The 54,183-nt window shown below is 50.2% G+C and carries 75 protein-coding genes and 3 tRNA genes (1 of these 78 only partly in view); 49 read left to right on the top strand and 29 right to left on the bottom strand.

Translation table 11 applies throughout. The features are described 5' to 3' along the window. The 14 genes from Xmir_RS17855 to Xmir_RS17795 all read right to left on the bottom strand — a co-directional run. Positions 1-306, bottom strand: the 5' portion of a protein-coding gene (locus Xmir_RS17855; RefSeq protein ID WP_244170973.1) for a phage holin, lambda family. 30 nt of this gene lie to the left of the window's left edge; the window shows 306 of its 336 coding nt (coding positions 1-306); the start codon lies at positions 304-306; its stop codon lies beyond the left edge, outside the window. A 315-nt stretch (positions 307-621) separates the two neighbouring features. After that, positions 622-1,143, bottom strand: a complete 522-nt coding sequence (locus tag Xmir_RS17850) for a hypothetical protein (protein ID WP_099115471.1) — start codon at positions 1,141-1,143, stop codon at positions 622-624. A 92-nt stretch (positions 1,144-1,235) separates the two neighbouring features. Then, complete coding sequence (locus tag Xmir_RS17845) at positions 1,236-1,991, bottom strand: Thoeris anti-defense Tad2 family protein (RefSeq protein ID WP_099115470.1); 756 nt, start codon at positions 1,989-1,991, stop codon at positions 1,236-1,238. 157 nt (positions 1,992-2,148) lie between these two features. Beyond that, positions 2,149-3,198 (bottom strand): DNA-methyltransferase, encoded by a 1,050-nt coding sequence (locus Xmir_RS17840; RefSeq protein WP_208620457.1) that lies wholly within the window; start codon positions 3,196-3,198, stop codon positions 2,149-2,151. A gap of 103 nt (positions 3,199-3,301) precedes the next feature. After that, positions 3,302-3,502: a hypothetical protein gene (locus Xmir_RS17835; protein WP_099115469.1), complete on the bottom strand. Its 201-nt coding sequence runs from the start codon at positions 3,500-3,502 to the stop codon at positions 3,302-3,304. Positions 3,503-3,681: 179 nt separating this feature from the next. Further along, on the bottom strand, positions 3,682-4,080 hold the full coding sequence (locus Xmir_RS17830) for an antiterminator Q family protein (protein WP_099115468.1): 399 nt from the start codon (positions 4,078-4,080) through the stop codon (positions 3,682-3,684). Between the two features lie 244 nt (positions 4,081-4,324). Continuing rightward, positions 4,325-7,105, bottom strand: a complete 2,781-nt coding sequence (locus Xmir_RS17825) for a TOPRIM and DUF927 domain-containing protein (protein ID WP_099115467.1) — start codon at positions 7,103-7,105, stop codon at positions 4,325-4,327. Further along, the gene (locus Xmir_RS25760) at positions 7,092-7,253 is read right to left on the bottom strand and encodes a hypothetical protein (RefSeq protein ID WP_167386005.1); all 162 of its coding nucleotides are present in this window, start codon (positions 7,251-7,253) and stop codon (positions 7,092-7,094) included. Before Xmir_RS25760 ends, Xmir_RS17825 begins: the two co-directional genes overlap by 14 nt. 12 nt (positions 7,254-7,265) lie before the next feature. Next, the gene (locus tag Xmir_RS17820) at positions 7,266-7,907 is read right to left on the bottom strand and encodes a hypothetical protein (protein ID WP_099115466.1); all 642 of its coding nucleotides are present in this window, start codon (positions 7,905-7,907) and stop codon (positions 7,266-7,268) included. Continuing rightward, positions 7,907-8,101: a hypothetical protein gene (locus Xmir_RS17815; protein ID WP_099115465.1), complete on the bottom strand. Its 195-nt coding sequence runs from the start codon at positions 8,099-8,101 to the stop codon at positions 7,907-7,909. Before Xmir_RS17815 ends, Xmir_RS17820 begins: the two co-directional genes overlap by 1 nt. Next, on the bottom strand, positions 8,098-8,337 hold the full coding sequence (locus Xmir_RS17810) for a hypothetical protein (RefSeq protein ID WP_244170972.1): 240 nt from the start codon (positions 8,335-8,337) through the stop codon (positions 8,098-8,100). The genes Xmir_RS17815 and Xmir_RS17810 overlap by 4 nt, the downstream gene beginning before the upstream one ends. Next, a complete protein-coding gene (locus Xmir_RS17805; protein WP_099115464.1) occupies positions 8,331-8,636 on the bottom strand; it encodes a hypothetical protein in 306 nt (101 codons plus the stop codon). The genes Xmir_RS17810 and Xmir_RS17805 overlap by 7 nt, the downstream gene beginning before the upstream one ends. A 2-nt stretch (positions 8,637-8,638) precedes the next feature. Further along, positions 8,639-8,809 carry a DUF4222 domain-containing protein gene (locus Xmir_RS17800; RefSeq protein WP_099115463.1) on the bottom strand — a complete coding sequence of 57 codons (171 nt, stop codon included), beginning with the start codon at positions 8,807-8,809 and terminating at the stop codon, positions 8,639-8,641. Beyond that, a complete protein-coding gene (locus tag Xmir_RS17795) occupies positions 8,802-9,050 on the bottom strand; it encodes a hypothetical protein (RefSeq protein WP_099115462.1) in 249 nt (82 codons plus the stop codon). Before Xmir_RS17795 ends, Xmir_RS17800 begins: the two co-directional genes overlap by 8 nt. A 190-nt stretch (positions 9,051-9,240) precedes the next feature. Between Xmir_RS17795 and Xmir_RS17790 the strand changes: the two genes are divergently transcribed. Next, the gene (locus Xmir_RS17790) at positions 9,241-9,423 is read left to right on the top strand and encodes a YlcI/YnfO family protein (protein WP_099115461.1); all 183 of its coding nucleotides are present in this window, start codon (positions 9,241-9,243) and stop codon (positions 9,421-9,423) included. 549 nt (positions 9,424-9,972) lie between these two features. Here Xmir_RS17790 and Xmir_RS17785 read toward each other — a convergent pair. From Xmir_RS17785 to Xmir_RS17725, 13 genes are all read right to left on the bottom strand, one after another. Next, complete coding sequence (locus Xmir_RS17785) at positions 9,973-10,668, bottom strand: Rha family transcriptional regulator (protein WP_099115460.1); 696 nt, start codon at positions 10,666-10,668, stop codon at positions 9,973-9,975. An 86-nt stretch (positions 10,669-10,754) separates the two neighbouring features. Continuing rightward, positions 10,755-10,970, bottom strand: coding sequence for a helix-turn-helix transcriptional regulator (locus Xmir_RS17780; RefSeq protein ID WP_099115459.1), 216 nt, complete (start codon positions 10,968-10,970; stop codon positions 10,755-10,757). A gap of 116 nt (positions 10,971-11,086) precedes the next feature. Further along, positions 11,087-11,998 carry a hypothetical protein gene (locus Xmir_RS17775; RefSeq protein WP_099115458.1) on the bottom strand — a complete coding sequence of 304 codons (912 nt, stop codon included), beginning with the start codon at positions 11,996-11,998 and terminating at the stop codon, positions 11,087-11,089. A 148-nt stretch (positions 11,999-12,146) separates the two neighbouring features. Further along, the gene (locus tag Xmir_RS17770; protein ID WP_099115457.1) at positions 12,147-13,409 is read right to left on the bottom strand and encodes a tyrosine-type recombinase/integrase; all 1,263 of its coding nucleotides are present in this window, start codon (positions 13,407-13,409) and stop codon (positions 12,147-12,149) included. A gap of 165 nt (positions 13,410-13,574) precedes the next feature. Then, positions 13,575-13,661 (bottom strand) — tRNA-Leu (locus Xmir_RS17765). Positions 13,662-13,667: 6 nt separating this feature from the next. Further along, positions 13,668-13,741, bottom strand: a tRNA-Cys gene (locus Xmir_RS17760). Positions 13,742-13,747: 6 nt separating this feature from the next. Then, positions 13,748-13,823 (bottom strand) — tRNA-Gly (locus Xmir_RS17755). A gap of 144 nt (positions 13,824-13,967) precedes the next feature. Further along, the gene (gene pgsA, locus Xmir_RS17750; protein WP_099115456.1) at positions 13,968-14,516 is read right to left on the bottom strand and encodes a CDP-diacylglycerol--glycerol-3-phosphate 3-phosphatidyltransferase; all 549 of its coding nucleotides are present in this window, start codon (positions 14,514-14,516) and stop codon (positions 13,968-13,970) included. A 56-nt stretch (positions 14,517-14,572) separates the two neighbouring features. After that, a complete protein-coding gene (gene uvrC / locus Xmir_RS17745; RefSeq protein WP_099115506.1) occupies positions 14,573-16,405 on the bottom strand; it encodes an excinuclease ABC subunit UvrC in 1,833 nt (610 codons plus the stop codon). A 22-nt stretch (positions 16,406-16,427) separates the two neighbouring features. Next, positions 16,428-17,087 (bottom strand): UvrY/SirA/GacA family response regulator transcription factor, encoded by a 660-nt coding sequence (gene uvrY / locus Xmir_RS17740; RefSeq protein WP_099115455.1) that lies wholly within the window; start codon positions 17,085-17,087, stop codon positions 16,428-16,430. 376 nt (positions 17,088-17,463) lie between these two features. Then, entirely contained in the window at positions 17,464-17,865 is a 402-nt protein-coding gene (locus tag Xmir_RS17735; RefSeq protein WP_099115505.1) for a GFA family protein, read from the bottom strand. A gap of 188 nt (positions 17,866-18,053) precedes the next feature. Continuing rightward, positions 18,054-18,416 carry a hypothetical protein gene (locus tag Xmir_RS17730; protein WP_099115454.1) on the bottom strand — a complete coding sequence of 121 codons (363 nt, stop codon included), beginning with the start codon at positions 18,414-18,416 and terminating at the stop codon, positions 18,054-18,056. Positions 18,417-18,600: 184 nt separating this feature from the next. Continuing rightward, positions 18,601-19,545: a DMT family transporter gene (locus tag Xmir_RS17725; RefSeq protein WP_099115453.1), complete on the bottom strand. Its 945-nt coding sequence runs from the start codon at positions 19,543-19,545 to the stop codon at positions 18,601-18,603. A gap of 134 nt (positions 19,546-19,679) precedes the next feature. On the opposite strand from Xmir_RS17725, the gene Xmir_RS17720 reads away from it, so the two are divergent. The 3 genes from Xmir_RS17720 to Xmir_RS25755 all read left to right on the top strand — a co-directional run bounded on the left by Xmir_RS17720 (position 19,680) and on the right by Xmir_RS25755 (position 21,907). After that, positions 19,680-20,594 carry a LysR family transcriptional regulator gene (locus Xmir_RS17720; protein ID WP_244170971.1) on the top strand — a complete coding sequence of 305 codons (915 nt, stop codon included), beginning with the start codon at positions 19,680-19,682 and terminating at the stop codon, positions 20,592-20,594. 90 nt (positions 20,595-20,684) lie between these two features. Then, positions 20,685-21,749, top strand: a complete 1,065-nt coding sequence (gene ada, locus Xmir_RS17715) for a bifunctional DNA-binding transcriptional regulator/O6-methylguanine-DNA methyltransferase Ada (RefSeq protein ID WP_099115452.1) — start codon at positions 20,685-20,687, stop codon at positions 21,747-21,749. Further along, positions 21,746-21,907 (top strand): hypothetical protein, encoded by a 162-nt coding sequence (locus tag Xmir_RS25755; RefSeq protein WP_167386006.1) that lies wholly within the window; start codon positions 21,746-21,748, stop codon positions 21,905-21,907. Before ada ends, Xmir_RS25755 begins: the two co-directional genes overlap by 4 nt. Before the next feature lie 138 nt (positions 21,908-22,045). On the opposite strand, the gene Xmir_RS29475 is transcribed toward Xmir_RS25755, so the two are convergent. Next, positions 22,046-22,654 (bottom strand): helix-turn-helix domain-containing protein, encoded by a 609-nt coding sequence (locus tag Xmir_RS29475; protein WP_244170970.1) that lies wholly within the window; start codon positions 22,652-22,654, stop codon positions 22,046-22,048. 182 nt (positions 22,655-22,836) lie between these two features. Between Xmir_RS29475 and Xmir_RS17705 the strand changes: the two genes are divergently transcribed. The 45 genes from Xmir_RS17705 to Xmir_RS29470 all read left to right on the top strand — a co-directional run bounded on the left by Xmir_RS17705 (position 22,837) and on the right by Xmir_RS29470 (position 53,996). Further along, positions 22,837-23,076: a helix-turn-helix domain-containing protein gene (locus tag Xmir_RS17705; protein WP_099115451.1), complete on the top strand. Its 240-nt coding sequence runs from the start codon at positions 22,837-22,839 to the stop codon at positions 23,074-23,076. Between the two features lie 2 nt (positions 23,077-23,078). Next, positions 23,079-25,115, top strand: a complete 2,037-nt coding sequence (locus tag Xmir_RS17700) for a Mu transposase C-terminal domain-containing protein (RefSeq protein WP_099115450.1) — start codon at positions 23,079-23,081, stop codon at positions 25,113-25,115. 18 nt (positions 25,116-25,133) lie between these two features. After that, a complete protein-coding gene (locus Xmir_RS17695) occupies positions 25,134-26,027 on the top strand; it encodes an AAA family ATPase (protein ID WP_099115449.1) in 894 nt (297 codons plus the stop codon). A gap of 11 nt (positions 26,028-26,038) precedes the next feature. Continuing rightward, positions 26,039-26,323, top strand: coding sequence for a hypothetical protein (locus Xmir_RS17690; RefSeq protein WP_099115448.1), 285 nt, complete (start codon positions 26,039-26,041; stop codon positions 26,321-26,323). An 11-nt stretch (positions 26,324-26,334) separates the two neighbouring features. Then, positions 26,335-26,550, top strand: a complete 216-nt coding sequence (locus Xmir_RS17685; protein WP_099115447.1) for a hypothetical protein — start codon at positions 26,335-26,337, stop codon at positions 26,548-26,550. A gap of 20 nt (positions 26,551-26,570) precedes the next feature. Then, positions 26,571-26,777: a hypothetical protein gene (locus Xmir_RS17680; protein WP_099115446.1), complete on the top strand. Its 207-nt coding sequence runs from the start codon at positions 26,571-26,573 to the stop codon at positions 26,775-26,777. Continuing rightward, on the top strand, positions 26,777-27,415 hold the full coding sequence (locus Xmir_RS17675; protein WP_099115445.1) for a DUF3164 family protein: 639 nt from the start codon (positions 26,777-26,779) through the stop codon (positions 27,413-27,415). Before Xmir_RS17680 ends, Xmir_RS17675 begins: the two co-directional genes overlap by 1 nt. Position 27,416: 1 nt before the next feature. After that, positions 27,417-27,650: an ANR family transcriptional regulator gene (locus tag Xmir_RS17670; RefSeq protein WP_099115444.1), complete on the top strand. Its 234-nt coding sequence runs from the start codon at positions 27,417-27,419 to the stop codon at positions 27,648-27,650. Next, on the top strand, positions 27,631-27,819 hold the full coding sequence (locus Xmir_RS17665) for a hypothetical protein (RefSeq protein WP_099115443.1): 189 nt from the start codon (positions 27,631-27,633) through the stop codon (positions 27,817-27,819). Before Xmir_RS17670 ends, Xmir_RS17665 begins: the two co-directional genes overlap by 20 nt. A gap of 93 nt (positions 27,820-27,912) precedes the next feature. Next, complete coding sequence (locus tag Xmir_RS17660; RefSeq protein ID WP_099115442.1) at positions 27,913-28,446, top strand: hypothetical protein; 534 nt, start codon at positions 27,913-27,915, stop codon at positions 28,444-28,446. Next, the gene (locus Xmir_RS17655) at positions 28,443-28,745 is read left to right on the top strand and encodes a hypothetical protein (RefSeq protein WP_099115441.1); all 303 of its coding nucleotides are present in this window, start codon (positions 28,443-28,445) and stop codon (positions 28,743-28,745) included. Before Xmir_RS17660 ends, Xmir_RS17655 begins: the two co-directional genes overlap by 4 nt. Then, positions 28,738-28,965, top strand: coding sequence for a hypothetical protein (locus tag Xmir_RS17650; protein ID WP_099115440.1), 228 nt, complete (start codon positions 28,738-28,740; stop codon positions 28,963-28,965). The genes Xmir_RS17655 and Xmir_RS17650 overlap by 8 nt, the downstream gene beginning before the upstream one ends. Before the next feature lie 9 nt (positions 28,966-28,974). Further along, the gene (locus tag Xmir_RS17645; RefSeq protein ID WP_099115439.1) at positions 28,975-29,511 is read left to right on the top strand and encodes a gp16 family protein; all 537 of its coding nucleotides are present in this window, start codon (positions 28,975-28,977) and stop codon (positions 29,509-29,511) included. Next, positions 29,508-30,011, top strand: coding sequence for a hypothetical protein (locus tag Xmir_RS17640; RefSeq protein WP_099115438.1), 504 nt, complete (start codon positions 29,508-29,510; stop codon positions 30,009-30,011). Before Xmir_RS17645 ends, Xmir_RS17640 begins: the two co-directional genes overlap by 4 nt. Then, positions 29,987-30,445: a Mor transcription activator family protein gene (locus Xmir_RS17635; RefSeq protein WP_099115437.1), complete on the top strand. Its 459-nt coding sequence runs from the start codon at positions 29,987-29,989 to the stop codon at positions 30,443-30,445. The genes Xmir_RS17640 and Xmir_RS17635 overlap by 25 nt, the downstream gene beginning before the upstream one ends. Before the next feature lie 9 nt (positions 30,446-30,454). Next, on the top strand, positions 30,455-30,979 hold the full coding sequence (locus Xmir_RS17630; protein WP_099115436.1) for a hypothetical protein: 525 nt from the start codon (positions 30,455-30,457) through the stop codon (positions 30,977-30,979). Between the two features lie 91 nt (positions 30,980-31,070). Continuing rightward, positions 31,071-31,529, top strand: coding sequence for a mor transcription activator family protein (locus tag Xmir_RS17625; protein ID WP_099115435.1), 459 nt, complete (start codon positions 31,071-31,073; stop codon positions 31,527-31,529). 138 nt (positions 31,530-31,667) lie between these two features. After that, positions 31,668-31,922: a phage holin family protein gene (locus tag Xmir_RS17620; protein ID WP_099115434.1), complete on the top strand. Its 255-nt coding sequence runs from the start codon at positions 31,668-31,670 to the stop codon at positions 31,920-31,922. A gap of 2 nt (positions 31,923-31,924) precedes the next feature. Then, on the top strand, positions 31,925-32,461 hold the full coding sequence (locus tag Xmir_RS17615; protein ID WP_099115433.1) for a lysozyme: 537 nt from the start codon (positions 31,925-31,927) through the stop codon (positions 32,459-32,461). Then, a complete protein-coding gene (locus tag Xmir_RS17610) occupies positions 32,458-32,916 on the top strand; it encodes a lysis protein (protein ID WP_099115432.1) in 459 nt (152 codons plus the stop codon). The genes Xmir_RS17615 and Xmir_RS17610 overlap by 4 nt, the downstream gene beginning before the upstream one ends. A 1-nt stretch (position 32,917) precedes the next feature. Further along, complete coding sequence (locus Xmir_RS17605) at positions 32,918-33,139, top strand: hypothetical protein (RefSeq protein ID WP_208620456.1); 222 nt, start codon at positions 32,918-32,920, stop codon at positions 33,137-33,139. A 1-nt stretch (position 33,140) separates the two neighbouring features. After that, positions 33,141-33,641: a DUF1804 family protein gene (locus tag Xmir_RS17600; RefSeq protein WP_099115431.1), complete on the top strand. Its 501-nt coding sequence runs from the start codon at positions 33,141-33,143 to the stop codon at positions 33,639-33,641. After that, the gene (gene terL / locus Xmir_RS17595) at positions 33,634-35,262 is read left to right on the top strand and encodes a phage terminase large subunit (protein ID WP_099115430.1); all 1,629 of its coding nucleotides are present in this window, start codon (positions 33,634-33,636) and stop codon (positions 35,260-35,262) included. The genes Xmir_RS17600 and terL overlap by 8 nt, the downstream gene beginning before the upstream one ends. A 117-nt stretch (positions 35,263-35,379) precedes the next feature. Next, complete coding sequence (locus Xmir_RS17590) at positions 35,380-36,960, top strand: DUF935 domain-containing protein (protein WP_099115429.1); 1,581 nt, start codon at positions 35,380-35,382, stop codon at positions 36,958-36,960. Beyond that, positions 36,947-38,116 (top strand): phage head morphogenesis protein, encoded by a 1,170-nt coding sequence (locus Xmir_RS17585; RefSeq protein ID WP_099115428.1) that lies wholly within the window; start codon positions 36,947-36,949, stop codon positions 38,114-38,116. The genes Xmir_RS17590 and Xmir_RS17585 overlap by 14 nt, the downstream gene beginning before the upstream one ends. Beyond that, positions 38,103-38,642, top strand: a complete 540-nt coding sequence (locus tag Xmir_RS17580) for a phage virion morphogenesis protein (protein WP_099115427.1) — start codon at positions 38,103-38,105, stop codon at positions 38,640-38,642. Before Xmir_RS17585 ends, Xmir_RS17580 begins: the two co-directional genes overlap by 14 nt. A gap of 243 nt (positions 38,643-38,885) precedes the next feature. Then, positions 38,886-39,989 (top strand): phage protease, encoded by a 1,104-nt coding sequence (locus tag Xmir_RS17575; RefSeq protein ID WP_099115426.1) that lies wholly within the window; start codon positions 38,886-38,888, stop codon positions 39,987-39,989. Beyond that, positions 39,989-40,384, top strand: a complete 396-nt coding sequence (locus Xmir_RS17570; RefSeq protein ID WP_099115425.1) for a hypothetical protein — start codon at positions 39,989-39,991, stop codon at positions 40,382-40,384. The genes Xmir_RS17575 and Xmir_RS17570 overlap by 1 nt, the downstream gene beginning before the upstream one ends. Positions 40,385-40,393: 9 nt before the next feature. Further along, positions 40,394-41,302 carry a Mu-like prophage major head subunit gpT family protein gene (locus Xmir_RS17565; protein WP_099115424.1) on the top strand — a complete coding sequence of 303 codons (909 nt, stop codon included), beginning with the start codon at positions 40,394-40,396 and terminating at the stop codon, positions 41,300-41,302. Beyond that, positions 41,302-41,637, top strand: coding sequence for an HI1506-related protein (locus Xmir_RS17560; RefSeq protein ID WP_099115423.1), 336 nt, complete (start codon positions 41,302-41,304; stop codon positions 41,635-41,637). The genes Xmir_RS17565 and Xmir_RS17560 overlap by 1 nt, the downstream gene beginning before the upstream one ends. 2 nt (positions 41,638-41,639) lie before the next feature. Next, positions 41,640-42,068: a gp436 family protein gene (locus tag Xmir_RS17555; RefSeq protein WP_099115422.1), complete on the top strand. Its 429-nt coding sequence runs from the start codon at positions 41,640-41,642 to the stop codon at positions 42,066-42,068. Further along, the gene (locus Xmir_RS17550; RefSeq protein ID WP_099115421.1) at positions 42,065-42,715 is read left to right on the top strand and encodes a DUF1834 family protein; all 651 of its coding nucleotides are present in this window, start codon (positions 42,065-42,067) and stop codon (positions 42,713-42,715) included. The genes Xmir_RS17555 and Xmir_RS17550 overlap by 4 nt, the downstream gene beginning before the upstream one ends. Then, positions 42,712-42,909, top strand: a complete 198-nt coding sequence (locus tag Xmir_RS17545) for a hypothetical protein (protein WP_099115420.1) — start codon at positions 42,712-42,714, stop codon at positions 42,907-42,909. Before Xmir_RS17550 ends, Xmir_RS17545 begins: the two co-directional genes overlap by 4 nt. Further along, positions 42,902-44,332 (top strand): phage tail sheath C-terminal domain-containing protein, encoded by a 1,431-nt coding sequence (locus Xmir_RS17540; protein ID WP_099115419.1) that lies wholly within the window; start codon positions 42,902-42,904, stop codon positions 44,330-44,332. The genes Xmir_RS17545 and Xmir_RS17540 overlap by 8 nt, the downstream gene beginning before the upstream one ends. Positions 44,333-44,342: 10 nt before the next feature. After that, positions 44,343-44,717: a phage tail protein gene (locus Xmir_RS17535; protein ID WP_099115418.1), complete on the top strand. Its 375-nt coding sequence runs from the start codon at positions 44,343-44,345 to the stop codon at positions 44,715-44,717. Continuing rightward, a complete protein-coding gene (locus Xmir_RS17530) occupies positions 44,717-45,055 on the top strand; it encodes a hypothetical protein (RefSeq protein WP_099115417.1) in 339 nt (112 codons plus the stop codon). Before Xmir_RS17535 ends, Xmir_RS17530 begins: the two co-directional genes overlap by 1 nt. Next, entirely contained in the window at positions 45,055-45,252 is a 198-nt protein-coding gene (locus tag Xmir_RS17525) for a hypothetical protein (protein ID WP_099115416.1), read from the top strand. Before Xmir_RS17530 ends, Xmir_RS17525 begins: the two co-directional genes overlap by 1 nt. Before the next feature lie 3 nt (positions 45,253-45,255). Continuing rightward, positions 45,256-47,487, top strand: a complete 2,232-nt coding sequence (locus tag Xmir_RS17520; RefSeq protein ID WP_099115415.1) for a phage tail tape measure protein — start codon at positions 45,256-45,258, stop codon at positions 47,485-47,487. Further along, positions 47,484-48,932: a DNA circularization protein gene (locus Xmir_RS17515; protein ID WP_099115414.1), complete on the top strand. Its 1,449-nt coding sequence runs from the start codon at positions 47,484-47,486 to the stop codon at positions 48,930-48,932. The genes Xmir_RS17520 and Xmir_RS17515 overlap by 4 nt, the downstream gene beginning before the upstream one ends. Then, positions 48,916-50,118: a phage baseplate assembly protein gene (locus tag Xmir_RS17510; RefSeq protein WP_099115413.1), complete on the top strand. Its 1,203-nt coding sequence runs from the start codon at positions 48,916-48,918 to the stop codon at positions 50,116-50,118. Before Xmir_RS17515 ends, Xmir_RS17510 begins: the two co-directional genes overlap by 17 nt. Further along, positions 50,118-50,771: a phage baseplate assembly protein V gene (locus Xmir_RS17505; protein WP_099115412.1), complete on the top strand. Its 654-nt coding sequence runs from the start codon at positions 50,118-50,120 to the stop codon at positions 50,769-50,771. Before Xmir_RS17510 ends, Xmir_RS17505 begins: the two co-directional genes overlap by 1 nt. Before the next feature lie 64 nt (positions 50,772-50,835). Further along, entirely contained in the window at positions 50,836-51,186 is a 351-nt protein-coding gene (locus Xmir_RS17500; protein ID WP_099115411.1) for a phage GP46 family protein, read from the top strand. Next, the gene (locus Xmir_RS17495; RefSeq protein WP_099115410.1) at positions 51,186-52,247 is read left to right on the top strand and encodes a baseplate J/gp47 family protein; all 1,062 of its coding nucleotides are present in this window, start codon (positions 51,186-51,188) and stop codon (positions 52,245-52,247) included. Before Xmir_RS17500 ends, Xmir_RS17495 begins: the two co-directional genes overlap by 1 nt. Beyond that, on the top strand, positions 52,244-52,804 hold the full coding sequence (locus Xmir_RS17490) for a YmfQ family protein (RefSeq protein WP_099115409.1): 561 nt from the start codon (positions 52,244-52,246) through the stop codon (positions 52,802-52,804). Before Xmir_RS17495 ends, Xmir_RS17490 begins: the two co-directional genes overlap by 4 nt. A gap of 4 nt (positions 52,805-52,808) precedes the next feature. After that, positions 52,809-53,996: a phage tail protein gene (locus tag Xmir_RS29470; RefSeq protein WP_244170969.1), complete on the top strand. Its 1,188-nt coding sequence runs from the start codon at positions 52,809-52,811 to the stop codon at positions 53,994-53,996. 25 nt (positions 53,997-54,021) lie between these two features. Here Xmir_RS29470 and Xmir_RS17480 read toward each other — a convergent pair. Then, positions 54,022-54,183, bottom strand: a 162-nt coding sequence (locus Xmir_RS17480) for a tail fiber assembly protein (protein ID WP_208620458.1), incomplete at its 5' end; no start/stop codon positions are given.

Genomic DNA, 54,183 nt, shown 5'->3' with positions numbered 1-54,183 from the left:
GAAGGTAAAGACCGCATCAACCACTGACCCAATCTTCTTGGTGCCCAAAAAGCCAATGAGTACCCCAAAGAACTGAGCCAGACTGAGTGGCAGGTTCGCCCATTCCAGCGCGTTAATAATGCCGACACTGATTGCTGCACAGATAAACGCTTCGGCCAATGAGGCTTTCCATCCTGCCCCCTCTCTTTTCTCGCGAGTGAATGCCGTCATGGCAGCCAGCAGTACCCCCGCAATCAGGGGCGCGTTAATTAATATCCAGTCCCAGACCTGAATCCAGAACTCGGTGTTTTTTTCAGTCATGCGCATAATCCACCCCATCTGAACAATGGGCGTCCGTGGGGTGAGCTATGGTCGCCCCTGTGAGTTGTAGTTAATAGGAAATGCCGTTATCGGAATTCCGATATCGGATTAGTTTCAATGAGTTAGGGTGCCGACCGCAATAGGATTGGAGTGTTGAGAAATTGCGGCGGCGAATTAAAATAGAGCGAAACAACAAAACCAACCACGAAATATTCCTAAAAATATTCCTTAGCTTCTATTTGATTGTTTTTGTTGATTATATTCCAATCTGCAAACATCTATGACTACCCACAGGCAGCCTTGAACTTGTCATTACGTTCGTTATTTTGGTGCAGTTTGTTTAATGATATTCATCGTTATCATTTTCAACATATCAGCCGCTTCACTATAAATCGCTAACGTGTTCCCTTGAGGGATCCGGCATGATTTTGTTTCTGAATTGTCATTAAAAGTGAATGTTACCACATCGGAATTCATGCTTATCGTTATTGGCGAGGCTATCCATGTATGGTGAACACCTTTCATGGCAATCACAGTTTTTAGCATGAAAGAGAGCGTAAAATCATCCGATAGCTTGAGTTCATGCAAGTACTTTTCTTTGAATACGTTATGTTCGCTCACACCCAACGTAATAATCTGCATTTCCTCCCCTTTGTGATTGCAAAAGGTAGGATTGGCCGCTATGGCTAGCGATTGATGATAATATTCAATAAAATTGCCTACACATTTTCTTAATATTTCTGCATGAGAAAATTTTTTTTCACTGGCTTCCTCGGCGGCGTTCTGCAAATCTTCGTAGGTGATCATTGTGTTAATCTCGCTATATCCTAATAGAGTATGCATTTATATCACCTTAAAAAATTTTTACCGTGAGCTGATACAAAAAAGGCCACACCGAAGTGCAGCCTAAAATTCAGAATGTAGATTTAAGTGGGTTATTTCCAGTTTAAACAATAGGGCAATGAATCCCCTACATTCTGTTGTTGCAGCAGACTACCCAACTTTTTAGCATCGTCGTTACTATATTCGCCAATGAATTCGTATTCGTGCTTGCCAAATAGATGGCTGTCGATACTGCTACCCAATGAATAAGGAACTCCGTCCACCGTTATTGTGAGATTCTGTTTAAATAAATCCACCAGCTTCTGATAACCGGCTTGATTGCTATCTGAAGAGACACGGATAAAGATTTTCTGGTTTAACCCATCCCAGACAAGCAATGAGAATTTTATGATAGCGGTTTTATTCTGGATGCCAGTCAGCGTACCGAAAGGACCTAGATGTTCCCCCGCAGGTTCAAATTCCGCATCAGCAAGATATCCCCACATCTGATCTTTGTTAGAAAAGGAACCCGTACCTACCTCTAGGTCAAACTCCAGCATGCAATCCATCTGCTGTGGCTTTGACCCAGACTTCACCAGATGCCAGTCACACGCCATCAAGTCATCGGGAGTTGGCTGCCACGGAAACCACTCATCATGTTTATTGCTCTTTTCAATATAAACAGGCTCATTAGACGTCAGGCGCATGTGTTCACCCGGCGCATCCCAATCACTACGGTGTAATTTATTTCCCAGATACACCTGAATGATCGCCCACGGACAAGAACCAACAGGCGCTGTTACCGCATCAATCTTGTATTGTGCGGGAATAATTTTGCATTGTTTTTCTGGATTATTAACTTCAGACATAAGCACCTCATTTAATGATTAAATTAATAAAGGCAATTTCATTTATCTGATAAATAACCAAAAAACTTACTTAAGGTAAATTTTTATCTCAATGAAATCTTACCCATCTATAGGCATAAAATTTGAAAGACAATGATGCTTTATTGAGTAGTAAACCCTAAGTTGACAACTGCCCGTTGATCTCTTGCTCCGTTTGCTTAAACCGCTCTTCTTCCAGTTCAACACCCAACACACGACGATTAAGTTTCAAGGCCGCTTTCAATGTCGCCCCGGAACCCATAAAGAAGTCTGCCACCAAATCCCCTTCCCGGCTGCTGGACCGGATAATATGCGTCATCAAGTCAGCCGGCTTTTCGCAGGGGTGTTTGCCCGGATAATACTGCACGGGTGAAAAATGCCAGACATCGGTATAAGGTACGGCTGCGGTGACGGTAAATGAACGGCGTATTAGGCCATATTCTTGCTGTAGTTCTTCATACTGCCGCGATAATGTCAGGTGAGTTCCCACCAGCTCATCATAGGGCTTGTTCAGTTCGCCACGCTGGTGCTTTTCTTGGGCGATACGATCAAACAGTACCTGTAACTTTTGATAGTCAGTCTCATTGGGTAACTGCCATTGACTGTCGCTGAACCAGTGACTGGCCATCTGTTTACCGGTTGCAGAGTGAATGTCTTTTGCCGTGACACCTAACGCTTTTCGGGCATCACGGAAGTAATCTATTAACGGTTTAAACACCGACTGTTTCAGTTCCCGGCATTGGCGGAAATAACCCTCCCCTTTCGGGTGATATGGTCCTTGATAATGTTCAGCAAAAATGATGCGTTCGGTTGCCGGAAAATACATCCGCAGGCTTTCTTTATTCTGCCTGCGCCACGGGCCGGACGGTTTCGCCCAAATGATATGATTCAATACATTAAACCGTTCACGTACCAGCAGCTCGGTATCAGAGGCCAGACGGGAACCGCAAAACATATACAGGCTACCGTTCGGTTTCAGTACCCGCCAGAATTCAGCCAGTAGTTCCTCCAGCCACGCAAGATATGCCGTGACATCGCTCCACTGATTATCCCAATTGCAGTCTTTGACCTGAAAGTAAGGCGGGTCAGTCGCGATAAGGTCGATACAGTTATCCGGTAAGGTTTTGATAAATTTCAGAGAGTCGTCGTTAATTAATGTGATACCGCTTGAATTCACAATATTTTCCATGCGTCGATGCTGGCTTGCTCTCTGAAAAGCCACAGAACAGGCGAACGGCTGGCGTTGTTAAATACCACCCGCCGTCCCTTTCACCGCTTAAGACACGGCCCCGTCAGGGACAGCGCTTGAAAAAGGTGTCGTTGTCCCGGCTTTCCATCAGGCCAGCCAGACAAAATTGAGTTAACAGTAATTGGCAACGCGGCGCGGATAGCCCCGTCAGGGTGGAAACAGCAGAAACAGACGCCCAGTCATACCGGGGGACGGTTTCTAAAACAAAAGCGGCTGTTGTTGTCATATCTTCATGTTTTAGCATGATAATTTAAACCTTTGGTCAGTTATTGTGCATAGACACACATGTAACTCTGACCAAAACGAACAGCAAGTCTTATGTTTATTTCAGGCAACAAAAAACCCCGCCAAAGCGAGGTCTGAAAATTCAATAAGCTGTGTGACATTGCTATCACTCTTATCACAATATACTGACTTTTGTAATTACGCAACCCGATTAACGGTTTCTTTTTGCACGCCTTTGTCCAGTTCCAAAACGACATCTGAAACGGCCAGTACACCCTCAATAAATCCCTCGGCGGCCTGTAATCGTTTGGCGACTTCGTTATGAGAAATGCCTAATTTCGTGCCCATTGGCCTGAGTGGCAGTGCTTTAATATAATGCAACACAATTAACTGATAATAATAAGGATTGTGTTTCTTCAAGCGCAGAACAGCCGCATCGATAGCGAATCCGTCATCATCACAACATTGGACGCGGGTCTTTCGGGTGCTGGGTGCCAACCCTTTAAATCCGGCGGCAATCGGTGCCCAGTCAACCGCACTGTTCCCCTCGCCAGCCCATGCGCCCCACTGGCTTAATATCATCTGCATATTACGCATTCACATACTCCTTTGGCCGCCTGCCCATAAGGCTATTTTCTTTCTGACGGGGCAACTTAACCCCTTCTTTCATCATGTCTCTGTGGTCCCCCATGCCTCTGTCATAGGCTGTTGTCTCAAAACCCCTGTTTGTTGTCTCAGGTTGTCTCAATTTAAAAATATAAATAGATATAATTCATAGAGTTAATGGAAATGAGACAACCGAGACAACTGAGACAACATGTTTTAGCCCTCACATGAAAAATTATTTTTCTTCGTCTGATTCAGGCATTAACACCATGATATAAGCCCGTTGCTGAATGCCCCCCAGGTGCTTAAGGCGCGGAGTCTTGCCCTGAAAGCTCCTTCCACTGGCCGGCTTCCTGAGTATGCCGTTTTTTACCAACGTATCGGCGAACATGTCCGGGTTAAACCCCTTGGCAATTTCCTGTTTAAAGGTGCCGGGTAACGTATAGAAAACGACGGGATCATCATCATGTATGCCTTTCTTTTCCCGGTACCCGGCTAAGTCCCGGATGGGTAAATCCCGCTCGTCATAAGGCAACGGGGCATAACGGCTCATACCATGGGCGTTCAGAAAGGAAACGGCCTGCTCAACAATCTGTTCCAGTTCTTTGTTGCCTGCCCCGAACTCAGCCACCCAGACATTAAAGATATATTGCAGGACATCCCGGCAGTCCTGTTCCTTCCAGCCGGTCACCACCCGCCCCAACATCAAGGCAGCTTCCAGTATGGCAAAGCGGTCACTGACCCTTTGGACCTGCTCCCCGTAACTTTCCGGTATCAACGTACTCCACCGGGACTGGGCGTCGGCATAGGCCTGTTTCGCGGCTTCATGGTGTGATGACAAGTAACGGATCCATTCGCGCCCGGCGGCCCCATGATGTTCACGGCAGCCGCGCTTTAAGGCATCCGCATGTGCCTTGCCGTTCTCCAGACCGTGTAAGTTCTTGGCCCTTTCCATCGGGATATTCAGTAACCTCACCAGTTGCCCGGCATTGATTTTAATACCCGCTTCCATTAAGAACGTGGGGATATCTTTCTCCCCGGTACTGATCGCCACCGTGCGCCAGCTTGCCAACGGTCGGTTGCCGCCTTCCTTGGCCCCCTGTATTTTCCCCCTGCCGTTAAACAGGGTATAGGCAGATGTGTGGACATGTTTTGGGTTCGCCCCCTGTCCCACCTCGTCGAGTGACAACAGCCCGTCATTGTGTGCCAGAGCCTCGTTGGCGATCCCCAATGCCGTGCCGTACCATGTCAGCCGTTGTTCATCCGCTTTACCGTACAGACTGGTGGCAATGTCTGCCGTGGTGGTTTTCCCGGCGGTCGATTGGGCATAAAGATGAACCCCAAACCCGTCAGCGCCCACAATCCCGATCATCGGGGCCGCCAACGCCACGGCAACCCCCAACATCATAAACGGGTTCTTCTCTGCCAGCCGGGCCACATGCTCACGCCAGCTTTCCGTGGTGCCTGACATCGTGTAAGCATTGGCCGCCGCACTGCCCCCGTTAAACAGGACCGGCTGTCTGGGTACGCCAATCACGGTACCGTCCGGCATAATATAAGCCCCTTTATGCCAGCCTGATTTTGCGGTCATGCTCCAGATTTCCCGGGTGTGGCTGCGGATCAGCCAGTCCGCCAGAATGGCCCGGAGGTTGCTTTTGGTGGTCACCTGCACCCCGCCCGCCTTGAGCATCCTCCAGCCCTCTCGCTCGCCAATATCGGCTGACGCAATCCCTTTAATGACGGGGGTTTGGCTGCCTTTCGCCTGCCAGCGCACAATCAGGTATTGCTCATCATTTTCATCAATGCCCGTACCGATGACATCCACAGGGGAACATAACCATTGTTCCGGCTTGATGATTTCCCCGGTCTCTTTGTCCAATTTGGGGGTGACATAGAAAACCCCCTCGGAACGGACATCAATAAACGGTATCAGGGGATCGCGGGGTTTCTCTCGGTGTTCGTCCAGAGGGATCGTGACGGCCTTTGACATTGATGTTTCTTCCCCTGCCTGATACAACCCGTCACTGAATGCCTGTTTTGCTGCCTCAATGCCGTGGTGCTGACGGTAATCATCCCAATCAGCCTTGTGTTCTGTGGGGGGTAACGTGACCCACCCGTTGATAGCTTTGGCTGTCTTCTCGGCTGAGATTTTGCCGACGTTCTTTTTCAGCCTGCCGTTGTTGTCCCGTTCTTCCGGTCCGTGCCAGTCATTGTCAGCCGCCAGAATGATTTTCGCGTCTGGCCACCGTTCCCTGACCTGTTCAGCAACAGCGGATAAATTCCCTTCATCAATCGCCGCCAGCACCAGCCCCTCATGCAATTGACTGACGGTTAATGCGGTTGCATAGCCCTCGGCAATTAAAACAGTATCAGGCGTTCCGGTCAGTGCTGATAAGGGGATAAAACTCCCCTTTTTCTGCGTGCCGGGGACAAGGCGCTTTTTACCCTCCGCCGTGATCGTTTGTGCGCCTGTGACTGTGCCATCAGCATCAACCAGTGGGATCAATAGCGAACCGTCCGCCAGTAATGGCACAGTGAAGCCCGATAACCCTTTGTTATTCAGATAAACAGACTCACCTTGTTGGATCTGAGATAAAAGGCGGTTATATCGCTCGGTAAAGCGTTTTTGCTTCTCTGTCCGCTCATTGGCTTGGCTTTGTGTTTGTCGCTCTTTGTGTTGTGCCTGCTGCATTTTAATCTGAGCTTCATTTCTGGTCGGCTGATAGTCTGAACGGGTCTCAATGCCGATAATCTCCGCCACTTCTTTGGCTGCTTCAGTCACACCGACTCTTAAGACTCGCTGAACTAAATCGAGGCCATCACCGGCACCACACTGGTTACAAATGAATGTGCCGTTACCATCCTTATCATCAAAGCGGAACCGGTCTTTACCACCACATGCCGGGCAGGCGGTATGCTGGTTTAGGGGCACTTCTGCCCCCATGTTAGCAAGTATGCCTTGCCACTGACCGTTGGCTTTCAGCTTCACCTCACGGATCACATCAATAGCCTTCATTGTCTGTGCCTCCCGCAGGTTCTGCTACATCATGCGATACACTGAGAATTGATGGATACAGCGCCCCGCCTGTCAATGTTACATCGTGATAGATAACGGCTGCGTAAGTGTTTGCCAGTGCGTTGAGGCGAAAGTTTTTCGTTATCATCTGAGCCTCCTATCAATGAATGGCGGGTATAGTGTTAAACTCGCCAGCCTCTACTGATTTGATTAAGTCATTGTGCAAGATGGAAAGCCCTTCGCGTCCTTTCTCAGATAGCCGGTTACCGTTCTCTGGCTGCATATTGATAAAATCCATATACATTCTTACCGCCATATCCGCCCCTTCTTCACTACCGAACTGCTCAAAGGCGATCCCCTCAACATGGGTTGCCAACATTAGGCGCTCTGCTAATGGGTATACCGTGATTGCAGAGACACCATTAATGTAAATGGCTGCGGTATCAGTGCCGCCTTTGTCGTTATCAACCTCACGGGTGCCGTTTCTGTCTATTTGCTCTCGGACAAATGAGGCTGATACAACCCACCGCCACAATATCAACCGCTGTTCACTGGTTGGCTCATAGAAGCCTGCTTTCCAGCCATGAGAAATAGCCGCGACCAATTCAAAGCCCAGCAATAAATCTTTGTCATATTGTCCCGCGTCCAATGATTTCAGCGCCTCCACATAACCTACGATTTCAGTATTCGCCGCCTCAGTGATGACAATCACGCCGTACTTGCCATAATCAAATGATGTTTTGATGTGTTGCTTTACTGCGCCCATGATTGCCCCTGCTGGTCTGGTGCGATGTTTGCTCATTACTTACCCTCCCTGACATCATTCAGCGATTGATCAATTTCTCGTGTGCACGTTAAAGCGATACAAATCATGTTGCACGTTTCGCTATCTCGTTCCACCTCCAGCCATGTAGAAAGCAAAGTAATGAGCTGTTCAGTTCTTGCTTGAGGCACTTCAATTAAGCGTTCAATCAGGCGTTTTTGTTCCGTATTCATCCCATCACCTCTGCTGACTTGTTAATTTCCTCAATCAAAAACACCGCAATATCACCGGATAACTTCGCCATTAATGAAGAAATAACTGATATTTCACTGTCCTGTATTTGATGGGGGTATGACTCAATAAGTTGGTTAATAAATTCAAGTTGCTGCGCCTTTTCAGCGGCTTGATGGATAGTGATAGGCTTGCTCATGCAATCACCTTCCAAACGCATATCAATATGGCTTACCATTTCGGGAATCCCTCGCGGTGATGAAGTTCAAACTGGGCGTTTTGTTCCGTGTCATTCAGCGCTTCGGCGATCCTCGGCAAATACATCAGGGCTTCACCAATACGGCGTAAATCGTCCCTTGCCTGACAATCGGCATAGTTTTCATTATCGGCTGACCAGAAAGCCAGCTCCCCCATTGCAGACATCGCCGCCATCACTGCACTGTGTGCACCACCGGAATGCTTGCGTAAGTCTTTCAGTTCCTCAGTGTCCATGGCACTGAAGTTATTACGTACCAGATGGTTATAGATATCAGACATAATCAGGCTCTCCCTGCGTAGGTGAATTCTTTAGTGAAACGGCTTATTGGCATGATGCATGGGTTGCTATAACCATCACGGATAAACGTGACACGGTTAAAGGCCACTGACAGCACCTGAACAGTCTCCCCATTCTTATGGGTGTAATAGTCATGGGGTGTGGGGTTACGCATGGCTCACCCCCTGAACGGTAGACAGTTCGCTACGGTTGAAAGGGGTATCGATACCGATATCCCCCGGTTGACGAGAGACAAATATCAGTGAGGGGATCCCTGCCAGCCGACGGGCTTCACCTTCACTATCTGCTAACACAGTGATAAGCCGCACGGGGTGAATATCCACCAGCCGCTGAGTGCCCGATGCAATTAGGAATGTAAATTTAAGGTGAGTTTGGGTATGCTGTGTACCAGCCATGATGTAAGACTCCTTTACATTGTGGTTAGAGGCTCCGTGCGGACGGCCATCCTGCGGAGCCTTGTTCTTATTGAATACAATTATATCCAACTGGCACCCAGTATAAGCATTAACTGGCACCCACTTCAATATTTTTTTTCGAATAATTTTTGTGTATACTGGCACCCATAAGCAAATACGGAGACCAGTAATGACACGTGATAATGTCAATAACAAATCACAAAAGATGAGTGCACGAGTACCACACGAAGTAGCCGATAGCGTGGAATCGTTAAAGGAGGCAGGGGAAAGCACGGCACAGTTTATCGTCACCGCATTACAGGGTGAGATCAAACGCCGCCAGCGCAAAGCCAAGTCACCATCTGAGCAATAACTAACCAAGTGAATATCTTTCACTAGGTTAACTACCTCCCTAAAAAAATTGTAGTTAACTGATTGATTTAACTTGTAAAGCAAATCTGCTTTACGCCAAAGGGTAGCATTCGCCGTGCTATCCTTTTCTTTTTGCGACTGACTAAATGACGGTCGCAAATTAACCGCGTCGCTAAATGATACGCGCAAACTTTGTGCACCTCTTAAAGAGGTGTGCAAATTCTGTGAGTCAGCATGACTGCCGCACAAAGTCCGATTATCAGATATTGGATTTTGCATACCGATGTTTTCGGCGCTCAAACTATGACCAGACTGCATATTTGCAGTCTGATTGGATATCAACGAGTTAGGTAACTGACCCACAATTAGTGGGGCAGTCAAAGTATGACCAGATGCCAAATCTGGCGTCTGGATATTTATCAATGGGTTACTAGGGTGTCCGAAAATATTCGCATACCTATCGGCGGAAAATTTCGCTGATTGTCTAATATCCAACCTTTGATTCCCCCATTCTGGGGGAACAAAGAGTGCTTTATGACCACTCATCAAATTAGCCCCCTATACGCCCGATAGGGTTCATCAGTGTTGCGAACAGCTCAATACGGCGGCTGACTTCCTTTAATGCTTGTGTTGGTGACTGACCCGCGTTCCTTGCATCCTGAAAAGCGGCCTGTTCAATCTTCTGAATACAGACAAGCAACCCTAACTGCTGCTCGTCTGCGTTCTGGCGTTCACCATCCAGTAAACCCGCAAAACGATTCTCAGTACGGGCAAGGTTGATATAGTGGTGACGCTCTGCGCCTAAATCCCTTAACGCATCACGTGACTCATGGTAGTTCGGCAAATATTCACGGCGAATAGGTTCAACCGCTCGCTTCTTAGCAAATGCTTTTGTTACATCCAGCTTAAATTGCGTCATTTTGTCGTGATTACGTCCTCGGACAAGACGGCACATAAAATCAAACTGGTTTTCGTTGAGTAAGTAATAGCGATTGTGCTTAATTCCTCGTGCTCCAATCGCTTTCACTGCTGCGATTTCAAATGACGGCAGTGAACCAAGCTCCCTTAGCTGCTTAATATTGGCTTTGATTAGTTTGTATAAGCTGCGGTGCTGTAATCCAGCACGTTTTGCAAACAAACGGCTATCTATTCTCGATTCAGTTCTATGCTGAATCAAGATAGGCTCCTGGCTGGTTTCAGGGTGAGCAAGTCCCTGACCCAATGAGGCCATAGTTTTAGATGTCATAGTCTTACCCTGTCTTAATTAATTTAATTTTCGGCTGTAGGGGTTATTCACGTTTTCTACTGCTGGCAGGAATATAAAGCTTTTCATCACCTCACCTCACCACGTGATTCAGCAATACGCTGAGCTATCCACGCATCAATCTCTACTTCAATAAAAGCGACTGAACGAGTACCGATTTTGATTTGCTTTGGGAAGCTATCATCTGCAATGAGCTTGTAGATCCAAGCCTTACTGTAGCCAGTTCTGCGCTGGACTTCGGGTAAGCGGATAAGGTTTTCTTTGGATGTTGTGATTGTTGGCATATTGCCCCCTGTTATCTAGTCCTTAAAATGTTGTAATGGACGTCGTTTGATTACAGGAGGGAATATAACTTTACGGTTGACACGGTATTGTAATATTACAAAAATAATTCGGAATATTACGGAATAATATCTTTTAACCATCCCATAACAGCATTTCCGCTTGGTAATGGTAAGCCTGCTTTTTCAAAATCGGCTCGGATCGTTCCTCGCGGATTCTCCATGTGCCGGCGTGGATTTTCTGCTACCTCTGCACCGTACTTAGTGAATAATAATCCATAAATAAATTGTGCTTGGGCATTAGAAGTCTTGGATGATATTTGCTTTTCTGGTTTGCTCCATGAGCTTACAAAAGAGTCCAAGTCTTCCGTTTTAATGGCAAAATATGAGTTTTGTGGAAACTCAATGCAAGGCACAAAGCTATCAAACATTCTCTCTTCATATGAATTTTGTCTTAATGCTTTGAGTTTGTTGATATGCCCCATTAAAAACCCACTTTCGCTTTCATCGGATTGACTTAACTTGATTAGCCCTAACAGTTCTGCCTCCGCATCAATTGAGTTTACTATCTGGAATTTTTTTTCTGGTGTGGAGACAATCACCCCTTTTAAGTCATAAAGCGACCTAGATGGCGGGGATAGCCTTTCCTCAGAGCTATATATTTTCTCCGCCTCATATCGTGTTATCCCTTGTGGAATAGCAGACCATAAACCAGAAAGCCGTATAATGTTACGATCTACTGGTGTGGCGTGAGGAACGGCCACATCTGGTAGTATTGGTTCTAGCCTTAATAGATGTCTATTGCAGTCAATTGCTGCTTCCGTTTCAGATAGTACGTAAGACAGAGGTTTATCTTCAATTTCAATTTCTCTAGCAAATACTGGAGTATGAAAAAAAATTGATGGTTTTATTTCTTCGTCTGCTATTAAACGAGAAACATCAGAAACACTTATTTTATGCTTTAGCTTATTGCTTAATAATCGTGCGCTTTCATTTAGATTTAACCATTTTCTTTTTTCCAGTATATCCAACAGCCGCCTCCATGAGTTTCCATGTTATTCTTTTTAGCTCTACTAAAGTCAATTTTACAACGTAACTATGGAGGCGCAACTGTACGTTTTTTCTATAAATTGTGGATAACTTCTGTCATCTTTGTCCCCATGCGGATTTGCCTAAAAACTATTTCCGGCTCTTTTTTGCAAAATCATACGGTGTGATATGTTTTTCCCGATTGGCATCCAGATAATCGGCCCACCACTGAACCATTAGTCGCCGTTCGTCCAGATGTTTAGATGTATGAATATAAGCAGCTCTGACGTTTTTTCTTTCCACATGGCTTAATTGGCGTTCGATGGCATCATCATTCCACAATCCCGACTCTCCCATTGCACCACGAGCCATTGTTCGGAATCCATGCCCGCAAACATCGGTTTTGGTGTCGTAACCCATGCCACGCAGGGCATTATTGACGGTGCTTTCACTCATGACTTTTCGCGGATCATGATCGTTAGGGAACATCACTTCACAATCGCCGCTTAATTCACGTAATGATTTAAACAAAGTGACTGCTTGACGACTCAGCGGCACAATATGCTCCGTTTTCATTTTCATGCCCCGTTCAGAGAATTTAACCCCTTCAATGGCTTTTCTTGTGGCGGGGATCTTCCAGACTGCCTTTTCAAGGTCAAGTTCTTCCCAACGGGCAAATCTCAATTCACTGGAACGGACGAACGTTAATAAAGTCAGCTCGACTGCGATACGGGTGATTAAGCGTCCACGATAGCGAGAAAGTCGGCTCAAAAATTCAGGTAAACGTTCATGAGGTAGGGCGGGATGATGTTTGGATTTAACAGTGGAAAGTGCGCCAGCCATATCATTAGCCGGGTTGGAATCAAGAATATCGTTCTGGACAGCATAACGCATGATGGAAGTTACGCGCTGTTGCAGTCGCTGAGCAATGTCATGTTTTCCATCAGCATCAACGATTTTTATTGGGGCTAAAAGCTGGCTTGTCCGTAAAGTGGAAATATCAAGCCTGCCAATATGAGGAAAAATATAATGTTCGAGGCTGCGTAGAATGCGGTTGCCGTGATCTTCGCTCCAGCGTTTGTTGCTGGCGTGCCAGTCACAGGCGACTTTTTCAAAGGTATGTTTTCCCTTTACTCCAGCATGTGCGTCTTTTTTCTCGGCTTTGGGATCAATCCCTTGAGCAATTAGCTTTTTTGCTTCATCTCGTTTGGTGCGAGCATCAGCTAAAGAGATGGCCGGATAGACACCGAACGCCAGTCGGTCTTCTTTTTTATCAGTGGGGCGGTAGTACTTCATACGCCAGTACTTCGAGCCACGCGTAGTGACTTCCAAATAGAGGCCACCACCATCGGCGAGTTTGTAGGTTTTTTCTTTGGGTTTGGCTGTTTCGATTTGTCGTGCGTTTAGTTTCATTATAAGGGGCACATTTAAAATAGAAGTGTAGGTGCCCCTGATTATGCCCCGCCGTGCATGTTGATTGCAATAGACTAGAGTAGACCTAAAAAGAAAAGACCTGATTGATTTATCAGGTCTTTCTAGGAGTTAGTTTACTTGAGTAGACGTTAGTAAACTTATGTTTGGTGCCCAGGGCGGGACTTGAACCCGCACAGCCTTACAGCCGAGGGATTTTAAATCCCTTGTGTCTACCGATTTCACCACCTGGGCTGAATTTGGAGGCGCGTCCCGGAGTCGAACCGAGGTTGACGGATTTGCAATCCGCTGCATGGCCACTCTGCCAACGCGCCTTTTTTTGGAGCGGGAAACGAGACTCGAACTCGCGACCCCGACCTTGGCAAGGTCGTGCTCTACCAACTGAGCTATTCCCGCCTTTCTTCGAACTTCTTGATTTACTTAACTTGTTTCGTAAATCTCATGTGCCGTTCGATGCGTTGCATTCTACTTACTTCACAAAATGAGTCAACACAATTATTTAGAAAACTCGTTCGTTCGCTGATTTTTGCGCCATTTCGATCAACCTTCACGCAAATCAACCCATGCGGCGCTCAAATATTGAAACATTGACCAGAACGTCAATACCGCAGCTGCATATAATAAGATGAATCCCCCCACTTCCAGTTCAGTGCAAGGACGCCATAATAAAGCAACTAATGCCGCCATTTGTGCTGTGGTTTTTATTTTTCCCAGCCATGAAACAGCCACACTGCTACGTTTTCCCAATTCTGCCATCCACTCACGTAGAGAGGATATGATGATCTCGCGAGCAATCATTGTTGCAGCAGGCAGTGTGATCCACCACGTATGATAATGTTCTGCGATAAGCACCAACGCAGTGGCGACCATAACTTTATCTGCTACCGGATCAAGAAATGCCCCAAAGCGCGTTGTCTGTTTCCATAAACGGGCAAGAAAGCCATCAAACCAATCCGTTGCAGCAGCGATAACAAAGATAATGGCACACAACATCGGTGCCCATTGGAATGGCAGGTAAAATGCCAAAACAAAGAATGGAATTAAGGCAATACGAAACAGGGTAAGCCATGTTGGAATATTTAATTGCATAATGCTTAGTAACTATCTGGCCATGTAAAGTTTATCAGTATGGTGCATCAATACTCTTAGTGTTTCAACGCATTATAGATTTTTTCTGCCAATGTATAAGAAATAGAAGGCACTTTTGCGATCTCCTCTACACTTGCGTTGCGTAAAGGCTGTAATCCACCCATATATTTTAGCAACATTTGTCTGCGTTTCGGTCCTATACCTGCTATTGATTCCAGTGTACTGGTCTTTTTTACTTTTTCTCGGTGCTGACGGTGGCCAGTGATGGCATGGTTATGCGATTCATCTCGAATGTGTTGAATAACGTGTAAGGCTGGTGAGTCAGAAGGAAGTGCCATGCCCTCACCCTCCGCTTCAAAAAATAAAGTTTCTAAGCCTGCCTTGCGATCACTTCCTTTCGCAACACCAATCAGCTTGGGATGGTTTTTATCCCATTCAACGTCCAAGGAATTGAAAACTTCTATTGCCCGAGCGAGCTGCCCTTTACCACCATCAATAAAGATGATGTCTGGAATTTTGGATTGATCAATCACCTTACTATATCGACGATGTAAAACTTGATTCATCGCCGCATAATCATCTCCGGGCGTAATACCCGTAATGTTATAGCGACGATATTCTGCACGCACAGGACCGTTACTATCAAAAACGACACAGGATGCAACAGTCTGTTCTCCCATTGTATGGCTGATATCAAAACACTCCATACGCCCAATTTTTGTGAGGCCCGCGAATGCAGCAAGTGATTCTAAGCGTTGATAGATTGTTGATTGCTGGGAGAGTTTCGTGGTTAGTGCAGTTGCTGCATTAGTACGTGCCAATTTCAGGTAACGCGCTCGATCGCCTCTTGGGCGCGCTTGGATATGGATCTTTCTGCCCGATAATTCAGAAAGTGATGTTTCCAACAGTTCTTTTTCAGGTAACGCAAAGTCCAGCAAGATTTCTGTCGGTAATGTTCTGTTTTGACTGCCCTGAAGATAAAATTGACCAAGGAAAGTCTGTACAACTTCATCTAATTTAGTATCAACAGGAATTTTGGGATAGTAACTCCGGCTGCCTAATATTTTTCCTTGACGGATAAATAATACGTGTACACAGGCCGTACCTGATTCAAAGGCGACACTAATAACATCAAGGTCATCCCCCTCACCAGAAACAAACTGCCGTTCAGTCACTTGTCGTACAGCTTGAATCTGGTCGCGGTAACGAGCAGCATCTTCGAATTTAAGTTGCTGGCTGGCTTTTTCCATTTTACTAACCAATTCAGTCAGTACTTGTTGATCTTTACCCGCTAAAAATAAGCGAACATATTCAACCTGCTGCTGATATTCTTCATCTGTTACGAACCCCTTAACACAAGGAGCAAGGCAACGACCAATCTGATATTGCAGACAAGGCCTTGAGCGATTGCGATATACACTGTCTTCACATTGACGGATAGGAAATAGTTTCTGCAATAAAATCAAAGTGTCACGCACAGCGTGAGAATTGGGAAATGGCCCGAAATATTCTCCCTTCGCATGTTTAGCGCCACGGTATAATGTCAGACGAGGATGGATATCGCCACTTAAGAAAATGTAAGGATAAGATTTATCATCTCGGAGCAATACATTATAGCGAGGTTGATAAAGTTTGATGTAATTATGTTCGAGCAGAAGTGCTTCAGTTTCTGTATGGGTAACTGTGACGTCTATCTGCACGATATTTTTCACCAGTGATTCTGTTTTACGGCTGCTGATTTGTGTCCGAAAGTAGCTGGATAATCGTTTTTTCAGATCCTTGGCTTTGCCGACATAAATCACCGTGCCAGAGACATCGTACATTCGGTAAACACCCGGCTGACTGGTGACTGTTTTTAAAAATGTCTTTGAATCAAATTGATCTGCCACAATTTCCACCCATCAAATTTTCTCACCCACCGTGGTTCACTATATCTTGTGTATCAAGCAACCCACAGCGTATTGCTATATGGGTCAATTCTACATCACCATTGATATTTAGTTTACTGAACATTCTATAACGATAGCTATTCACTGTCTTAGGACTCAAATTAAGCAGTGTGGAAATCTCATTAACCTTACGACCTTGAGTTATCATTGTCATGATTTGTAATTCACGCTCTGAAAGCTCATCCAATGGGTTTTCTTTTTGAGGAGATAATTGATTAAGCGCCATCTGCTGGGCAATATCTGGGGAAATATAGCGCTGACCAGCATAAACTGTTCGAATCGCATTAATCATATCCTGCGGCGTTGCCGCTTTGCTCAAATACCCCCTAATTCCTGCTTGCATCACTTTTGTCGGCAAAGAGCTTTCAGTATGGATAGTTAACATAATCACTCGTATATCAGGTGAATAGCGGATTATCTTTTTGGCTGCTTCAAGCCCACCGATTCCGGGCATTCCCATATCCATAATCACAACATCTGTGCTGTTTGATCTGCACCATCTGACCGCATCTTCCCCACTGCCAGCTTCTCCTACGACTTTAATACCTCTTGCATCATCAAGGATACCTTTAACGCCAATGCGAACCAGCTCATGGTCATCAACTAATAAAACATTAATCAAACAACATCTCCACTAACGTAATAGCCACTGAAATAGTGATAAATTAATAAGATCCAAAACCAAGCCAATATGCTTATTTTATCTTCATGATTTTCATAAGGTAATTTAAAAAAGAAGACAGCATTATCTCTCGAGTGAGAGAGATTTTTTGATGAGTTAACGGATTATACTAACATTAGCACGAAACAGAAAGAAAATTGTTACATATCAATAAAGTAAATTATTTTAATCATTCCGTTTATTATGAAATATTTTTCCCACACAGCCTTGTTTAATACTTTTCAGAACAACATATAAATATATTATTCTTAATAACCCGCTTTAATCCATCATAATATGAATGGAGGTAATACTACCCCCATTCATATTGTAACAATTATTTAAATAAATTAAGAATATCTTGTTTAGTCAACATCGGGGTTTTTTCAACAAAATTATAATACTTAGGCTTACTGTCTACATAAATCTGGCGGGATAATTTACTAGAATGATTATTTTCGAACAAGGCAACTGGAACATAATAAGCACTGGGATGATGTAAGTGATAGAAAAGATGTGTACCACATTTTTTACAGAAAGCGCGTTCTGCCCATTCTGACGATGAATATGTTAAAATATTTTCAGCCCCTTCTATTTGTAAATCATCCTTACAGTCTACAGATAAAAATGGGCCTCCACTCCATTTTTGACATGTTTTACAATGGCATGCGTTAACTTCCTCAATGCCTTGCCCGGTTTTTATACCAACAGAACCACATAAACAACGACCTTGATTCATCATCTCACTCCCCATTTGCCAAAATTTATAGGAAAAACCTTATATCTGAGGTTGAACGACATTACCATCATGTTTCATCCCCCCATGTTCACCACAATAATTCCCCCGATTTTTAGCGTATTATATAAATAATAACTAATAGCGCCCAAATTGCAGCTTAAAAAATGAAAATACAAATAAAAGATGAATTATTTATCTCGTGCATCCTCATCTTCATCATCATCAATATGCCAATTGTGCAGTATTCGATGGACAAAAGGCGTCACTACCATCCCAACAGCGATGAAAAAGATAGCCTGAAGGAATAGCCCATAAATGGCTGCAAAATATTTTCCCAGCATACTGACTGGCTCAATGTGCAAATTTTGAGTTCCAATCATTGAAACAGAATTCAATATTGCATCAGGTATAGCATGGCTTTCAATCAAGAAAAATCCCAATACGCCTGGAATAATGCCGATCAAAAAGATAATAAATGCGTGCAAAAGGAAACGCACTATCCGTAAAAGAAATCTATCGAGGCTAATTAATTTATCAGTAAACTTTTCCATACCAATCCTCCACTAATAAATTAGTTACCATGGTGATTGTATGTTAGTTTTTATTTTTATCAATGATTATCCGTCAGATATTTCTAATTACGCTGAATACTGGTTCCACATAAAAATAAAGAGGTATCGCGTGGAACAACAATTTTCAAGGTATTTCGATAGCGGGTATTCATCTTCCTTTTATTTATTGATGACGCTCGAAAAAATGGTGGGCACGTCTTCGGATTTCAACTGAAAACAGGTAGATTACTCCCTGCCCTAACAGTACACCCACGATAGTGATAACGATACCAATCATTTGTGCCAAACTGGGCATGTTGCCCATAATGACCTGGATAATAAGTGCAAAAATTGGAACGAAATTGAAAAATATCGCCGTCTTTCCTGCTCCAAGAATTGCAACCCCCATATTCCAAAAAAGATAGGCAATTGTAGAGCCGCCAATGCCGATATAAATACAGGCCAAATGGCTTTCAAACGTTCCAGATGATAATGCAGGGATGGGTGACTCAACAAAAAATGCAATAAAAGCTAATATAATTGCACCAAAAAACATCGTCCAACTGGTCGTCTCCAATGGTGTCGCATTTTTAATAAATCTCCGTATCCCTACTGTATACATCGCCCAACCAAGACTCCCGATAAAAATGATTACATCGCCGGTTGCCACCTGAATTTCACCATCTAAAACCAACTGACCATTGGTAATGACTAAAGCAACGCCTAACAAGCTAATCGCCATACCTACTATACGCATAAACTCAGGTAACTGACGGTATATAATGGCTTCAAGAATATTGGCAGAAATAGGCGTCGTTGCAACTATCAACGCAGCCGTGATCGGACTTGCGCTTTGAAGACCAACAAAAAAAGCGCCATTGAATCCTGCGACGCCAATCGCCCCAAGGATAAAAAATTCCCGCCAGTTTTGTTTCAAAACCTTGCCATGAATTCCTTCTTTCCATGCCAAGAAAATGAAAATACAGATGACCGCAAAGAAAAAGCGCTCAACAGAAGCTGTCCACGGAGGCAGGCTCACAAGAGCCAATTTAGTTACCTGAAAATTTGATCCCCAAAAAAATGTTGCGATTAGCGTTAGCATAACCGCGATCTGTGATGTTGTTCTCATATCCATTACCTTAATTTTTCGATCTCTTTACCCATTAAACTGAGTCATTTTTGGCAAATTCATTGTGGCATCTTTCAAATTTGAAATATTTAGACAATATTGGTAATCAATTTTTCATAAATGGAAATCACATCGTGCAAACACTTATTTGGGATGATATTCGAGTATTCTTAACAGTCACACGAATGGGCACTATCAGTAAGGCAGCAGATACTCTTGGTATCGGTGTGGCAACTGTATCGCTAAAAATCGAACGGCTGGAATCCACTTTCGGGATGCCTTTATTTTTGCGACATCAGGCGGGGTATCGGTTAACGGAAGATGGCGCAAAGCTATTAGAAAAGGCTGAGGCTATGGAGATGGCAGCAAGTTCATTTCTATTTGAAGCCGATATACGAGCCGCCATTGCAGGAACAGTACGACTTGCAACACTGGAGACGTTAGCCAATTATTTAATTATACCGGGCTTATCAACCTTACAAAAAAATCATCCAAAACTGACTCTGGAAATCACAACCGCTCTCTACTCTGTTAATCTCCACCGCCGCGATGCTGACTTAGCACTCCGCATCATCAGACCTGAACAAGGTCATGTTAATGTTCGTCAACTGGGAACGTTAGGATTTGGCCTTTATGGAAGCACAGACTATTTGGCAACCTGCTCTTCTGGCCTATTTCAAGGTGAATATGACAATGCTCGCTTTATTGGCTGGACAGATGAACACTCACAACTTCCTTCTGTTAGCTGGCTTAAGCAAACTCTAAAAGGTCGTCCACTTTCAATTTCGACAACATCAATTTTTACTCAGATTACAGCAGCGAGTGAAGGGCTTGGATTAGCTGTATTACCCCATATTGCGGCCAGTAATACCGGGCTTATCTGTGTTTCGCGTGACTTGGGTATAGATAGGCCTATCTGGCTTGTGATTCAGTCTGATTTAGCTCACTCACCGAGGATACGGAAAGTCGCCGATTTTTTGGCTGATATCGTTTATCAGAATAGGGATAAACTTTCAGGGCAAACTGGCATTAACTTCTTTAAAAATTAAAAAAGCAAAAGACGGAGTGTCTTTTTAACGATCTTCTACCAATATGTCAGTATTTCAGCATTGATAAATAAACCCTCACAGGTGATCTATATGAGTAAAAAAAATTTATGGAAAACTGATGAGAAACGTTGGCAGGCCATCACTGAACGCAATAAGGATGCTGACAGCCATTTCGTATATGCCGTGCGTACTACGGGAATATATTGTTTGCCATCCAGTACCGCACGCCTGCCAAAACGGGAAAATGTGATATTTTTCGACAACGAAAATGAAGCACAACAGCAAGGTTACCGACCAAGTAAGCGTCAACGTGGTAATCAGCCTGAGTTGGAAGCCAATTATCTCGCCAAGATTGCAAAAGCATGTCGCTATATTGAACAAAATGAAGGATATATCACACTGGAACATCTCGCTAGCCATGTGGGAATGAGCACATTTCATTTTCATCGATTATTCAAAGCGAAAACAGGATTAACGCCAAAATCCTACGCAAACGCCCATCGTAGTCAGCGTTTACGGGATAATTTACAACAAAATAACAGTGTCACTGAAGCTATTTTCGATGCCGGATTTAATTCCAGCAGCCGGTTTTATGAAATCTCATCCAATTTATTGGGTATGACACCAACTGTCTGGCGGGCCGGCGGTAAAGGGATGCAAATTCACTTTGCGTTAGGAATCTGTACATTAGGCCACATCTTAGTGGCGCAAAGTCAAAAAGGTATTTGTGCCATTTTACTGGGAGATGATCCAAACAAACTCCTTCAGGATCTACAGGATAAATTCCCTCAGGCGGAATTTATCGGTGGAGATCCCCAGTTTGAGCAACTCATTGCACAAGTTGTCGGCTTCGTCGAAACCCCAGAAACAGAATTGAAATTACCACTGGATATTTGTGGCACAGCATTTCAACAACGCGTCTGGTTAGCATTGCGAGAAATTCCGGTGGGTACAACCGTCAGTTATACCGACATAGCCAAACGCATCGGTTCCCCCAAAGCTGTACGTGCCGTTGCCAGTGCCTGTGCAGCCAATATGTTGGCAATTGCTATTCCATGCCATCGCGTAGTCAGAAATGATGGCGCTTTATCTGGGTATCGTTGGGGAATTGAACGTAAACGTGAGTTATTAAATCGAGAAGAAAAAACACGATGAATGTCACAGTTGATATCGTACATCAACTTGATCTATCCCATCGGCTGATGGATATAGACCGAGAAGACACCATCTGTGGGGAGGTGATCAATTCTGCATTAAATAAAAAGATAGGGATTTGGCCGAAAGGCCTTGATATGATTGGTGTAGAGGGGTAAGAGTCGATTTTGCACTATGTCAGCGAGAATTGATAATTTTTGTTATTTTATGCGTTTAATTCTGCACTGTTTTGATCATAGTTTGAGGATGTTTAAACAACATTTACAGGGTGATTGATCAAATACCAAAATTCATAATCACCCTGCATTTTTATTTACTACCTGAACGATATCAGTTTCAGGTTCCAGGCTCCCTTCGTTGTTGCTAATGCGGCGTAAAATCTCTTGGTCTGTCGCTTCATCTCCAGCCAACGCCACTTTGATTGCTTGTCTCAGAGTCGGTCGGATATCTAATCTATCAATAATATCCTCTACATCCTGTTTTGCTTGCGTTGTTTGTGTCATTGATAGCAGCCCTTCAACACCTTTACGGTGAATTAACTTCAGTAAGCTATTGATATCTTGAGCAGGTAACGACTCAAATACATAGTGCCATGCAGTTGATAACTTTTCGTTTTTTTCTTGTTCAATAGCTGAAGTATCTTTTCTATCTTTAACTTCAGACATCTCTGAACCAGTAGCGATCCACTCCACGCTCACTTGCTCCACTTGTGATATTTTAAGTGCCACATTGAGAGATGGCTCTGTTCCTCTTGTTAAGTAATTGTTTAAAGTAGAAAAAGACAATCCCCAATCCCGTGCAGCTGACCGAACGCTTCTATTACCAATCAGTTGCTTCAGCCTTTCCGCAATACTTTCCTTTGTCGGTTCGACAAAGGAAACTTCAGCCATTTTCTTTCTATTCATTTTCTTTTCTTTTTACGCTTTGATTTATAAGGAAAAAATAAGAAGATCTTTGATTTGATTCACATGTAACAAAAGAAAGTGATTTTTTTGCTTTACATGAACCACTTGTGGATCAATACTGTATCCAGACGGATAACCCCACCGGATTATCCGCACGGATAATATTTTAGGGTAGTCGAAATATGAATGGAAATGAAGTGGTAAGTCACGCTGATTGGCATCGCATTGATATTGTGGCGGCTATACACAAGGCAGGTTTCACAATGAGAGAGCTTTCAAAATCGGCAGGTTTGGCGCCTGATACCTTAAAGAATGCGCTTTCTCGCTCTTATCCCAAAGGAGAGCAGATTATTGCAGGGGTTCTGGGCACGACGCCGGAACATATTTGGCCCAGTCGTTATTCATATAAACGTAGGATGTGATTATGTTTCTGACAGCGAATGAGTTAGTTGGATTGCCTGATTTGCCAGGTTCAGTTCAGGGAATGCGCCTGGCGTTGAATCGGTTGACAGGGGATCACCCTGAGTTTGTTCGTCAGCGTCAGGGCAGTAAAGCAACTGAGTACCACATTGATTGCCTGCCTGAGCTGGCGCGGGCAGAAGTCCGCCGCAAATATTTTGCAGCGGTGCTGGCTCAACCGGTCAATCAGGATGCTATCAACGCGCCAGTCACTCAGGCCGTGCGGCCATTGGATGAGTTGCAGTTAATGCGCCAGTGTCCGGCACTGTTGTCCCGCGAACTGTCGTCCCTGACCGAGCAGCAGCGGCAGATTGCGGATGCCCGTGCACTGCTGGCGCTGGAGGTGTTGAACTTACGTGATGCGGGCATGTCCCGTTCGGCGGCGGTGAAATACCTTTCTGACGGGTCACGTCAGGGCACATTGCCCGGTGCGCTCCAGACAGCGGCTGAAAATGCCAATGCCCGTAAGGGGCGCCGTCAGGGAGTCGGAACCCGTGCCTTGCAGGAATGGGTCACGATATACCAGAGCACCAATAATGGTGACGAACGGCTGGCATTACTGTCACCCGGTCATAATAAAGAGGTACGGCCGGAGCATGTGCAGTGGCTGCCTATGTTTCTGTCACATTACCGCAATGTGAATGGCCCGTCATTACAGGCAGCCTACCGTAGCTTTTGCGAGGAATGGCAGCAGGTCTATGCTGACCAGCCAGCCATGCTGGACGCCCAGCCTTCCTATGATGCGGTACGCCGGGTGATGGCAAAACTGCCGAAGCGGGAAAAAGCCCGCGGCCGTCTCACCGGCTCCGCTGCCCGTGCACTGGAAACCTACCAGAAACGGGACTGGTCACAGATGCCGGTTAATGGCTGCTGGATCAGTGATGGTAAGAGCCTGAATTTGAAAGTGGCGCACCCCATTCACGGGCGCCCATTTACACCGGAATTGACATTGGTGCTGGATGGCCGTACCCGCTATGTGGTTGGCTGGTCGCTGGATTTATCCGAAAGCACGATTGCTGTGGCCTCGGCGTATCGCCATGCCATGAAGCATCACGGTAAGCCGCTGTTTGTCTACTCCGATAACGGGGGCGGTCAGACTAACAAAACGCTGGATGCCGATATCACCGGGATTTTCCCCCGGCTGGGTATCGACCACATGACGGGTATCCCCGGCAATCCGCAGTCACGCGGCATTATCGAACGCCTGAATGCGATCATTCCCCGGCGTATTGCGCAGAAATTCCAGACCTATAACGGGCTGGGGGCTGATCCGGAATCGGTGCGCGTGACTGACCGCCGGATACTCTCTGCGGTCAAGGCGCAGGAAAACCAGAAGGCATTGAATGCCGTCCAGCAGGCCGCGCTGGCAAAACTGCCGTCCTGGCAGCAGTTGCTGGATGCGATTGAAGAAGAAGTCGAGCGCTACAACACCCGGCATGAGCACAGCGAACTGCCCAAACATAACGGGCGCCACATGACGGCAGCGGTCTACCGCAAAATGGTGCTGGAAACCGAAGGGGATGAAATCGAATACCTGACCCAGATTGAGCTGCGTGAAATGTTTATGCCAGAGGTAACCCGTATCGCCCAGCGGGGCTGGGTGGAGTTCAACAATAACCAGTATTTTTCTGAAACCCTGATCCAGGTGGATGGTGAAAGCGTGCGGGTGGCCTACGACATTCACGATGCCGGGGAAGTCATCATCCGCAGAATGGATGGTCGCTATGTCTGCACCGCTATCTGGAATGGCAACAAGGTCGCGGCCGTACCGACCACCGCGATGGCACAGGCCATTGAAGCCCGTCGCAGCCGCCGTCTGGCGCGGGTGGAAGATAAACGCCACGAAATTGAAGCCGAAGCACGGCCACTGCTGGAAACCAAAACGTTACCGGATTTTGGCGGATTGATCCCCGTGCCAGAAAAAGCCGCCATACCGAACCGCAACTATTCCTTCCTGCAAACAGAATTTGAACAGCACCTGAAAGATGCAGGAAATTACTAAATATTCTAGGGGGTTACTATGTCTCTTGTTCAAGAACTGACTGAATTAATGACAGAAAAGGGGTTCTCACAAGCGCAGGTCGCGCGGGGTATCGGCCGCAGCACGGCCATGATTAACCAGTATCTACAGGGTAAATATGCCGGGGATACGGCCGCACTGGAAATCCAACTGACACAATTTATCCAGCGCGAGCGTGACCGGGAAAAGGTACGCCATCTGAAACCCGTGTTCATTTCAACGTATACCGCCCGCAAAGGCTTGGAAGTGTGCCGTCTGGCGCATATGGACGGTGAAATCAATGTCATCTATGGCGATGCGGGAATGGGGAAAACCATGCTGATGCGGGAATACGCCCGAACCAATTCAGATGCCATCCTGATTGAGGCTGACCCCGGCTATACCGCCCGCGTGATACTGGAAGAGCTGTGTAACCGTCTGGGTGTCAATCGTCGCGGCAACCTGCATGAAATGAGCGAGGCCTGTATCACGGCTCTGCGGGGGTCGGGGCGGATCATTCTGGTTGATGAGGCGGAAAACCTGCCTTACCGCGCACTGGAAACCCTGCGTCGTATCCATGATAAATCCGGTGTGGGTATTGTGCTGGCGGGCATGCCGCGCTTAATCCTGAACCTGAAAGGGAAACGCGGTGAATACAAACAGCTTTATAGCCGCGTCGGTTTTGCCCTGCCAATGGGTGACAGCCTGCCTGAGGCCGATATTCAGGACATTGCCCGCAGTCTGTTGCCTGAGATTGAAGGCGATGATATCCGCCAGGCGTTGTTTACGGCTTGTAAGGGGAATGCCCGCAGGCTGTTCAAATACCTGCGAGGTGTTTCCCGTGCCAGTCAGTTGAGTGGTCAGCCTGTTGATGTCGGCATGATTAACGAATTCTCAAAAATGCTGATTAATTAATGAGGAACATCATGTTAATCGAGTTGAATACCCAAAATAGCAAACTGTTGTCCGCATTGATTCAGGCGGAATCTGTGGTCACGGCATTATCGCAGCGCGGGATCACTGTGCTCAGTGTGATGATGCGGGATAACAGGCCCCGCATTCATATTGCCCGCCATGCCTATTGTGAGCAGTTGATCCGCGAGGGTCAGGCCGCTTATCTGCATTTTGGTAAGGGGCTGCAAGGGCAATTTAAACAAGGGGTTTTTAATCAGGATGGTTGTCAGGTTTATTGGTCGGAATCTTTACATTAAGGGGCGCAATCATGGCAGTAAAAATTGAAATCTTAATCACCAGTGAGTCAGGGCAATTACGGCATGAACTGCAAGCCGGGGCGGCGGTGGCGGGGGAATTCACCCATCAGGAATATCAGGCCGCCGAACGTTTGTACAGTGCCATCGGTGATTTTCTTAATCAGCATAGTCAATGCGGTTTGGTGATGCACCCAGCAACTGTGCAGCGCAAGCACAATCTTCACTAACATAATGGAAAGGAAACCCTATGGCTGTTGAACTCATCATTTCGATTACTGAAACCCCGACTGGGCTGGAACATAACGCCAGAGCTCAGGGTCTCTGTTCAAAAGCAGAAGCAGAATGTGTCGAATATATTTTTCAGGCGGTTATTCAAGCATTCAAAAAACGATCTGGTTATATATCTGGTGAAACAACAATTAACTCTAAGGTTTTAAAAAAAGGTAAAAAATAATGTCAATTAAAACAATACAGTTCACTACCCGAACCGCCCCGGAAGGCTATTGGGTTGATGCCAAGGGAATTCTGACCCCTGTCGATATCATCAAAGAAATTGACCTGGAGCGGGATAGTCTGGTGGGGGAAATTGTGAAACAGGCCGTCAGAGTCAACGAAGCGCTGGATGAACTGAAATCGCGGGCGTTTGCGGATATTCAGGCATTCATTGATCTCTCTGCCGAAAAGTACGGTGCAACCCCGGGTGGTAAGAAGGGCAATGTAACCCTGTATTCCTATGATGGCCGCTACAAAGTCCAGCGTGCCATGCAGGACAGGATCGCCTTTGATGAGCGTCTACAGGCGGCTAAGGCACTGATTGATGCCTGCCTCGCCGACTGGACAAAAGGCGCACGCCCTGAAATCCAGACGCTGATCAACCAGGCCTTTATCACCGATAAAGAGGGTGAAATCAATGCAGGGCGTGTTCTGGCACTGCGCCGATTGAATATTGATGATGAGCGCTGGAACAAAGCCATGATGGCGATAGGTGAGGCGTTACAGGTCGTTGGCAGTAAATCCTATCTGCGCGTCTATGAGCGCATAGGTGATAGCGATCAATATCAGCCCATTGCCTTAGATATCGCGGGGGTGTGAGATGACCGGACATATTCACAAAAACCGTGCACGCAATCATTATGCGGCCTACTCATCGGTTGCCGCCCATGCAGAACGTCATACCGATTACCTGAATGCAGCAACGCTATGGGACAAAGCGGCCAGTACTGCCCGCAGTGCACCCGCTCGTTTTTGGGCAGAACGGCGCAGCGAGTTCTGTTACAACGCGGCTGAAAAAGGATGGGGAAAGACCAATGAAAGCGCAGCAGTTTAATCAATGTTTTCCTGTGGGGCAGGGTTTTATTTACCAGCCCAATCCATTTTTACGGGGTGGTCAGGCGGTCAGAACGATTGAACCCGCACAGGACTTAACAAATATGACCGTGGTGGAAATCAGCACCGAACCGTATTTAGTCCGAATTGAACATTTAACACCAGCTTAATGTAACGCACTAAAAATTAAATACTTTTATTAAATGGCGTAAACCCGCCGGGGCAGGCTTACGCCAAAATTCAGGCTAACCGATGAGGAAATTATGTCTTCTTATATTGCCACCCGTACAGGACGTCATTTTAATTATGCTAACGCCACACCTGCGGATATTGATATTCATGATATTGCGCAGGGACTGGCGAATGAATGTCGCTTTAACGGTCAAATCAGCAATTTCTATTCCGTTGCCCAGCACAGCGTTTATGTCAGTCACTTGGTATCACCTGAATATGCGCTGGAAGGTTTATTGCATGATGCCGCTGAAGCCTACTGTAAGGACTTACCCAGCCCACTCAAGGCATTACTGCCATCCTATCAGGTGATCGAAAGGCGCATTGATGCCATTGTCCGCCTGAAATTTCACCTGCCCGCACTTTGCAGTGATGCCATCAAACACGCCGACCTGGTGATGCTGGCGACAGAACGCCGCGATCTGGATATTGATGCAGAGGGAGACCCCTGGCCCATCCTGGCAGGGATTACTGCCAGTGACAATATTACCATTATGCCCCTTATGCCCCAGCAGGCAGAAGCGGCCTTTATGAATCGTTACCATGAATTAATGGGGGCGCGATGAACAAGAATTATCGGTGTGAAATCTGCAATAAATTTAACCCTATTGATCGCTCAAAGCTGGCTGTCGGTGACCGGGTGACATTCACGTTCTCCACTCAACGGGTATATCGCACTCATATCAAATGTGCCATCAAAACGGTGAAGGGACGTATCCAGCAAATACACGGTGAACAGGTCATTGTGAGTTATCGCAAGAAGCAATACCCATTGAACAGGGAGGCGGTCAACCCTGCGGGCACCCCCTCAGAACTGGCATACGTCATGATTGGAACCTGTATTTGTGGAGACAGTCATGATTAAGATCCAACAAATTTCACTCGTGGCGGCCATTGCAAAAGAGCTGGGCGACCAGCAGCCGGGTATCACCATCAGCCAGGCGCAGTTAAACACCCTCATTGCCGCTGCCAATAATATCTGTGCGGCATTCGAACAACCTGAAACACCGGCGCGCAATCTTTGTGATAGCTGCAATGACTGGCCGCGCGGTGGTTGTCAACCCGGCTGTGTGGCCTATAAGTGAGGTGATGCAATGAACCATCAACAACTGATCCGCCTTATCCATATTGCCAAAAACAAACTGCAACTGGATGATGCAACCTACCGTTCGGCACTGCGGGCAGCAACGGGCAAATCGTCCTGCCGTAATATGACACATGCCGAGTTAAAAGTTGCGTACAATGCCTTTGTCGCCCGTGGCTTTAAGCGGAGTTTAAACAGGAGTAAACAGCGGGTTAAACCCAATTTAAACGGTCAGATGCGGGCACCGGAAATTGGCAAAATCCGCGCCATCTGGATCACCATGCACCAGCAAAAATTTGTCATTGATGGCTCTGAAACCGCCCTCAACAAATTTGTTCAGCGCCAGACTGCCAAAATGAATGGCGGTGCGGGCGTGGCTGAGGTGGGCTGGCTTTCTGAGTCTCTGGCGTGGCGGGTGCTGGAATCCCTGAAACAGTGGCATAGCCGTTTAATGCTGGAGAGCATGATCCAGCGGCGGCAGCCCCTGCCCGAACAACGGGGATATGATGCTGTCTGTGAGGCCTACAGTACGGAGAAATTATTATGAAAATTGGCCGCTGCCCGGTTTGTCATTCCGATTTTCATCTGGATGCCGTATTGGAGGACGACGCCAGCCGTCAGTTACTGGCAAAACTGGTTGATCTGCCTGCTGGCTGTGCCCGCCATCTGGTGGCCTATATCGGTCTCTTTCGCCGGGAGAAAAATAACCTGTCCAACAGCCGCGCCCTGAAGCTGGCGGAAGAGGTATTGGCACTTTATTCTGCCAATCGGGTATTGGGACATGCCCTGAGCGAAACCGTTGAACGTATCCGGGAAAAGCGGGCACAGGGAGACAATAAGCCCCTGACCAACCACAACTACCTGAAGACCGTTTATCAGTCATCAGAACAGTTATTTGCCCAGGGCAGCAATATCCATGCCCGTGAAAAACAGCAGGTATCGGGTTCGGACAGCCGCGAGAGTTATTTTTTGCAAATGCAGCGAATGGGGGTGGATGTTTCAACATTGCCGGGTGGTGCGGAATGGTTGCAAAAGCAGACACAATAACCCTGGAACATGTCCAACAATTATTGCCGGAGTCACTCCGGCATATTGCCACCCTGATTGGTTACCCGGCAACACTGAAACTGATTGAGACGTTCGGCGGCACCACCTTTCCATTCAGCCAGGGCAAACATCCCCGCGGGCATTACCGTCAGACGATGTTGATTAACGCCATTGGTGAAGAAGCGGCGGCCTGTCTCTCTCAGCACTTTGCCGGGACGGAAGTCTATATTCCCAATGCAGCGGCTGCCATGCGGGAATGGCGTAACCAGCGGTTTTTATCGGAATTCAATCGGTTGTTGAATGAGGGTAATTCAGCATTGATGGCAATTTCAACACTGTGTCCTATATTTGGTTTTAGTGATAGACACGCATGGTCACTCTTATCTCGTTACCAACATTCTGGTACGCTAAATAATCAATACAATTTGTTTTAAGGGTAAGTGATGAAAATAAAAAGTGTTTTGCTTGGGCTGTTGCTATCAGTGTCGTCATTAAGTTCTTGGGCGGTAGATGGTTATAAGGGGGTAAAATTTGGATCTAGTGTCAAAGAGCTTATGGATGCCAAACTTTGCAACTTTCAAAAATTACCACCAACTTCAAATTTAAAAGAGTTTTCAATTTATGCTTGCTCTGATTTTCAATTTTCAGGAAAGAAAACTCTAGCAATGGCGGCATTTCTTAATGGTAAATTTAAACGATTCCTTATTAATGTAGATTCAAATATTAACCCGTTAATTAATGCACTAACGAAAAAGTATGGGACACCTTCATCAATGTCATCTGAAGAGGAATTGGTACGAGCTTTATCCACAGGTGAAACAGTCTTCGTCAGTTATGATAATGACAGCATTGTTATCAAAGTTGAAAAGAAAAATGGTAGTGAAACAGTCACGTTAATGTACACAGACCCTAAATTTGATGATGAGAAAAATGCGTTATCTCTGGATAAAATTGCTAACGATATCTAACCACTGAACCTCTTCAACCTATCTTATGCATCAAAACCTGAAATACTGAACACCTTCCATTTTGGCAGGTGTTTTGTTTTTTGGGGGGTATATGCAGATCATGATCGAACACACCGAACTGGCGCAGCTGGAATCACTGCTGCCGGATTCCGCCCTGCAATTGATCGAGGTGATTGGTTATCCGGCCACCGCCCGGCTGATTAGCCGTTTTGGGGGGGTGACCCTCTCGGCCAAAACCGGCAAAGCGGCTGAACGCAGCGGCGGTGTCTATCGCCTGTTACGTGAAGTTTTAACTGACGATGAGTGTCAGACCCTGATGGGCTATCTGGGGGATGCCCCGTTTTATATCCCGCGTTGTGAAGCGGCCTTTCGCGCCCTGCGCAATGCCCGTTTTCTGGGGGAACTGGCGGCCCTGTGTCAGGACGGATTATCCCGCCGTCAGGCGATGGCGCGGCTGTGTCCACGGTATGGCTTCAGTGATCGCATCGGCTGGAAACTGATCAGCGAGCAAGAGGCGGAGGCGACTCCCCAATCCCGTTTATTTGATTGAAATGCCCCTCACACCTGTGACACACTAGAGGCTGCTTCAGCAGGGTCTTAACCTGCTGAACCCCCTCAAATGCTCCCCCCGTTTTTCCTGCCCTACACTGCGCTCATTGATTCAACAACGACATGAGGCACCGCAGGGATGACCACCGATGATAAATACTCCCATGCCACTTACGGTATTTCCGGCCTGATTGCGTTCTTTACCGGGCTTTCCCTGTATGAATGGGGCTTTCTGATCGGTGTGTTTGCCAGCATTCTGCTGGGGACGCTGACCTACCTCCTGAACCGACGGGAGCAGAAGAAGCGTACCCACATCTTGCAGCAAATTCTGGAGCGCAGTGCCTCACCGGAAACCCTGTCAGAAATCGTTTCCCGCTCCCCGAAGGATGTCTAGTCATGGACATGAAAAGCCGTCTCAGTGCGGCCGTTATCGCGGCCATTCTGGCGGGCGTCGGTTCCGAGGCTATTTTGTCCCAGTTCCTGAATGAAAAAGAAGGCAACCGGCTGGCTGCCTATCAGGATGCGGGCGGTATCTGGACTATCTGCCGGGGCGTGACACGGGTTAACGGTGCTCCCGTTCGCCGGGGGATGGTGCTGACAGCACACCAGTGCGATGACCTGAACCGGGTTGAGGCGCAACGGGCGATTGCCTGGGTTAAACGCCACATCAATGTTCCGCTGACCGACGCGCAGATAGCGGGCATTGCCAGCTTCTGCCCGTTCAACATCGGCCCGGCGAAATGTTTCTCGTCCACGTTCTACCGGAAACTCAACGCAGGGGACACAAAAGGCGCGTGTGCCGAAATCAAACGCTGGATATTTGATGGCGGTAGAGACTGCCGCCAGACCAAGGGGCAAACGAAAGGCTGTTATGGGCAGGTTGAACGACGTGCTCAGGAATCGGAATTAACGTGCTGGGGGTTGGATAAATGAAATTCAATTTCACCTACGGCATGGTCATGGCCTTGATTGTTGTTTCAGTTGTGGCATTTGTCTACCACCTGAAGTATGAGAAGCAACGCGACATCAATCGTGATCAGGCTACTGCGATCCAGCAACTGACCGACACGATTAATTACCAGAACACGCACATTGACATGCTGCATGAGATGGATGCAAAACATACACAGAGACTGGCCAATGCAAACGCTAAGATTAATGAGCTTCATACTGCTTCTCTTACTCACCCTGAGCGGGTGTACATCCAAGCCCGGTGCCCAGTGCCTAAAACCCTTGCCCCCTCCGGCATGGATGATGCAACCCCCGCCCGACCTACAGAATCCGCTATCCGAAATTATTGGCTACTCAGAGAACGCATTGCCACCGCTGAGCAAATGATACTGGGGTTACAGGATTACATAAAAACTGAATGCAGAAGAGAGAAATAACATGAAAAAGAACCCCCGTAGGCAGAACACGGAAGTTTTAATCGCCCTGAACAATTTGAATGACCGTCTGGATCATATTGATGACCAGATGGACGCCATTCGCGAAGATGCCACCAATGGCGCGATGCGGCGCGGGGCTATTGCGGGCGCAGTGTCCGGCACGGTCGCGGGCTGCCTGGTCTCAACCGTCGTGCTGTTGTTACGCACTAAAATGGGTGTCTGATATGGCCTATCCACAGGCGATGCGGGATAAACTCCGCCGCATGTACATCTTCAATCAGTTATCGCTGGAGGTCACCGCCGCCCAGTGTGGTGTGGCGTTTGTCACTGCCCGGCGCTGGAAGAAAGACGCACAGGAAAAAGGCGATGACTGGGAGAAAATGCGGGCTGCCCAGACAATGGCCGGAGGCGGCATTGAAGAAGCCGGCCGTGCCGTGCTGATGAGCCTGGTGGTGCAGTGCCAGACCACCATGGAATTACTTAACACCACGCCGGATATGCTGCCGCAACAGCGGGTGGAACTATTGGCCAGCCTCGCGGATGCGTTCAATAAGGCGACCAGCGCCAGCAGGAAGATCCTGCCGGAAACCAACGAACTGGCGACTGCACTGGAGATTGTTCAAAAACTGGGGGCGTTTATTAACGACCAGTATTCACAGCATAACGCCGCCTTTCTGGAAATACTGGAAGCGTTTGCCATCGAATTAGAGCGCGATTATGGCTAAATTCTCCCTCAAAGACTTCCGTGCCTCCCTTCAGGATTATATTGTCAGCCTGCGCCAGACCATTGAAGCGGAATGTCTGGGGTTCGATGCAGATGTGACCGCGGCTGAGGCACGCCGCCAGAAAGTGGCCGACGCGGTTGAGGGCTACAGCGCCTTTGTTGAAACCTATTTCCCGCACTATGTGCGCCATCCTTCACGCAGTCAATTGCATAACTATCTGTTTAGTCGTTTACCCCAGATAGTGGCCAGTCCGGTGGGCGAAAGCGATGCGATTGCCGCCCCGCGAGGTGAAGCCAAATCGACGCTGGTCAGCCAGTTGTTTGTGCTCTGGTGCATTATCCGGGGCAGCAAACGCTATCCGGTCATCATTATGGACAGCATTGATCAGGCCTACCCGATGCTGGAAGCCATCAAGGCCGAACTGGAATACAACCCGCGCCTGCGCAATGACTACCCGGACATCTGCGGTCAGGGGCGCACCTGGCAAATGGGCACCATTGTCACCCGCAACAATATCAAGGTCACGGTCGCCGGTTCTGGCAAGAAGCTGCGCGGCCTGCGTCATGGTCCATACCGCCCTGATCTGGTGGTATTGGATGATATCGAAAATGACGAGATGGTGCGCAACCCGGAGCAGCGCGACAAGCTGCATGGCTGGCTGACCAAGACCGTGATGCCGCTGGGTGAAGCGGGCGGCAAGACCGATATTGTCTATATCGGCACGATACTGCATTACGATTCGGTGCTGTCCCGCACCCTGAATAACCCGATGTGGCGAACGGCACGGTTTAAGGCTGTCATCCAGTGGCCGGCCAATATGCGTCTGTGGGATCAATGGGAAGAGTTGATCAACAATAAACAGCTGGCGGAAGCCGACCGCTTCTATCACGAGCACGAAGCCGCGATGCTGGACGGGGCTGTTGTTTCGTGGGCGGCGCGTCCCCTGCTGGCGCTGATGCGTATCCGGGTACGTGACGGGCACGGCACCTTTGATTCGGAATACCAGAATGATCCGGTCAGTGGTGAGGAGGCGATTTTCGCTAACAGCCTTACTTTCTGGTCGAATCATTTATCTGACTGGCTGTTTTACGGTGTGTGTGATCCGAGCCTCGGCAAGTTAAGCAAAAACCGTGACCCGTCTGCCATTCTGGTGGGCGGCTTTAACCGCCTGACCGGCATTCTGGATGTGGTAGAAGCTGATATCCGCCGCCGTCTGCCGGACAAAATTATTGCCGACATTATCCAGTATCAGCGTCAGTACGGTTGCCTGACCTGGGCGATAGAGTCCATTCAGTTTCAGGAGTTCCTGCGCACCGAGTTGGTCAAGCGGTCGGCACAGCAGGGTATCCCGGTGCCGGCGGTGCCGGTCATGCCGTCCAGTGACAAAATTTTACGTATCGAGTCATTGCAGCCACATATGGCGAACGGGTTAATCCGTTTGCATCCCACCCAGTACACCCTGATTGACCAGTTACGTCATTTTCCCAAAGCGGATCATGATGACGGCCCCGATGCCCTGCATATGTTGTGGTCACTGGCGGTTTCCCGTGCGGGCAGTACTGAAATTCATACCCGCGCCCGCCGTGAGGGCGGCCACCGTTTCGGGTCGGGGGCGTGGTAATGACGGGGAAAATAACGTGAACAGAAACAGCGTGATGATTTATCTGGGGTTTGTCGGGTTTTGGATTGCCGTCACGTGGGTGATGGGTGTTGTGTTGGATTATTGAGGATAGAGAACATGCCAATTGTGGATATTTACGGCAACCCCCTGCAACGGGAAGTACTGAAAATCCCCCAGACGGTGAAGACGGCCCAGATGCAGCGCATCTATCCCGACCATCCGTCACGGGGGCTGACCATCCGTAAGCTGCCGCGTATCTTACAGGCCGCCGAACTGGGCGACCTGAGTGCGCAGGCGAGCCTGTTCGGTGACATGCTGGAGCGTGACGGCCATATTTTTGCCGAGATGGAGAAACGCAAGAACGCGCTGCTGACCCTCGACTGGTCGATTGAACCCCCCAAACGGGCCACCGCCGCAGAGCAGGCCATGACGGCTCAAGTTCAAGAGTGGTTTGATGCCATGCCGGAGATTGAGGATATTATCCTGAACGGCATGGAAGCGGTCGGGCACGGGTTCAGTTGTCAGGAAATCGAATGGGAGCGGGTCGAAAAAGTCTGGCTGCCGAAAGCCCTGCATTTACGCCCCCATTATTGGTTCCGGACCTTACCCGAACAACGGGATGAGATCCGGCTCCGGGACAATAACGGCGTGTATGGCAGCCCGCTCTGGCCGTTCGGCTGGCTGGTGCACCGTCATAATGCCCGCAGCGGGTTTGTGGCAACCAGCGGGATTTACCGGGTGCTGGTGTGGCCGTACCTGTTTAAGAACTTCAGCCTGCGCGATTTGGCTGAGTTTCTGGAGATTTACGGCCTGCCCGCCCGTATCGCCACTTACGCCCAGGGCACCTCCGATGCCGACCGTGACAAATTGCTGGACTCGCTGGTACGGCTGGGGCATGAAGCCGTGGCGGCCATTCCGGCAGGCAGTGATATCCGGTTTGAGAGTGCCGCATCCGGTGGCAGTGACCCGTTTATGGCGATGATTAACTGGGCAGAACGGACACAATCCAAAATCATTCTGGGCGGCACACTGACCACACAGGCGGACGGCAAGTCCTCCACCCATGCGCTGGGCAATGTGCATAACGAAGTGCGTCATGACCTGATGACCGCCGATGCCCGTCAGCTGGAAGGGATGTTTAAGAGCCTGATCCAGATGGTACTGGCACTCAATGGTCAGACAAACGTGAATCCGCACCGGATGCCGCGCTTTGTGTTTGATACCCGTGAAGCGGTTGATCTGCCCCAGTTTGCAACGGCCATATCCACCCTGGTCAATCAGGCGGGGCTGGATTCCGTTCCGGTGTCCTGGGTGCATAAAAAGTCAGCCATCCCGACCCCGCAGGATAACGAACCGACATTAAAACCGCGTATCAACAGCCTGTTGCCGACCCCGCTGAGCCACGGCCTATCCCGTTATGGTCTTGGGGTATTAAGCCAGGTTCATGAGTCTGAGGATATCGACCCGGCTCAGATTGCCCTGGATAATGCCCCGCCGCTGTCTGACCCGATAGGGGCGGCCATGAGCCAGTTACTGTCCCCGATAGTCAGTGCGCTGCAATCCGGCCAGAGTGTGGATGAGGCGATGAACCTTGTTGCGGCCGGCTATCCGGATTTGGATGACGGCACCTTGCAGCAGCTACTGGCACAGGCCATTTTCGTGGCCGATATCTGGGGGCGTCTCCATGCCGACGCGTAGTCAGGTCAATCTGGGGTTCGCCATTGGCTTGCCGCCCAGAGAAGCCATCGAATACTTTGCGCGCAAAGGTTATGCCATTGGTTTTAACTGGCACGAGGTGGAGGCACAGGCACATGCCCGTGCGTTTACGGTGGCGGGGGTACTGAAGCTGGATGTGTTGTCAGATATCCGTTCCGCGCTGCAAAAATCACTGGAGAACGGGCAGACCCTGAGTGACTTCAAACGTCAGTTAGTGCCTGTCCTGGAGCAAAAAGGCTGGCTGGGTAAAGGGCTGGTTGCCGATGAAGAGACCGGTGAACTGCACGGCAAGCGGCTCACGCCACGCCGTCTGGATACGATATTTAATACCAATATGCAATCAGCCTATATGGCCGGACGCTACCGCCAGCAGATGGAGAACGTGGACGACCGGCCCTATTGGGAACGGGTGGGCATTATGGATACCCGTATCCGGCCGTCCCACGCGGCGCTCAACGGGTTTATCGCCCGCTATGACGATCCCATCTGGCAATCTATTTACCCGCCGGATGGCTATCGTTGCCGTTGCCGGGTGCGTACCCGCAGTGCGGCCGATGTCGAACGGCTGGGATTACAGGTGCAATCCACGGAAGGGCGCCGGGTCGAGGTCCAGCAGGAGTACGGCGTCCCCGGTGAAACCCGTCCGGTGCTGGGATTTGAAAACCCGGTGACCGGCAAAGTGTATACCCCCGACCCGGGGTTCGGCTTTAATCCCGGCCAGGTGAGCTGGCAACCGGCACTGGAACGGTATCACCCCCTGCCAGCCAGCCAGTATGTCACCGGCACCCTGACGGGGCCGGATTTTATCCGGGGGTTCCAGCGGGCGCTGAAGACGGAAACCCCGTCACCTCGGCAACGTTATCCGGTCGGGGTGCGTCCTGTCACGGGCGGGCAGCAATCTGATCCGGTTTACGTGGATGCGCCGACCCTCAAGATGCTGGCCGATGAGGCACAAATTGGCCTGGGGGATTATCTGGCTGTCCAGCAAATCATTGAACAGCCTGAACGCCAGCATCAGGCTCAGGATGGCACCCGGTATTATGGCGCTGCCCGCGCGGAGATATGGTGGATAGTGAGCGTCAGGGACGGGCAGTTACTGAATGTGATCAAACAGGCGGGGTTCCATGTTCCAGATTGAGATTGACCTGACAGAGTTCCAGCAGGCATTACAGCAGCTCACCGACGGGCTGATTGATCGTACCCCCATGATGCGCCAGATTGCGGGCATTATGGCGGATGCCGTCGAGGAAAACTTCAAACAGCAAGGCCGTCCCGCCTGGCTGGGCTGGAGTCCGGCCTATGCCAAAAAACGCGCCGGTGGCCGGATACTGCAAAACACCGGACGGCTGGCCAGCAGTATCCAGCAATTCAGTGACAACGATGAAGCGCTGGTTGGCACCAACGTTAAATATGCCCGTATCCATCAGGCAGGGGGTACCCTCAATATACCTGCCCGCAGCCAGCAGGCACACTACCGGCGTAAAAATGGCCGGAGCCGCTTCTCCAGCCCAGCCAGAGCCAATCATAGCCAGTGGAACACGATCCCGGCCTACAAAATCCAGATGCCTGCCCGCCCGTTCCTGACGCTGACCGACAGTGACACTGAACAGATCCAGGTTATTCTGGAACGCTACCTGCAACGCCTGATGGACACCCCACGATAAGCGACGCACAAAAACGCCCTGAGTGCCCTTCTGGGGCGTTTAACTGTTTTGGTGTACAATCCGTTGCCTTTAACCTGTTACGCAGGTTTAAATCATTTTTAAACGGGGTTTAAATGGGGTTCCGGTTTTGGCTGAACCGCGATAGACTTTCTCCCATCAATTTCCCCCGTTTCCTGCCCGGTTCAACAGACTGCTGAACCGCCTCAACCGCTCCCCCTTCCACCGTCCCGTTATGCTGCGGGGATGAAAACGAACATTGCCGCCCTGACCTCGGTTATCCGGGGAAACAATCACAATGAAATCCAGCTCTTTCCGGCTGGCGAATTTCGTGCCAACGATGGCCGCCCGGCAGATTGTGCCCGCTGGGTGATGACCCGCGAGATTGCGGAAAACCTGATCCAACAGGTGACCGCGCGTAAAACGCCGCTGGTGATTGACTATGAGCACCAGACGCTGCGCGCCATTAAAAACGGCCAGCCGGCTCCGGCGGCCGGATGGCTCCATACACTGGAATGGCGCGAAGGTGAAGGGCTGTACGCTATCAATGTCGACTGGACAGACAAGGCGCGCGAGGCCATTGCGGCTAACGAATACAAATTCATTTCCCCCGTATTTCTGTATGACCAACAGGGTCACGTCACCGCATTACTGCATTCGGCGCTGACCAATACCCCGGCACTGGACGGGATGGACGCGGTGATGTTAGCCGCGGCTTCCCAACTGGCTGCCCTGAACACCCCACAACCGGAGGATCATTCCGTGGATGACGAACTCATCAAGGAACTGTTAAACAATTTGCGCTGGATGCTCAATCTGCCTGCCACCGCGACGACAGCAGATATCATCGCCGAGCTGCAAAAAGCCATTGATTTAATTTCGAACGGTCAGGGCACCGCCACGGCAGCCAGTCAAGGTCTGCTCGATTTGCTGCAAGCCCAGAAGACCCAGATTGCCGACCTGTCATCAAAAGCCTATGACCCGGCCAAGTACGTGCCCATTGCCGGTTATCAGGAGCTTCAGGCACAACTGAACAGCGAACGCCAGCAAGCACAAGTGAGCCAGGTTGACAGTCTGGTGCAGGCGGCGCTGAGTGATGGCCGTCTGACACCGGCTCTGGAGGACTGGGCGAAAGAGCTGGGGCGCACGAATTTTGCGGCCCTGACGACCCATCTGGAAAAGGCCCAACCGATTGCCGCGCTGTCATCGTTGCAATCGGGGGGACAGACACCTGCCGCAGTGCAGTCCACCCAAACACAGACAGCGGAACTGGACGCGGATGCCCTCGCCATTTGCAATCAGTTTGGTCTGTCACCTGACGACATCAAGAAACAACTGGGAGAACGCTAATGGATCGCAATACCCCCCATCGCGATGGTGAATTATTTAACGTGCCCTGCGCAGCGGGCGTCCGGATTGGCGGCGGCCATCTGGTGTGTGCCAATGCCAACGGGCTGGCGGTGCCCGCAACAGCGTCAGCCGGCTTAACCGTGCTCGGGGTGGCCGATGAGGCGGCCGATAACCGTGACGGTCAGGCCGGGGCCTGTCATGTCCGGGTGCGTCGTGGCCGGGCGTTCTATTTCGATAACGACAGCGCCCAACCCGTGACCCAGGCACAGGTCAGTCAACCGTGCACCCTGACCAACAGTGTGACAGTCAGGGCTGCCAAAGACGGTGATCTGCCCGTGGTCGGCCGGGTGCTGGAAGTGTCCGTCCGTGATGGTGTTTTGGTTCTGATTCAATAGGAAAATCTGATGATTGTTAATAAATCCAATTTAAGCGTGCTGTTTATCGCCATTAAGAGCACGTTCCAGAACGCGATGGAGACCGCCCCCACCCAGTGGGAAAAAGTGGCGATGAAAGTCCCGTCAACCGGAAAGTCAAACCTGTATACCTGGCTGTCCAATTTCCCGGCAATGCGTAAATGGATCGGGGAAAAAGCCGTTAAGTCGCTGGAAGGACACAAATACACGATTGTCAACGACGACTGGGAAACCACGATTGAAGTTGACCGCAACGACATCGAAGACGACGAGACGGGGCAATATGCCATTCAGGCAAAAGGGGCGGGCAGCTCTGCGGCACAGCTGCCGGACGATATTGTTTTTGAACTGGTCAATCTGGGCTTCGAACGCCCCTGTTACGATGGGCAGTACTTCTTTGATGATGACCATCCGGTCGGTCATCGTTCTGTCTCCAACAAGGGGCGGAAAAAATTATCCATTGATTCACTGGCGAAAGCGAAAGCCGCCTACGGCGCTGCCCGTACCGCCATGCGCAATATGAAGGACGACGAAGGCCGCCCGCTCAGGATTAACCCGAATATTTTGCTGGTGCCGCCGGCATTGGAAGATACCGCCAACGCCCTGATGACGGTGGATCGTCTGGAAGACGGCAAGGCCAATATCTATAAAGGCACCGCGACCGTGGTGGTAGAACCGCGCCTGACCTCCGACGACGCCTGGTTCCTGTTAGACACATCTCACCCGGTTAAACCGTTTATCTACCAGGAGCGTAAAGCGCCGGTGCTGGTCGAACAGACGAGTCTGGACAGTGATGATGTGTTTACCAGGAAAAAGCTGAAGTTCGGGGCCGAAGCCCGTGCCGCAGGCGGTTATGGGTTCTGGCAGACCGCCTATGGCTCAACCGGGGAGGAAGCGTAATGCCTGTACTGATTACCGCAAAAGTTGATGGTTTCCGCCGCTGTGGTCTCGCGCACCGTGATATCACCACATCCTATGCCGATGACCATTTTACTGCGGCTCAACTGGCCGAACTGCAAGCTGAGCCGATGCTGGTTGTGTCCGTTGTCAGTGAGGGCGATGGGCCATCACAACCTGCGGATACCCAGATGCAGATTGCGGGGCTGACCGACGAAGTCTCACGCCTGACAAACGCCCTGGACAGCGTGACCGCAGAGCGTGACAGCCTGAAAAAAGCCCTGGCGGAATTGAATAAGGACATGAAAAAGAACGCCAGAACAGAAAAGGAGTCCTGAGCATGTACGCCACCCAGCACGACATGATACTGGCCTTTGGTGAACGTGAATGCCGCAGTCTCTGCGACCCGGGCATGACCGGGCAGATTGATGAGGCCGTCATGAACGCCGCATTAACCCGGGCCAGTGCTGAAATCGACGGCTATCTGGTCGGGCGCTACGCCACACCGTGGCCGGATACACCGCGTATTCTGGTCGGCCGCTGCTGTGATATCGCCCGCTACCATCTGGCCACGGCTCACCGGATATTGTCGGAAGAGATGCGTCTGCGCTATGAGGATGCGATCCGCTTTCTGGAAAAAGTCGCCGCCGGGCAAATCAGTCTGGGACGCAACGACCGCGGGCAGATTATCCAGTCCACCCCCCAGATGGCGTTTGGCAGCAGCCCCCGCCAGTTCGGGCGTGACGCGACGGGCGGAGGTGCCTTTTGATCACCCGGATTGAACAGGCCATTTGTCAGCGGCTGGCGGCCGGACTGGGCAACATGACCCGCGCCGTGACCAGTTACGGCGGGGAAATCGACGAGGATTTAGGCCGTATTGTGCGGGAACTGCCGGCGGCGTGGGTGACGTTCGGCGGGATCAGCAAGACCGACCCCACCAGTCTGTCAAAACGGCAGTACAGACCCACCGGGCAGTTTGTGGTGATTGTCGGGGATTACAGCACCCGCAGTGAATCCACGTCCCGTCAGGGTGGCGTTAATGTCAATGAGGTGGGATGTTATCGCCTGGTCTATGCCGTCAGGCGGTTGCTGACCGGGCAGGATTTGGGACTGAAAATCACGCCCCTGATGCCCGGACGGGTCAGAACCCTGTTCAATACGTCCGTGGCCGAACGGGCGCTGTCCATCTTTGCCTGTGAGTTCGACACCCAATGGCTGGAAACGGCACTGGCGCCGGGGGCATGGCCTGTGCAAACCCACGACCGGGATCATCCTGACTGGCTGTACAACCACTATCACGGGCAGGTATCCCCGCCCGATCCTGACCTGTTACGGGTCGGCATGCACTACGACCCGCCCGGCGTCGGCACCCCGGATGACCCGGCAGATTGGGTTAATCTCAGGAAAAAAACATGAGTACATTAATTGTCATCGCGGCAACGGGGCTGCGGGTGCCGCAGGAAAATCAGTCACGGCGTTATATTGAATCCGTTCCTGTCACCGTGCCGGATACCGCTTATTACCGCCGCCTGATCACCACGGGCGACTTAGTGCCTGTCCCGCCCGCCAGTACGAGGCCGGGCAAGTTGAGGAAACCAGAGCATGATTAGTTTTGATACCATTCCGTCCAGCCTCCGCAAGCCGGGCAAGTATTTTGAATTTAATACCCGCATGGCCACCCGGACATTGCCGGGCAACCCGCAGCGGGTCCTGATTATCGCGCCCATGGGGGATGAGGCCCAGGCGGCGGCCCTGACGCCACTGGATATCTATTCCGATAATGAAGCCGCCCGCCAGTTCGGTGCGGGGTCACTGGCGCACCTGATGGCACGGGCGGCCATTCAGGCCAACAGCTATCTGCAATTGCAGGTGATCGGCATCCAGACCGCCGCCGCGGGCAAGGCCGCCCGTGCCACCCTGAGCCTGACAGGCCCCGCCACCGGCAGCGGCACCCTCTATTTATGGGTCGGGGATCAACGCCTGGATATTGCCGTTGAATCCGGCGACAGTCTGGCCACCCTCAACGGGGCCGTTGTCGACGCCGTGACCGCCGCGACGGCTTTGCCGGTAACGGCAGCGTCTGTTAATCAGGGGGACGATGCGTCCCGGTATGGGATTGCGTTAACGGCCCGTCAGGCGGGCGAATTTGGCAATGCCATCCGTCTGAAGGCTGAATGTACCGCCAAAGGCATTGGCATCACCTTGTCCGACATGACCGGGGGTGAAAACGATCCCGATATTCAGCCGGCACTGGATGCGGTTTTTGCTGCCGGACATCAAATCCTGATATCCCCGTTCAGTACCCCGGCGGCGCTGTTGGCCCTGCGTACCCATCTGGACAAAACCGGCAATGCGATGGAACAGCGCGGCGCAATCGGGGTCGCGGGCTGGACGGGGTCACTGGCCACCGGCACCACGCTGGCGGGCAATCTCAATGATGGCCGTCTGACGCTCGGCTGGTATCCCGGTTCAGCCAGACTGCCGGCGGAACTGGCGGCAGCCTACGGTGCGGTGATTGCCAGCGAGGAAGATCCGGCACGCCCGCTCAATACGCTGCCGTTAACCGGCATGGATATTACGCCCGTGACGCACCGTTCCAGCCGTAACGAACAGGAAAATGCACTGCATAACGGCCTGACCCCGATTGAGGTGGGCGCCGGTAACCGGGTGCAGATTGTCCGGGCAATCACCACCTATACCCGGAACGCCGAAGGGGTGGATGATATTTCCCTGCTGGACTTAACCACCCTCCGCACCCTGGACTACACCCGCAAGGCGTGCCGTGAGCGCATCTCACAGCGGTTTCCGCGCGACAAGCTCAATGAACGGACACGCCAGAAAGTGCGCTCTGAATTGCTGGATGTGCTGCTGAAGCTGGAAGAAAGCGAGATTCTGGAACAGGTTGAGGAGAACAAGGACAAGCTGATTGTCGAGCGCAACGACAAAGATCCGAACCGACTGGATGCGGAAATTCCGGCCGATGTGGTCAATGGCCTGCATGTGTTTGCCGGCCGTATTGACCTGTACTTATAAGGGGTAACGCATGTTAGAAGAATATGTCGGCGCAATTGTGCTGGAAGTCGATGGCCGTGAGATTGAAGTGACTGATTTGGATGTGCAAATCAACACGGGACGCAAGCTGGTCAAGACCATGAACAAGACAGGCCGTGCCAAAGGCTACACCGCCGGCATTGCCACCTATGACCTGTCATTGTCGGTGGTCATTCCGCTGGATGGCGATCTGGACTGGGGCAATCTGGTTGGCGTCAAACTCACCCAGTACCCCGTCACGGGCAAAGGGGGGCGCCGCACCTCTTACCTGGACTGTTTCACGACCGAAGTGGGCGCGAAATACACCGTGGATAACGAAGCCAAGCGCGATATCAAAATGTCTGCCTTACGCGAGGTCATTGAGTGATGATAACCCAAACCGGAAAACTGCTGTACGGCGTTGAACATGGCGACCGTCTGCATTATGAATTTGAAGTCCGGCTGCCGACCATGCGCCAGAGCTACGAAGCTCTGGACGACGCCGAATCCGTCTGTGGCACGGTTGACAGCCACAAGGCCGACCTCTACTACCGGATGGCCGTCGTGACAAAATGCCTGGTGAGTCTGGGCACCATTCCCGTGACTGACATCACAACAGAATTGTTGCTGGATCAGCTGACCAGTGAGGATTTTGATGTGCTGGAACAGGCCATTGCCGGCATTAAAAAAAAGCGGCTGCGGCCACCGAGCGACGCAGCGGAATAATGTTGGTCAGTATTGCCCTGGGGCAATACGGCATCAGTCATGAACGCATCCTGGCGATGAGCCGCCCCGAACTGGATGGCTGGCTGGCCGCATTGGGCCAGCTCCAGGGGGCGCCTGCCAAAAACACCCCCCGCAAGCGGGTCAGGTCCCTGCGTCAGCGTCAGCAGCACACACCACCACCAAATCAACGAGGGTAATTTATGGCGCGTGATCTCAAAATATCACTGGCAGTCTCGTTCCGTGATGACGCATCAAAGGAGGTCATCAAACTGTTGCGCGATGTGGTCAAAGGCTCGGAGGAGGCCGGCAAGGCCGCTGACCGGGAACGTCAGCGCAGACGCAAATCCTTACAGGAGATGACCGCTGCCGCCCGGCGTCAGGCGCGTGATGACCGTGCCCGCGAAACGCTGGGCGTCCGTGCCGAGCGTTCCATTCAGCGGGAGATCACCCGTACCATCGCCAGTTATAACCGCCTGGCCCGCAGCGGCACCCTGTCCGCCGCCGAACAGGGGCGCGCCTATGATGCCATGCGCCAGCGTATAGCTGCCCTGCGCAATGAAATGCAGGGGGTCAGCCGGCTGACAAAGCTGGGGGCGTTTGGTAATAAAATAATGACCGTGGGAGGGGGATTGGTTGCGGGTAGCATGGTGATGGCAAAGCCGATAAAAAACCAGATGTCATATCAAGCCACATTGTCCAGCATGGCAAACACCGCCTTTGCAGACCGTGATGCGCAAGGACGTATCGAGGGTAAAAAGGATCTGGATAATATGATACGAAAAGCCGTATCTGAAGGTGGTGGCACAAAAGAAACAGCGGCTCAAGCACTGAGTGATTTGCTGTCATCTGGTATGTTCAATGGCGAAACTGTTAAAGATATCTTGCCACTGTTACAGCGATACAGTTCAGCATCCGGGGTTGATGTTCAGGATCTCGCCAGGGTGGTTATTGCTCTGAGGAAAAACTTTGGAATTACCTCAAAAGAAAGTATGAAAACAGCGCTAGATATGGGGATTACAGCTGGACAAGCTGGTGCATTTGAATTACCAGATATGGCAAGGTGGTTATCACAACAATTGTCAGGTTCAAATAGCTTGGGCATGAAAGGATTGGATGATTTTGCCGTAGTCTTGGCAGCCAATCAGGCAGCAGTTGCCACGGCTGGCACAAATGATCAGGCAGGAAATAATCTGATGAATTTACTACTAAAACTTAACAGTCGTGAATTATCAGAAACTGCGAAAAAAATCAAAGTCGATAAATATGGTATTGATTTGTCTGGAACATTAACACAAGCACGTGAACATGATATTAACCCGTTAGATGCTTTTTTAATGTTAACTGATCGGATTACCGCCAATAACCCACAATACAAAGCACTACAGAAAAAAATTGAATCCAGCAAAACTTCTGAACCAGAGAAATTAGAAGCAATGGCTGCAATGACAAAGATTGCAGAAGGTTCAGCCATTGGTGAATTAGTTGCTGATCAGGGCGCATTAATGGCATTAATTGGGTTACGTTCCCAGCGTGAATATATGATGGATGTGCGTAATCAGGCACTGGCACAGAAAAATGTTGCTTCAGGGAAGGGTGCGGGGGATATCAACTTTGAGGTTGTTTCTGCTGACCCAGAATTCAAATTAAATCAAGCTAAAAATGCAAAAGATTTTGCTGAAATGGAAGCAGTCAAACCCCTGTCAGCGGTCGTCGGGGATCTGTCCCAACGGTTCACGGATTTAAGCAAAGAGTTCCCGAACCTCACCACCACCGTTATCGGTGCAACCACCGCCATTGAAGCGATGGCCGTTGCTGCCGCCGCTTTTGCCGGCATTAAATTTATCACGGGCAGGAATTCGGTTCCCGCCGGCACCGCAACCCCAGGGGGAGGCAGTGGCGGGGGTGGCCGCTTCGGGCGCTTTGGCCGTTGGCTGCGCACCTCCACCCGTGGCCTGACCGGCAGCCTGTCACGGCTGCTCTCCACGCCGGCGGGACGGGCTATCCCGGTGCTGGGAACGGGCCTGGCGGCCTATCAGGGCGGTCTGGATTTTCCTCTGGTTCAAATTCAGAGCAAGGATGAAAAACTGGCTGAACTGCGCCAGCGTCTGGGACGTGAACTGACCGAGTTCGAAAAAGCGTATTACGGCACCGCCGGAGCAAAAGATGCCTGGCGCGATATTAAATCCCTGTTTGGCGCTGAGGATGAACTGTCCATCAAAAAAGCCCCCGTGTCCCAGCAGGATGTAGAAAAAGCGGGAATTGTACCCACGGCCCATGCCCCCCAACAAACATCCGCCAACACCCCGCCGCCGCCCCTGCCACCGATTACCATCAATTCCCAGTTGACGCTGGACGGGCGCGTACTGGCTGAAGCCACCAACCAATACAATGCTACTGAGGCGGGACGCGGCACCGGAGGCATTTATCCATGAGCTGGCGTGATGATCTGCAAGACGCGGCATTTCGTGGGGTGAAATTTGATGTCCTCCATACGCAGGACAGTATTTCCCGTGACCATACCGACCACGAATATCCCTTTATTGACGGCGCGGATGTGATGGATTTAGGCCGCAAGGCACGTAACTTCCGCCTGTCTGCGTTCCTGTGGGGTGACAATTACAAACGTCAGTTAGACACCCTGATTCAGGCCCTGGACACCCCCGGAACGGGAGAGCTGATACACCCGATTTATGGCTCGGTTCCCCGGGCACAATGTATTGAGTATCAAATCCAGCATGAAGCGGAAGGGCCGGACAGTTGTCATGTGGAACTGGTCTTTCTGGAATCCAGTACCGGGACTCAGCTACACGGCTCGGCACACCCTGAGCAATTAGGTGACAGCCTGTTTGATAACATCACTGAACTGACCGGACGATCTGCCGATTTATTTGACCAGGTCATGGCTCCCGTACACCACAATATGCAGTATCTGGCCAAAGGCAAGGCAGCCCTGTCCGGTATGCTGAACACCCTGACTATCATGCGCGGAGAAATCGCGGGCGTGGTCAGTCAGGGGGTGGATTATCTCAACTATCCCCGCGCCTTTGTGCATGATTTGCAATCCGTTCTGGATGTACGGACGGGCGGCATCGGGGATTTACTGAATCTCAAATTCCCCGGTGTCATCCGCTTAGGGGGAAAAGGTTCTTCAGGCAGCCGCGGTAATCGTGTCCACGCTGCCAGCCCGCCCGCCCCACGCAACCCGCATGACGGCTATCTGCCGGGTACGGCAACCTCTGCCGCCATACTCAGTCAGGGCGTCAGTGCAACAACGTTATTATCGGCCTGGGGGGACAGCGTGGCCGTTGTGAACCAGTTAACGGCATTACCGGCGGCACTGGTTCAGCGTGATATCGCCGCCCCCGTTCCGATGCCTGCCAATGCCAGTCTGGCTGACGTGCGTGATCTGAGTGCACTCTATCAGGTCATGGCGGCGGGAGAACTGGCCAGCCTGGCAACGGCGGTGTTGTCTGACGCAATCCAGCCTGACCAGTTGTCACCGGAGGATATGACCAATATGGTCAATACTGTCAGATCATCCATTCAGACCGCCATTGCTGAAGTGCGGACACAATACCAGCCCAGCACCCGGCGCATCAGTGAAGACAGCGAGCCTGTCGGCCTGTTGTGGCGGGGCGTCGTGTCCCAGTTGAAACAAATCGCGCTGGAGTTGCAGACCCTGTCGATCATCGTGATGAACCGCCGCCCGCCGCTGACCCGCAGAACCGTGACGGCCTCAACCACCAATTTGCATATGCTGGCCCATGAATGGTACGGCGACTATCGCCGTGCCGCAGAACTGGCCCGCCTCAATCCGTGGTTACGTGATCCGAATGCCCTCAAAACCGGAGATGTCCTGAATGCCTATACCCGATAACTACGCCAATGATAAACCTGTCCTGTTATTGAATGGTCAGGCATACCGTGGCTGGCAGCGCTACCGCATCGACAGTGACTTTCTGAAGGCAACAGATGCCTGGCAATTATCACTCGGCCTGACTGAAGGCGCATTCCCTGCGGATGCGGTACGTGGTGCTCCGGTCATAGCTAAAATCCGTGATACGGTGATCTTGTCCGGCCGGGTGGACAGCGTCACGCGGGACGTTTCCCGCCGCGGGGTCACACTGAGCCTGAGCGGCCGTGATGATGCCGCCATTCTGGTGGACTGTGCCGCCCCGGTCTTCAGTGCCCGCCAGTTAAATCTGGATGAGGTCATTGCCAGCATCGTTCGTCCGCTGGGGATCACCCGCATCCGCATTCAGGCCCAGGGCATGACACGCAATGACCGGGTACATATCGAACCCGGCGAACGGGCATGGGACGCACTGGCAAGGGCAGCAGCGGCACGGGGTGTCTGGCCGTGGCTAGATCCGGATGGCACGCTGGTCATTGGTGGCCCGGATTATAACAGTGCCCCCGTTGCTGACCTCATCATGCGCCGTGACGGCCAGGGTAATAACCTGATCTCGCTGTCAGACATTCGCAATATCCAGGGCTGCTTCTCTGAATTAACCCTGCTGGCACAGGGTCATGCCTCCACAACCGATAACCAGCAAATCAAGCCGGTGGATTTGATGTCCCTCCAACCGTTCACTGTCTCCGCCGCGCCCCCTGATTCAGGCAGTGGGGCGAAGACCGGGCACAATAATTACCGGATTAAGGTCACTGACCCCACCGTGCCCTATTACCGCCCGCAAATCCTGACTCATGGTGATGTGGACAACCAGAAACAATTGCAGTACCGCGTCCGCAAGGCAATGGCCGATGCCCGTCTGACGGGGCTGGATATCCGGGCTGAAGTATCCGGCCACCGAACCCCACAGGGACAACTGTGGCAACCGGGGCAGCGGGTACGCATCCAGAGCGAACTGCATGGCATTGATGGCATCTACTTCCTGATGGGACGCGAGTTCATTGGTGGCCGCCCGGATGGTGCAACGACATTACTGCGGTTTAAAGAAGATGGTGTCTGGATACCTGATGCGTATCCAGCCACGAAAAAAGGCAGCAAGAAGAAAGGCAAAGACCAAATCAGGGCGGTGCCCGTGTGGGAGAATCAATAATGTGGCAACAGGTTAACCAGCGTATTAATCAGGCGTTAAACAGCATCAGAATGGCTTTCAGGGCGGTGTTAGGCACGACCGACAGCAGCGGCAAGGTACAGACGATCCAAGCTGAAGGCCTGGCGGGCGAGCAGCTTCAGGGGCAGGAACTCTTCCAGCAGTACGGCTACACGTCCAACCCGCCGCCCGGCACAATGGGAATAGTGTTGCCCCTGAACGGCAGAACCTCACACGGTATCGTCATTGCCACGGAGAACGGCGCTTACCGTCTGGCCGGACTGAAGACGGGTGAGGTGGCAGTTTACACTGATGAGGGCGCAAAGATTGTGCTGAAGCGTGGCCGCCTTATTGAAGTGGACTGTGATACCTATCGTGTTAACTGCCAGGAATTTGAAGTGAATGCCGCCACCAAAGCCGATTTTAACACGCCAATGGTGACAACCAGCAAGCAACTGACGGCAATGGCGCAAATCACAGGTAACGGTGGTATGTCGATTCGGGGTGGTAAAGGGGCCACGTTTAGCGGTAATATCAGCCAGACGTCCGGTAACTATAACACCACCGGAGACGTACAAGCCGGCCATATTTCCTTGCGTGGCCACAAACATACAAACGGCCACAACGGCGGCAATACCGGCTCTGCCATACCATAACCCCGCATCGTCTGCTGAACCCCCTCAACTGCTGATATTTACCCATGCTGCCACACTGTGCAGCATGGACAGATTATTAAATCCCCGAACGGGCGACTACACCGGAACCCGAACCCAGAGCCTGGAAAATGCCGTTTACCTGCGGCTGATGACGCCACTGGGCAGTTACTGGGCTGACCCTTCACTGGGTTCGCGTTTGCATGAACTGACACGTGAAAAAGACGTGTCACGCATTTACGTCTTAACCCGTCAGTATGCCGAACAGGCGTTACAGCCACTGCTGGATGATGGCCGGGCCTCATCAATGAGTGTCACTGTCCATCGTGACCAGCACAAACGGGCGCTGCTCTGGATTGAAATCACCGATGCGGCAGAACAGACGCACATTTTTAAACACACCGTGAGAATCGCCTGATGTGGATCACCCCAGAATTTCAGCAAATCCGCGATGACCTGCTACGGGACATTAAGAACCAATTGCCGGATGCCGATATCGGCTCTGACAGTGATTACTATGCCCGTGCCTCATCGGTGGCGAGTGTGGCCGAGGGGATTTATCAACATCAAAGCTGGATTGTCCGCCAAATTTTCCCGGACACCGCTGACAGTGACTATCTGGAACTGCACGCCCGTACCCGTAACCTGACGCGCAAACCCGCAACTACTGCAACGGGCACCGCGAGCCTGACAGGTTCGCCGGGGGCAACCTTGCCCGCAGGTGCAGAACTGCGCGGCGAAACTGTTTCCTGCAAAACCACGGCTATTGTCACTCTTGATAGTCATGGACAGGCCAATGTCCCTATTGTTGCTAACCTGTCCGGTACCGCAGGTAACCTGTCATCCCCTGCAAATGCTGAACTGGTCAGCGCCCCAATGGGCATTAACAGCCGTGTTGTCGTTCAGACACTGACCGGCGGCACTGATGCCGAGACTGACGCCAGTCTGTTAGCCCGTCTGCTGGATATCATTCGTCGCCCGCCCGCCGGGGGCAATAAATACGATTATCGCCGTTGGGCACTGGAAATACCGGGCGTCACCAACGCGTTTGTTTACCCGTTGCGCCGGGGTCTGGGCACGGTGGACATCGCCATCACGTCAGCTGATGGTTTACCTTCAGCAGACATTATCAAGGCAGTACAGGCACATATTGATGATGTTCGCCCGGTTACCGCCAGGCACTCACTGGTGCTGGCACCCACACTGCGGCCAGTGGATTTTGCCATTGAGGTCGTTCTGGACGGCATCACACTGGAATTGGCTAACCATGAGATCAGGAATGTGATCATTGATGTTGTGGGACGGCTGGCACCCGGTGAGCCGTTAATCCGCAGCCAGGTTGAAATGCGTATATCGCTGATCCCCGGCATTCGTGACCGTCGCATTACCTCACCGGCCAGTAACGTGATTGCCCTGGTGGATAAGAACCATTTGGAATGGCTGCGCACAGGTAATGTCAATGTAAGGCGTTTTTCATGAAATCCCTGTTAAAACAGCTACTACCGCCTGTCAGCTATGCACTGGACGCGCCCCGTTTAGATGCCGAACTGGAGGCTGAAGCCCGTCAGTTAATGCTGGCAGGACAAAGTGCCCATCGTGTCAGTGGTGCTATCACCCCCTTCTTTGCCCAGTCGCTGCTGCCCGACTGGGAGCGCGTTCTCGGCATCACCCCCGATGCAAAACACAACTATCAGCAACGGCTGGAAATGGTCTTACTGAAACTGGCCGAAACCGGCGGGCTGTCAATCCCTTACTTTACCTCTCTGGCTGCCCGTTTGGGTTATCAGATCACCATCAGCGAACCGCAGCCCTTTCAGGCAGGCATCAACCGCGCCGGTGACAGATTGATGCACCCGGACGCGTTGTGGCTCTGGGTGGTGAACATTCATGGCGCACGCACCCAAATCTACCGATTCAGGGCGGGCAGTTCAGCCGCGGGCGAGCGATTATTATCATTTGGCGAACCCGTTATTGAGTCAATTTTTAACGAACTGAAACCCGCTCATACATTCTGTCACTTCACATATCAGGAATAGGAATATGCAAGAATTAATGCCCACAATTAACACGCCTGACAATGTATTTCATGATGGAGACCCAACCACAGGCGCCTTTGGCACGATTGTTCCCGCATTATGGCTAAACAATACGCAATTCGCGATTAGGGATCTCCAGCAGGAATGCAAAAACATTCTGACGAAAGCGGGGTTTACCCCAGACCCCAGAAAGCAAAATCAATTGGCTGAAGCCATCAGCCAGTTAATCAAAATTTCCGTTCCTGCGGCGGCTGTAGGCCGTTCGGGAATTGTGTCCCTGAGCAATGCAGTTTATAGCAACAGTGAAACCGATGCAGCCACATCAAGGGCGGTTAAAACGGTGTATGACTCGGCGATCGCGGCAAACCAGAATGCCAATACCCGCCTCGAAAAATCGAAGAACGGAGCGGATATTCTCGATAAACAGGCATTTGTGAAAAACCTTGGTTTGTCGGATACCGTGAAATTGGGCGATTACGGTATCGGAACTGTACCGATAGGCTATCCCAGTATAACAACAATCGCTGACGCAAATTCACTGACAGTAACGGGGTGGTACGGTGGCGGTGGCTTTAATGCTAAAAATTACTACAACACACACGCCCCCATCATGGTGATGACACGTCACGGCAGCGGCGATAACAGGGGCGTGGTCGCACAATTTCAAGTGGACAGTGCGGGAATGGCCACTCGTTATCTAGAGTATGGCCAGTGGAGTAAATGGAATATTGCGTGGGGTACCGTGAACACCACTGTTATTGACGGATTCATAAAAAAAGCCAGCCCCATCATAACAATCTGGAATGATGGGAAATTTGAGACAAACGACGAGTCAGAGGGCGCAGTGGTTGAACGTCTGTCTGAGGGCGTTTATCTCATCAAAAACGTGCTGGGATTCAATGCTGATGCTGCATGGGGTGGTGCCGATGGTGGGGTTGAGATACCACTGTGTAAAAACAAATTGCCGCTGATTTGGGTTGATTACAAAGTGCTTTCTGACGGTTCCATCAAACTAATGACCTACCACAGAGAGCACGCTAACGCTCCAGCATTCGCCAGAAATGTCCGTGAGGGCTACGCTGACGGGGATTTGATTGATATCCCTCATGGCAGGTCTGTTTCTGTCCGTGTCCAGATGCCGGAAAATTCTATCTGGAATCAACGGCAAAGAAAATTAACTGAGGCAGAATGATGATAGGGGCATTGCGCCCCTATTTTCATTTTGGCTGTTCCGGCCATTGGATATCGGGCGCGGTAGAGCAATCCACCCGATTGAGCAACACCCGATATTTACGCCATGCGGTTAGTGCAGATTGTTCGGCATCGGTGGCGATATCCAAATCAACGGCGTCCTGTAATGGTGCAATAGCATGCATCGC

The organism is Xenorhabdus miraniensis (assembly GCF_002632615.1).
This window is presented reverse-complemented; position numbering and strand designations above follow the sequence as displayed.

Bases quoted from the DNA above. Each gene is read 5' to 3' on its own strand.
- Xmir_RS17850 (WP_099115471.1), bottom strand. From the start codon at position 1,143: ATGCATACTCTATTAGGATATAGCGAGATTAACACAATGATCACCTAC.
- Xmir_RS17845 (WP_099115470.1), bottom strand. From the start codon at position 1,991: ATGTCTGAAGTTAATAATCCAGAAAAACAATGCAAAATTATTCCCGCA.
- Xmir_RS17840 (WP_208620457.1), bottom strand. From the start codon at position 3,198: ATGGAAAATATTGTGAATTCAAGCGGTATCACATTAATTAACGACGAC.
- Xmir_RS17835 (WP_099115469.1), bottom strand. From the start codon at position 3,502: ATGCTAAAACATGAAGATATGACAACAACAGCCGCTTTTGTTTTAGAA.
- Xmir_RS17830 (WP_099115468.1), bottom strand. From the start codon at position 4,080: ATGCGTAATATGCAGATGATATTAAGCCAGTGGGGCGCATGGGCTGGC.
- Xmir_RS17825 (WP_099115467.1), bottom strand. From the start codon at position 7,105: ATGAAGGCTATTGATGTGATCCGTGAGGTGAAGCTGAAAGCCAACGGT.
- Xmir_RS25760 (WP_167386005.1), bottom strand. From the start codon at position 7,253: ATGATAACGAAAAACTTTCGCCTCAACGCACTGGCAAACACTTACGCA.
- Xmir_RS17820 (WP_099115466.1), bottom strand. From the start codon at position 7,907: ATGAGCAAACATCGCACCAGACCAGCAGGGGCAATCATGGGCGCAGTA.
- Xmir_RS17815 (WP_099115465.1), bottom strand. From the start codon at position 8,101: ATGAATACGGAACAAAAACGCCTGATTGAACGCTTAATTGAAGTGCCT.
- Xmir_RS17810 (WP_244170972.1), bottom strand. From the start codon at position 8,337: ATGGTAAGCCATATTGATATGCGTTTGGAAGGTGATTGCATGAGCAAG.
- Xmir_RS17805 (WP_099115464.1), bottom strand. From the start codon at position 8,636: ATGTCTGATATCTATAACCATCTGGTACGTAATAACTTCAGTGCCATG.
- Xmir_RS17800 (WP_099115463.1), bottom strand. From the start codon at position 8,809: ATGCGTAACCCCACACCCCATGACTATTACACCCATAAGAATGGGGAG.
- Xmir_RS17795 (WP_099115462.1), bottom strand. From the start codon at position 9,050: ATGGCTGGTACACAGCATACCCAAACTCACCTTAAATTTACATTCCTA.
- Xmir_RS17790 (WP_099115461.1), top strand. From the start codon at position 9,241: ATGACACGTGATAATGTCAATAACAAATCACAAAAGATGAGTGCACGA.
- Xmir_RS17785 (WP_099115460.1), bottom strand. From the start codon at position 10,668: ATGACATCTAAAACTATGGCCTCATTGGGTCAGGGACTTGCTCACCCT.
- Xmir_RS17780 (WP_099115459.1), bottom strand. From the start codon at position 10,970: ATGCCAACAATCACAACATCCAAAGAAAACCTTATCCGCTTACCCGAA.
- Xmir_RS17770 (WP_099115457.1), bottom strand. From the start codon at position 13,409: ATGAAACTAAACGCACGACAAATCGAAACAGCCAAACCCAAAGAAAAA.
- pgsA (WP_099115456.1), bottom strand. From the start codon at position 14,516: ATGCAATTAAATATTCCAACATGGCTTACCCTGTTTCGTATTGCCTTA.
- Xmir_RS17735 (WP_099115505.1), bottom strand. From the start codon at position 17,865: ATGAATCAAGGTCGTTGTTTATGTGGTTCTGTTGGTATAAAAACCGGG.
- Xmir_RS17730 (WP_099115454.1), bottom strand. From the start codon at position 18,416: ATGGAAAAGTTTACTGATAAATTAATTAGCCTCGATAGATTTCTTTTA.
- Xmir_RS17725 (WP_099115453.1), bottom strand. From the start codon at position 19,545: ATGAGAACAACATCACAGATCGCGGTTATGCTAACGCTAATCGCAACA.
- ada (WP_099115452.1), top strand. From the start codon at position 20,685: ATGAGTAAAAAAAATTTATGGAAAACTGATGAGAAACGTTGGCAGGCC.
- Xmir_RS25755 (WP_167386006.1), top strand. From the start codon at position 21,746: ATGAATGTCACAGTTGATATCGTACATCAACTTGATCTATCCCATCGG.
- Xmir_RS29475 (WP_244170970.1), bottom strand. From the start codon at position 22,654: ATGAATAGAAAGAAAATGGCTGAAGTTTCCTTTGTCGAACCGACAAAG.
- Xmir_RS17705 (WP_099115451.1), top strand. From the start codon at position 22,837: ATGAATGGAAATGAAGTGGTAAGTCACGCTGATTGGCATCGCATTGAT.
- Xmir_RS17700 (WP_099115450.1), top strand. From the start codon at position 23,079: ATGTTTCTGACAGCGAATGAGTTAGTTGGATTGCCTGATTTGCCAGGT.
- Xmir_RS17695 (WP_099115449.1), top strand. From the start codon at position 25,134: ATGTCTCTTGTTCAAGAACTGACTGAATTAATGACAGAAAAGGGGTTC.
- Xmir_RS17690 (WP_099115448.1), top strand. From the start codon at position 26,039: ATGTTAATCGAGTTGAATACCCAAAATAGCAAACTGTTGTCCGCATTG.
- Xmir_RS17685 (WP_099115447.1), top strand. From the start codon at position 26,335: ATGGCAGTAAAAATTGAAATCTTAATCACCAGTGAGTCAGGGCAATTA.
- Xmir_RS17680 (WP_099115446.1), top strand. From the start codon at position 26,571: ATGGCTGTTGAACTCATCATTTCGATTACTGAAACCCCGACTGGGCTG.
- Xmir_RS17675 (WP_099115445.1), top strand. From the start codon at position 26,777: ATGTCAATTAAAACAATACAGTTCACTACCCGAACCGCCCCGGAAGGC.
- Xmir_RS17670 (WP_099115444.1), top strand. From the start codon at position 27,417: ATGACCGGACATATTCACAAAAACCGTGCACGCAATCATTATGCGGCC.
- Xmir_RS17665 (WP_099115443.1), top strand. From the start codon at position 27,631: ATGAAAGCGCAGCAGTTTAATCAATGTTTTCCTGTGGGGCAGGGTTTT.
- Xmir_RS17660 (WP_099115442.1), top strand. From the start codon at position 27,913: ATGTCTTCTTATATTGCCACCCGTACAGGACGTCATTTTAATTATGCT.
- Xmir_RS17655 (WP_099115441.1), top strand. From the start codon at position 28,443: ATGAACAAGAATTATCGGTGTGAAATCTGCAATAAATTTAACCCTATT.
- Xmir_RS17650 (WP_099115440.1), top strand. From the start codon at position 28,738: ATGATTAAGATCCAACAAATTTCACTCGTGGCGGCCATTGCAAAAGAG.
- Xmir_RS17645 (WP_099115439.1), top strand. From the start codon at position 28,975: ATGAACCATCAACAACTGATCCGCCTTATCCATATTGCCAAAAACAAA.
- Xmir_RS17640 (WP_099115438.1), top strand. From the start codon at position 29,508: ATGAAAATTGGCCGCTGCCCGGTTTGTCATTCCGATTTTCATCTGGAT.
- Xmir_RS17635 (WP_099115437.1), top strand. From the start codon at position 29,987: ATGGTTGCAAAAGCAGACACAATAACCCTGGAACATGTCCAACAATTA.
- Xmir_RS17630 (WP_099115436.1), top strand. From the start codon at position 30,455: ATGAAAATAAAAAGTGTTTTGCTTGGGCTGTTGCTATCAGTGTCGTCA.
- Xmir_RS17625 (WP_099115435.1), top strand. From the start codon at position 31,071: ATGCAGATCATGATCGAACACACCGAACTGGCGCAGCTGGAATCACTG.
- Xmir_RS17620 (WP_099115434.1), top strand. From the start codon at position 31,668: ATGACCACCGATGATAAATACTCCCATGCCACTTACGGTATTTCCGGC.
- Xmir_RS17615 (WP_099115433.1), top strand. From the start codon at position 31,925: ATGGACATGAAAAGCCGTCTCAGTGCGGCCGTTATCGCGGCCATTCTG.
- Xmir_RS17610 (WP_099115432.1), top strand. From the start codon at position 32,458: ATGAAATTCAATTTCACCTACGGCATGGTCATGGCCTTGATTGTTGTT.
- Xmir_RS17605 (WP_208620456.1), top strand. From the start codon at position 32,918: ATGAAAAAGAACCCCCGTAGGCAGAACACGGAAGTTTTAATCGCCCTG.
- Xmir_RS17600 (WP_099115431.1), top strand. From the start codon at position 33,141: ATGGCCTATCCACAGGCGATGCGGGATAAACTCCGCCGCATGTACATC.
- terL (WP_099115430.1), top strand. From the start codon at position 33,634: ATGGCTAAATTCTCCCTCAAAGACTTCCGTGCCTCCCTTCAGGATTAT.
- Xmir_RS17590 (WP_099115429.1), top strand. From the start codon at position 35,380: ATGCCAATTGTGGATATTTACGGCAACCCCCTGCAACGGGAAGTACTG.
- Xmir_RS17585 (WP_099115428.1), top strand. From the start codon at position 36,947: ATGCCGACGCGTAGTCAGGTCAATCTGGGGTTCGCCATTGGCTTGCCG.
- Xmir_RS17580 (WP_099115427.1), top strand. From the start codon at position 38,103: ATGTTCCAGATTGAGATTGACCTGACAGAGTTCCAGCAGGCATTACAG.
- Xmir_RS17575 (WP_099115426.1), top strand. From the start codon at position 38,886: ATGAAAACGAACATTGCCGCCCTGACCTCGGTTATCCGGGGAAACAAT.
- Xmir_RS17570 (WP_099115425.1), top strand. From the start codon at position 39,989: ATGGATCGCAATACCCCCCATCGCGATGGTGAATTATTTAACGTGCCC.
- Xmir_RS17565 (WP_099115424.1), top strand. From the start codon at position 40,394: ATGATTGTTAATAAATCCAATTTAAGCGTGCTGTTTATCGCCATTAAG.
- Xmir_RS17560 (WP_099115423.1), top strand. From the start codon at position 41,302: ATGCCTGTACTGATTACCGCAAAAGTTGATGGTTTCCGCCGCTGTGGT.
- Xmir_RS17555 (WP_099115422.1), top strand. From the start codon at position 41,640: ATGTACGCCACCCAGCACGACATGATACTGGCCTTTGGTGAACGTGAA.
- Xmir_RS17545 (WP_099115420.1), top strand. From the start codon at position 42,712: ATGAGTACATTAATTGTCATCGCGGCAACGGGGCTGCGGGTGCCGCAG.
- Xmir_RS17540 (WP_099115419.1), top strand. From the start codon at position 42,902: ATGATTAGTTTTGATACCATTCCGTCCAGCCTCCGCAAGCCGGGCAAG.
- Xmir_RS17535 (WP_099115418.1), top strand. From the start codon at position 44,343: ATGTTAGAAGAATATGTCGGCGCAATTGTGCTGGAAGTCGATGGCCGT.
- Xmir_RS17530 (WP_099115417.1), top strand. From the start codon at position 44,717: ATGATAACCCAAACCGGAAAACTGCTGTACGGCGTTGAACATGGCGAC.
- Xmir_RS17525 (WP_099115416.1), top strand. From the start codon at position 45,055: ATGTTGGTCAGTATTGCCCTGGGGCAATACGGCATCAGTCATGAACGC.
- Xmir_RS17520 (WP_099115415.1), top strand. From the start codon at position 45,256: ATGGCGCGTGATCTCAAAATATCACTGGCAGTCTCGTTCCGTGATGAC.
- Xmir_RS17515 (WP_099115414.1), top strand. From the start codon at position 47,484: ATGAGCTGGCGTGATGATCTGCAAGACGCGGCATTTCGTGGGGTGAAA.
- Xmir_RS17510 (WP_099115413.1), top strand. From the start codon at position 48,916: ATGCCTATACCCGATAACTACGCCAATGATAAACCTGTCCTGTTATTG.
- Xmir_RS17505 (WP_099115412.1), top strand. From the start codon at position 50,118: ATGTGGCAACAGGTTAACCAGCGTATTAATCAGGCGTTAAACAGCATC.
- Xmir_RS17500 (WP_099115411.1), top strand. From the start codon at position 50,836: ATGGACAGATTATTAAATCCCCGAACGGGCGACTACACCGGAACCCGA.
- Xmir_RS17495 (WP_099115410.1), top strand. From the start codon at position 51,186: ATGTGGATCACCCCAGAATTTCAGCAAATCCGCGATGACCTGCTACGG.
- Xmir_RS17490 (WP_099115409.1), top strand. From the start codon at position 52,244: ATGAAATCCCTGTTAAAACAGCTACTACCGCCTGTCAGCTATGCACTG.
- Xmir_RS29470 (WP_244170969.1), top strand. From the start codon at position 52,809: ATGCAAGAATTAATGCCCACAATTAACACGCCTGACAATGTATTTCAT.